The 56,083-nt window shown below is 69.8% G+C and carries 50 protein-coding genes, 1 pseudogene and 1 riboswitch (1 of these 52 cut by a window edge); of the genes and pseudogenes, 22 read left to right on the forward strand and 29 right to left on the reverse strand.

All coding sequences use genetic code 11. From position 1 onward, the window contains the following. The first annotated feature begins 225 nt into the window (after positions 1-225). Genes CEG14_RS00240 through CEG14_RS00280 form a run of 9 tightly spaced genes read left to right on the forward strand, consistent with a single transcriptional unit; the run spans position 226 to position 8,411 of the window. A complete protein-coding gene (locus CEG14_RS00240) occupies positions 226-1,257 on the forward strand; it encodes an ABC transporter substrate-binding protein (protein ID WP_094824351.1) in 1,032 nt (343 codons plus the stop codon). Positions 1,258-1,273: 16 nt separating this feature from the next. Continuing rightward, complete coding sequence (locus tag CEG14_RS00245; protein ID WP_094824352.1) at positions 1,274-2,326, forward strand: ABC transporter ATP-binding protein; 1,053 nt, start codon at positions 1,274-1,276, stop codon at positions 2,324-2,326. Next, positions 2,323-3,177 carry an ABC transporter permease gene (locus CEG14_RS00250; protein ID WP_094824353.1) on the forward strand — a complete coding sequence of 285 codons (855 nt, stop codon included), beginning with the start codon at positions 2,323-2,325 and terminating at the stop codon, positions 3,175-3,177. The genes CEG14_RS00245 and CEG14_RS00250 overlap by 4 nt, the downstream gene beginning before the upstream one ends. Before the next feature lie 11 nt (positions 3,178-3,188). Next, entirely contained in the window at positions 3,189-3,989 is an 801-nt protein-coding gene (locus CEG14_RS00255; protein WP_094824354.1) for an ABC transporter permease, read from the forward strand. Continuing rightward, positions 3,989-5,137: an NAD(P)/FAD-dependent oxidoreductase gene (locus CEG14_RS00260; RefSeq protein ID WP_094824355.1), complete on the forward strand. Its 1,149-nt coding sequence runs from the start codon at positions 3,989-3,991 to the stop codon at positions 5,135-5,137. Before CEG14_RS00255 ends, CEG14_RS00260 begins: the two co-directional genes overlap by 1 nt. Continuing rightward, positions 5,121-5,423 (forward strand): (2Fe-2S)-binding protein, encoded by a 303-nt coding sequence (locus CEG14_RS00265; protein ID WP_094824356.1) that lies wholly within the window; start codon positions 5,121-5,123, stop codon positions 5,421-5,423. The genes CEG14_RS00260 and CEG14_RS00265 overlap by 17 nt, the downstream gene beginning before the upstream one ends. After that, positions 5,420-6,865, forward strand: a complete 1,446-nt coding sequence (locus tag CEG14_RS00270) for an FAD/NAD(P)-dependent oxidoreductase (protein ID WP_094824357.1) — start codon at positions 5,420-5,422, stop codon at positions 6,863-6,865. Before CEG14_RS00265 ends, CEG14_RS00270 begins: the two co-directional genes overlap by 4 nt. After that, positions 6,862-8,013: an NAD(P)/FAD-dependent oxidoreductase gene (locus tag CEG14_RS00275; protein ID WP_094824358.1), complete on the forward strand. Its 1,152-nt coding sequence runs from the start codon at positions 6,862-6,864 to the stop codon at positions 8,011-8,013. The genes CEG14_RS00270 and CEG14_RS00275 overlap by 4 nt, the downstream gene beginning before the upstream one ends. A 41-nt stretch (positions 8,014-8,054) precedes the next feature. Then, positions 8,055-8,411, forward strand: coding sequence for a RidA family protein (locus tag CEG14_RS00280; protein ID WP_094824359.1), 357 nt, complete (start codon positions 8,055-8,057; stop codon positions 8,409-8,411). Between the two features lie 28 nt (positions 8,412-8,439). On the opposite strand, the gene CEG14_RS00285 is transcribed toward CEG14_RS00280, so the two are convergent. Genes CEG14_RS00285 through CEG14_RS00305 form a run of 5 tightly spaced genes read right to left on the reverse strand, consistent with a single transcriptional unit; the run spans position 8,440 to position 14,320 of the window. After that, on the reverse strand, positions 8,440-9,717 hold the full coding sequence (locus CEG14_RS00285; RefSeq protein ID WP_094824360.1) for an amidohydrolase family protein: 1,278 nt from the start codon (positions 9,715-9,717) through the stop codon (positions 8,440-8,442). Positions 9,718-9,734: 17 nt separating this feature from the next. Next, on the reverse strand, positions 9,735-10,685 hold the full coding sequence (locus CEG14_RS00290) for an ABC transporter permease (RefSeq protein ID WP_094824361.1): 951 nt from the start codon (positions 10,683-10,685) through the stop codon (positions 9,735-9,737). 10 nt (positions 10,686-10,695) lie between these two features. Continuing rightward, on the reverse strand, positions 10,696-11,769 hold the full coding sequence (locus CEG14_RS00295; RefSeq protein WP_094824362.1) for an ABC transporter permease: 1,074 nt from the start codon (positions 11,767-11,769) through the stop codon (positions 10,696-10,698). Beyond that, on the reverse strand, positions 11,766-13,295 hold the full coding sequence (locus CEG14_RS00300) for an ABC transporter ATP-binding protein (protein WP_094824363.1): 1,530 nt from the start codon (positions 13,293-13,295) through the stop codon (positions 11,766-11,768). Before CEG14_RS00300 ends, CEG14_RS00295 begins: the two co-directional genes overlap by 4 nt. Continuing rightward, positions 13,292-14,320 carry a BMP family protein gene (locus CEG14_RS00305; protein ID WP_094824364.1) on the reverse strand — a complete coding sequence of 343 codons (1,029 nt, stop codon included), beginning with the start codon at positions 14,318-14,320 and terminating at the stop codon, positions 13,292-13,294. The genes CEG14_RS00300 and CEG14_RS00305 overlap by 4 nt, the downstream gene beginning before the upstream one ends. Positions 14,321-14,608: 288 nt before the next feature. Between CEG14_RS00305 and CEG14_RS00310 the strand changes: the two genes are divergently transcribed. From CEG14_RS00310 to CEG14_RS00335, 6 genes are all read left to right on the forward strand, one after another. Next, entirely contained in the window at positions 14,609-15,595 is a 987-nt protein-coding gene (locus CEG14_RS00310; protein ID WP_094824365.1) for a DedA family protein/thiosulfate sulfurtransferase GlpE, read from the forward strand. A gap of 64 nt (positions 15,596-15,659) precedes the next feature. Then, positions 15,660-16,586: a 2-dehydropantoate 2-reductase gene (gene panE / locus CEG14_RS00315; protein ID WP_094824366.1), complete on the forward strand. Its 927-nt coding sequence runs from the start codon at positions 15,660-15,662 to the stop codon at positions 16,584-16,586. Between the two features lie 144 nt (positions 16,587-16,730). Then, on the forward strand, positions 16,731-17,342 hold the full coding sequence (locus CEG14_RS00320) for an NAD(P)-dependent oxidoreductase (RefSeq protein ID WP_094824367.1): 612 nt from the start codon (positions 16,731-16,733) through the stop codon (positions 17,340-17,342). Between the two features lie 96 nt (positions 17,343-17,438). Further along, positions 17,439-17,891: a nuclear transport factor 2 family protein gene (locus CEG14_RS00325; protein ID WP_094824368.1), complete on the forward strand. Its 453-nt coding sequence runs from the start codon at positions 17,439-17,441 to the stop codon at positions 17,889-17,891. 7 nt (positions 17,892-17,898) lie between these two features. Continuing rightward, the gene (locus CEG14_RS00330) at positions 17,899-18,495 is read left to right on the forward strand and encodes a flavin reductase family protein (protein WP_094824369.1); all 597 of its coding nucleotides are present in this window, start codon (positions 17,899-17,901) and stop codon (positions 18,493-18,495) included. Positions 18,496-18,497: 2 nt separating this feature from the next. Next, a complete protein-coding gene (locus CEG14_RS00335) occupies positions 18,498-18,989 on the forward strand; it encodes a nucleoside 2-deoxyribosyltransferase (protein WP_094824370.1) in 492 nt (163 codons plus the stop codon). Positions 18,990-19,041: 52 nt separating this feature from the next. On the opposite strand, the gene ribB is transcribed toward CEG14_RS00335, so the two are convergent. Beyond that, on the reverse strand, positions 19,042-19,725 hold the full coding sequence (gene ribB, locus CEG14_RS00340; protein WP_094824371.1) for a 3,4-dihydroxy-2-butanone-4-phosphate synthase: 684 nt from the start codon (positions 19,723-19,725) through the stop codon (positions 19,042-19,044). Between the two features lie 110 nt (positions 19,726-19,835). Further along, a riboswitch (FMN riboswitch) is annotated at positions 19,836-19,995 on the reverse strand. Between the two features lie 506 nt (positions 19,996-20,501). Next, positions 20,502-21,002 (reverse strand): annotated as a pseudogene (locus tag CEG14_RS00345) (SET domain-containing protein); the annotation flags it as partial. Positions 21,003-21,210: 208 nt separating this feature from the next. Here CEG14_RS00345 and CEG14_RS00350 point away from each other — a divergent pair. Continuing rightward, a complete protein-coding gene (locus tag CEG14_RS00350; protein WP_094824372.1) occupies positions 21,211-22,122 on the forward strand; it encodes a bestrophin family protein in 912 nt (303 codons plus the stop codon). A 9-nt stretch (positions 22,123-22,131) separates the two neighbouring features. Here CEG14_RS00350 and CEG14_RS00355 read toward each other — a convergent pair whose 3' ends face one another. The 3 genes from CEG14_RS00355 to CEG14_RS00365 form a co-directional block, all read right to left on the reverse strand. Next, entirely contained in the window at positions 22,132-23,484 is a 1,353-nt protein-coding gene (locus CEG14_RS00355) for a type II toxin-antitoxin system HipA family toxin (RefSeq protein WP_441299860.1), read from the reverse strand. A 3-nt stretch (positions 23,485-23,487) separates the two neighbouring features. After that, a complete protein-coding gene (locus CEG14_RS00360) occupies positions 23,488-23,745 on the reverse strand; it encodes a helix-turn-helix transcriptional regulator (RefSeq protein ID WP_094824374.1) in 258 nt (85 codons plus the stop codon). Between the two features lie 156 nt (positions 23,746-23,901). Beyond that, a complete protein-coding gene (locus CEG14_RS00365; RefSeq protein WP_094824375.1) occupies positions 23,902-24,381 on the reverse strand; it encodes an Lrp/AsnC family transcriptional regulator in 480 nt (159 codons plus the stop codon). A 94-nt stretch (positions 24,382-24,475) separates the two neighbouring features. Here CEG14_RS00365 and ilvB point away from each other — a divergent pair, with 94 nt between their 5' ends. After that, a complete protein-coding gene (ilvB, locus tag CEG14_RS00370) occupies positions 24,476-26,314 on the forward strand; it encodes a biosynthetic-type acetolactate synthase large subunit (RefSeq protein ID WP_094824376.1) in 1,839 nt (612 codons plus the stop codon). A gap of 24 nt (positions 26,315-26,338) precedes the next feature. On the opposite strand, the gene CEG14_RS00375 is transcribed toward ilvB, so the two are convergent. From CEG14_RS00375 to CEG14_RS00405, 7 genes are all read right to left on the reverse strand, one after another. Beyond that, complete coding sequence (locus CEG14_RS00375) at positions 26,339-28,864, reverse strand: ankyrin repeat domain-containing protein (protein ID WP_094824377.1); 2,526 nt, start codon at positions 28,862-28,864, stop codon at positions 26,339-26,341. 79 nt (positions 28,865-28,943) lie between these two features. Beyond that, positions 28,944-30,377 (reverse strand): aldehyde dehydrogenase family protein, encoded by a 1,434-nt coding sequence (locus CEG14_RS00380; RefSeq protein ID WP_094824378.1) that lies wholly within the window; start codon positions 30,375-30,377, stop codon positions 28,944-28,946. A gap of 127 nt (positions 30,378-30,504) precedes the next feature. Beyond that, positions 30,505-31,296: an SDR family oxidoreductase gene (locus CEG14_RS00385; protein WP_094824379.1), complete on the reverse strand. Its 792-nt coding sequence runs from the start codon at positions 31,294-31,296 to the stop codon at positions 30,505-30,507. 90 nt (positions 31,297-31,386) lie between these two features. Beyond that, positions 31,387-32,253 (reverse strand): ABC transporter permease, encoded by an 867-nt coding sequence (locus CEG14_RS00390; RefSeq protein WP_094824380.1) that lies wholly within the window; start codon positions 32,251-32,253, stop codon positions 31,387-31,389. Between the two features lies 1 nt (position 32,254). Beyond that, positions 32,255-33,025 (reverse strand): ABC transporter ATP-binding protein, encoded by a 771-nt coding sequence (locus CEG14_RS00395; protein WP_094824381.1) that lies wholly within the window; start codon positions 33,023-33,025, stop codon positions 32,255-32,257. 13 nt (positions 33,026-33,038) lie between these two features. Then, a complete protein-coding gene (locus tag CEG14_RS00400; RefSeq protein WP_094824382.1) occupies positions 33,039-34,097 on the reverse strand; it encodes an ABC transporter substrate-binding protein in 1,059 nt (352 codons plus the stop codon). Between the two features lie 133 nt (positions 34,098-34,230). Further along, complete coding sequence (locus tag CEG14_RS00405; protein ID WP_094824383.1) at positions 34,231-36,873, reverse strand: DNA topoisomerase III; 2,643 nt, start codon at positions 36,871-36,873, stop codon at positions 34,231-34,233. A gap of 63 nt (positions 36,874-36,936) precedes the next feature. On the opposite strand from CEG14_RS00405, the gene CEG14_RS00410 reads away from it, so the two are divergent. Further along, entirely contained in the window at positions 36,937-39,615 is a 2,679-nt protein-coding gene (locus CEG14_RS00410) for a GDYXXLXY domain-containing protein (RefSeq protein ID WP_094824384.1), read from the forward strand. A 12-nt stretch (positions 39,616-39,627) separates the two neighbouring features. Here the strand turns inward: CEG14_RS00410 and gluQRS are convergent, their stop codons facing one another. The 4 genes from gluQRS to CEG14_RS00430 all read right to left on the reverse strand — a co-directional run bounded on the left by gluQRS (position 39,628) and on the right by CEG14_RS00430 (position 44,571). Further along, complete coding sequence (gluQRS, locus tag CEG14_RS00415) at positions 39,628-40,521, reverse strand: tRNA glutamyl-Q(34) synthetase GluQRS (protein ID WP_094824385.1); 894 nt, start codon at positions 40,519-40,521, stop codon at positions 39,628-39,630. 233 nt (positions 40,522-40,754) lie between these two features. Then, the gene (locus CEG14_RS00420; protein ID WP_094824386.1) at positions 40,755-41,216 is read right to left on the reverse strand and encodes a DUF494 family protein; all 462 of its coding nucleotides are present in this window, start codon (positions 41,214-41,216) and stop codon (positions 40,755-40,757) included. A 233-nt stretch (positions 41,217-41,449) separates the two neighbouring features. Beyond that, positions 41,450-43,468, reverse strand: coding sequence for a TRAP transporter permease (locus tag CEG14_RS00425; protein ID WP_094824387.1), 2,019 nt, complete (start codon positions 43,466-43,468; stop codon positions 41,450-41,452). A gap of 140 nt (positions 43,469-43,608) precedes the next feature. Then, positions 43,609-44,571, reverse strand: coding sequence for a TAXI family TRAP transporter solute-binding subunit (locus CEG14_RS00430; protein WP_094824388.1), 963 nt, complete (start codon positions 44,569-44,571; stop codon positions 43,609-43,611). A 263-nt stretch (positions 44,572-44,834) separates the two neighbouring features. Between CEG14_RS00430 and CEG14_RS00435 the strand changes: the two genes are divergently transcribed. Then, positions 44,835-45,905, forward strand: coding sequence for a DSD1 family PLP-dependent enzyme (locus tag CEG14_RS00435; RefSeq protein ID WP_256985578.1), 1,071 nt, complete (start codon positions 44,835-44,837; stop codon positions 45,903-45,905). A gap of 95 nt (positions 45,906-46,000) precedes the next feature. On the opposite strand, the gene CEG14_RS00440 is transcribed toward CEG14_RS00435, so the two are convergent. From CEG14_RS00440 to CEG14_RS00460, 5 genes are all read right to left on the reverse strand, one after another. Further along, on the reverse strand, positions 46,001-46,732 hold the full coding sequence (locus tag CEG14_RS00440) for an amino acid ABC transporter ATP-binding protein (protein ID WP_094824389.1): 732 nt from the start codon (positions 46,730-46,732) through the stop codon (positions 46,001-46,003). Further along, on the reverse strand, positions 46,713-47,369 hold the full coding sequence (locus tag CEG14_RS00445) for an amino acid ABC transporter permease (RefSeq protein WP_094824390.1): 657 nt from the start codon (positions 47,367-47,369) through the stop codon (positions 46,713-46,715). The genes CEG14_RS00440 and CEG14_RS00445 overlap by 20 nt, the downstream gene beginning before the upstream one ends. Further along, entirely contained in the window at positions 47,366-48,034 is a 669-nt protein-coding gene (locus CEG14_RS00450; protein ID WP_094824391.1) for an amino acid ABC transporter permease, read from the reverse strand. Before CEG14_RS00450 ends, CEG14_RS00445 begins: the two co-directional genes overlap by 4 nt. A gap of 14 nt (positions 48,035-48,048) precedes the next feature. After that, entirely contained in the window at positions 48,049-48,831 is a 783-nt protein-coding gene (locus tag CEG14_RS00455; protein WP_094824392.1) for a transporter substrate-binding domain-containing protein, read from the reverse strand. A gap of 181 nt (positions 48,832-49,012) precedes the next feature. Further along, positions 49,013-49,975, reverse strand: a complete 963-nt coding sequence (locus CEG14_RS00460) for a Bug family tripartite tricarboxylate transporter substrate binding protein (RefSeq protein WP_094824393.1) — start codon at positions 49,973-49,975, stop codon at positions 49,013-49,015. A 191-nt stretch (positions 49,976-50,166) separates the two neighbouring features. Here CEG14_RS00460 and CEG14_RS00465 point away from each other — a divergent pair, with 191 nt between their 5' ends. Continuing rightward, a complete protein-coding gene (locus CEG14_RS00465) occupies positions 50,167-51,354 on the forward strand; it encodes an acetylornithine transaminase (RefSeq protein ID WP_094824394.1) in 1,188 nt (395 codons plus the stop codon). Between the two features lie 74 nt (positions 51,355-51,428). Beyond that, positions 51,429-51,668, forward strand: coding sequence for a DUF1653 domain-containing protein (locus CEG14_RS00470; protein WP_094824395.1), 240 nt, complete (start codon positions 51,429-51,431; stop codon positions 51,666-51,668). Between the two features lie 295 nt (positions 51,669-51,963). Here CEG14_RS00470 and CEG14_RS00475 read toward each other — a convergent pair whose 3' ends face one another. Together CEG14_RS00475 and CEG14_RS00480 are read right to left on the reverse strand one after the other, a co-directional pair. Then, on the reverse strand, positions 51,964-52,941 hold the full coding sequence (locus CEG14_RS00475) for a tripartite tricarboxylate transporter substrate binding protein (RefSeq protein ID WP_094824396.1): 978 nt from the start codon (positions 52,939-52,941) through the stop codon (positions 51,964-51,966). After that, complete coding sequence (locus CEG14_RS00480) at positions 52,938-53,783, reverse strand: amidohydrolase family protein (protein WP_094824397.1); 846 nt, start codon at positions 53,781-53,783, stop codon at positions 52,938-52,940. Before CEG14_RS00480 ends, CEG14_RS00475 begins: the two co-directional genes overlap by 4 nt. A gap of 138 nt (positions 53,784-53,921) precedes the next feature. Between CEG14_RS00480 and CEG14_RS00485 the strand changes: the two genes are divergently transcribed. Then, a complete protein-coding gene (locus CEG14_RS00485) occupies positions 53,922-54,812 on the forward strand; it encodes a LysR family transcriptional regulator (protein WP_094824398.1) in 891 nt (296 codons plus the stop codon). A gap of 31 nt (positions 54,813-54,843) precedes the next feature. Here CEG14_RS00485 and CEG14_RS00490 read toward each other — a convergent pair whose 3' ends face one another. Beyond that, on the reverse strand, positions 54,844-56,083 hold the 3' portion of the coding sequence (locus CEG14_RS00490; RefSeq protein ID WP_094824399.1) for an acetyl/propionyl/methylcrotonyl-CoA carboxylase subunit alpha. 797 nt of this gene lie beyond the right edge of the window; only the last 1,240 of its 2,037 coding nucleotides appear in the window; its start codon lies off the right edge, out of view; its stop codon occupies positions 54,844-54,846.

The raw sequence follows: 56,083 nt of genomic DNA on the forward strand, positions 1-56,083 counted from the left end.
CGGCGGCCGGTATTGGGGTCAACACTGAATTGACACCGGGGTGTACGGCGGCGATTATTTGTCCGGACATGAATGTCCGGACAAATTGTATGAGGATTGGCGGTCGGGCGCGAGCCCGCCAGGCCGGAATTTTGAGTCGGCCCGCCCTCCCCCGCAACCCGTCCGCAGCCTTGCCTCACGACGCCGTTGGTCGCTACCTGTGTATCCAGAACTAGGGGAAGTGTCATGAAGAAAGTCGTAGTTGCCCTTGCCGCCATCGCGGTGGGTGCGGGGGCCGCCAGCGCGGCCCAAGCGCAGCAGAAGCTGGTGGTCGCCGGATACGGCGGCTCGTTCGAGGACATCATGCGGCAGGACATCTTCCCGCCGTTCGCCAAGCAGCACGGCGTCGAGCTCGACTACGTGGCGGGCAACTCCACCAACACGGTGGCGCGCCTGCAGGCCCAGAAAAGCAATCAGCAGGTCGACGTGGCCATCATCGACGATGGCCCCATGTACCAGGCCATCGCGCTGGGCTTCTGCGCCCCGATCCAGGGCCTGCCCGCCGCCGACCTCTACGAGGCCGCGCGCTACAAGGACGACAAGGCCGTGGCCATCGGCATCGTGGCGACCGGCATCATGTACAACAAGAAGCTGTTCGACGAGCGCAAGTGGGCCGCGCCCACCTCGTGGGACGACCTCAAGGATCCGAAGTACAAGAAGCAGCTCGTGGTCCCGCCGCTCAACAACACCTACGGTCTGCACGCGGTGGTGCAGTACGCGCGCGCCAAGGGCGGCGGCGAGAAGAAGATCGACGCGGGCTTCGACACCTTCAAGAACGAGGTCGGGCCCAACGTGCTGGTCTATGAACCCTCGCCGGGCAAGATGACCGAGCTGTTCTCGAGCGGCCAGGCCTCGATCGCGGTGTGGGGCAGCGGCCGCGCCAAGGCGTTTGCCGACACCGGCTTCCCGGTGGGCTTCGTCTACCCGCGCGAGGGTGCGTATGCGCTGCTCTCGTCGGTGTGTCCGGTGGCCAAGGAAAAGCCGAATCCCGTTGCACAGGCCTTCGTGCAGTACCTGGTGACGCCCGAGGTGCAGGCCAAGCTCGCCACGAGCTATGGCTACGGCCCGGTCAACAAGAAGGCCGAGGTCAAGGACGATCCGCGCGTGCCGCTGCCGGTGGGCGAGCGTGCCGCCAAGCTGATCGTGATCGACTGGGACACGGTGAACCAGAACCGCGACGCCTGGAACAAGCGCTGGACGCGCGAGATCGAGCGCTGAGCGCAAGGGCAACACCATGACCTATCTCGTGCTCAAGGGCCTCACCAAGCGCTACGGCGAGGCAACCGCGGTGGACGATCTGAGCCTGTCGGTGGCCAAGGGCGAGTTCGTCTCGCTGCTGGGCCCCTCGGGCTGCGGCAAGACCACCACCCTGCAGATGATCGCGGGCTTCGTGCCGCCCACCGCGGGCAGCATCGAACTCGACGGCCGCGATCTGTCGCGCATGCCGGCCAACAAGCGCGGGTTGGGCATGGTGTTCCAGAACTACGCGTTGTTCCCGCACATGACGGCCGCGGAAAACGTGGCGTTCGGCCTGGAGATGCGCAACATCGCCAGGCGCGAGCGCACCGAGCGGGTCGGCCAGGCGCTCGAGCTGGTCGGCCTGTCGCACCTGGCCGACCGCCATCCCGCGCGCATGTCGGGCGGCCAGCAGCAACGCGTGGCGCTGGCGCGTGCGCTGGTGATCAAGCCCAGCCTGCTGCTGCTCGACGAGCCGCTGTCCAACCTCGATGCCAAGCTGCGCGAGGAAATGCAGCTGGAGCTGCGCTCGATCCAGCGCACGGTGGGCACCACCACCGTGCTGGTCACGCACGATCAATCCGAGGCCATGGCGCTGTCGGATCGCGTGGTGGTGATGAACCAGGGCCGCGTCGAGCAGGTGGCGGATCCGGTGGATGCCTACGAGGTGCCGGCCACGCGTTTCGTCGGCGGCTTCCTGGGCAAGGCGAACGTGTTCCACCCCGCCGCGAGCGCTGCGGCCGGCGGCGGCCGCGCGCAGGTGGGCGAGGCCCACATCACGCTCGACGGCGCGGCGCTGCCGCAGGGCGCGGTGATCGTGCGGCCCGAGAAGATCCATTTCGGCGAGGCGGCGCTCTGTGCCTTGCCCGGCCGCATCAAGACCCGCGTGTTCCAGGGCAATCACTGGCTCTGCCAGGTCGAGACCTCGGTGGGCGACGTGCTGGTGATGCGCCAGAACGACGGCACCGCGGTGCCGGCCGAGGGCGAGACGGTGCACCTGCACTGGCGCGCCGAAGACATGCGCGGCGTCGGCCGGGGCGAGGCCGCATGAGCGAACGCCACAACCCCTGGCTGCTGAGCACGCCGGCGCTGGCGGTGTATGCGACCTTCCTGATCGTGCCGCTCGCGCTGGTGTTCCTGATCAGCTTCTTCAACTTCGATTTCTACGGTGGCATCCAGGCCGCGCTCAACTGGGAAAACTACGCCGAGATCCTGGGCGACAGCTATTACTACGAGATCTACGCGCGCACCTTCGGCGTGGCCGCGCTGGTCACGCTGGCCTGCCTGGTGCTGGGCACGGCCGAGGCCTATGTGCTGTCGCGCATGGCCAATCCCTGGAAGGGCCTGTTCCTGATGGTGGTGCTGGGTCCGCTGCTGATCTCGGTGGTGGTGCGCACGCTCGGCTGGGCGCTGCTGTTCGGTTCCACCGGCCTCATCAACCGCGCCCTGATGGCGCTGGGCGTGCTGTCGCAGCCGATCGACCTGATGTACAGCAACCTGGGCGTGGGCATCGCGCTCACGCACGTGCTGGTGCCGTTCATGGTGATCTCGGTGTGGGCCTCGCTGCAGCGGATCAATCCGTCGACCGAGGCGGCCGCGCTGTCGCTGGGCGCGAGCCAGTTCACCGTGATCCGCCGCGTGATCGTGCCGCAGGTCATGCCGGGCATCCTGTCGGGCTCCATCATGGTGTTCGCGATGGCGGCGAGCGCGTTCGCCACGCCCGCCATCATCGGCGGACGCCGGCTCAAGACCGTGGCGACCGCCGCCTACGACGAGTTTCTGAACACGCTCAACTGGCCGCTCGGCGCGGCGCTGGCCATGCTGCTGCTGCTGGCCACCGTGATCGTGCTGCTGGCGGCCAACCGCATCATCGAACGGCGCTACGGCGCGGTGTTCAACTGAAGGAGGCCGGCATGACATTCCGCAACGGCCCGATCGGCCTCATCTTCCACACGCTGTTCATCGCCTTCATTCTTGCGCCCATCGTGATGGTGTGCGCGGTGGCGTTCACCAGCGAAGGTTTCATCTCGCTGCCGACCAACGGCCTGTCGCTGCGCTGGTTCCGCGCCATACTCGACAATCCGCGCTTCATGGAGGCGTTCTGGTTCAGCCTCGGCCTGGGCGCGCTGTCGGCCACGGTGGCGGTGGTGCTGGCGGTGCCGGGGGCGCTGGCCATCGCGCGCAACCGCTTCCGCGGCCGCGAGGCGCTGCTGGCCTTCTTCATGTCGCCGCTGATGATCCCGCACGTGGTGCTGGGCCTGGCCTTCCTGAAGTTCTTCACCTCGATCGGGCTGGTGGGCACCTACTTCGGCCTGGTGATGGCGCACATCATCATCATCATGCCGTATGCGCTGCGCCTGGTGCTGGCCAGCGCCACCGGCATCGACCCCTCGCTGGAGCGCGCCGCGCTGTCGCTGGGCGCCTCGTCGGCCACGGCGTTTCGCCGCGTGGTGCTGCCGCTGATCCTGCCGGGCGTGGTGAGCGGCTGGGTCATCGCGTTCATCACCAGCTTCGACGAGCTGACGATGTCGATTTTCATCGCCTCCCCCTCGACCACGACGCTGCCGGTGCGTATCTTCCTGCATATCGAAGACACCATCGATCCGCTCGTGACGGCGGTGTCCGCGGTGCTGATCTACGTGACGCTGATCGCGATCTTCGTGCTGGATCGCTGGATCGGACTGGAAAAACTGTTTGTGGGCAAAGGACGGTAATGCATAGCGAAGCGAATGCGGCGCACGCCGGCCAGGGCGTGTACGACGCGCTGGTGGTGGGCGGCGGCCTGGTGGGATCCGCGCTGGCCTGGGGCCTGGCGCGCGAGCTCGAACGCGTGGCGGTACTCGACGAGGGCGACGTGGCCTATCGCGCCTCGCGCGGCAACTTCGGCCTGGTGTGGGTGCAGAGCAAGGGCATGGGCATGCCGCGCTACGGCGTGTGGACCATGCGCTCGGCGGGCCTGTGGCCGCAGCTGGCGGCCACGCTGCTCGAGGAAACCGGCGTGGACGTGCGGCTCGAACAGAACGGCGGCCTGCACGTGCTGCTCAGCGACGAGGAGGTCGCGGCGCGCGCGAAGTTCATGGAGACCCTGCAGGCGCAGCCCGGCATGGCGCAGTACCCCTGGAAGCTGCTCGACCGGCACGAGCTGGCCGACATGCTGCCCGGCGTGGGGCCCGACGTGCGCGGCGCGACCTGGACGCCGGTCGATGGCATCGCCAATCCGCTCAAGCTGCTGCGTGCGCTGCACACGGCGTTTGCACGCGTGGGCGTGGATTATCTGCCGCGCCGGCCCGCGCAGCAGATCCGCCGCGCGGGCGAGCTCTACGAGGTCCAGACCCCCGAGGGCACGGTGCGCGCGCGCAAGATCGTGCTGGCCAGCGGCCTGTCCAACAAGGCGCTCGGCGAGCAGGTCGGCCTGGATGTGCCGGTGCGGCCGCAGCGCGGCCAGATCATCGTGATGGAGCGCACCCGCCGCGTCCTCGAGACGCCGCTGTCGACGCTGCGCCAGATGGACGAGGGCTCGTGGCTCATCGGCGACTCGCAGGAAGAGGCGGGCTACGCCGACCAGGACGTCGGCCTGCCGGTTCTCGGCACGCTGGCCGACCGGGCGGTGCGCACCCTGCCGGCGCTGCGCGACGTGCGGGTGGTGCGCAGCTGGGCGGCGCTGCGCGTAATGTCCAAGGATGGTTTTCCGATCTATCAGCAATCCGAATCCTGCCCCGGCGTATTCGTGGCCACCTGTCACAGCGGTGTGACGCTGGCGGCCGCCCACGCGCTGGCGCTGGCGCCCATGATCGTGGCCGGCAGGCTCGATGAAGACATGGCGCCGTTTTCCACCGGGAGATTTCATGTTCAAGAGGCTTGAGGCGGCGCAGCAGCCGGCACGAAGCGCGCCGGTCGAGATCCACGTCAACGGCCAGCCCGTGCAGGCGCGTGCGGGCGACAGCGTGGCCGCGGCGTTGTTCGCCGCCGGCATGGACGCCTGCCGCGACACCGCGGTCAACGAGGTGGCGCGCGGGCCCTTCTGCATGATGGGCGTGTGCTACGACTGCCTGGTCACGATCGACGGGCAACCCAACCGCCAGGGCTGCATGACGCCCGTGGCGCCTGGCATGAAGATCGAGCGCCAGCTGGGCGCGCGCAAGGTATGACGATGAAGCAGACGACGTGTGAATTGCTGGTGGTGGGCGCGGGTCCGGCCGGCCTCGCGGCCGCCACGGAGGCCGCGCGGGCCGGGGTCGACGTGATCCTGCTCGACGAGCAGCCGGCGCCGGGCGGCCAGATCTATCGCGCCATCACGACCACGCCGGTCACCGACCGCAAGGTGCTGGGCGAGGACTACTGGCACGGCAGCGAGCTGGTCGGCCCGTTCCAGGCCAGCGGCGCGCGCTACGAGCCGCGCGCCACCGTGTGGGCAGTGTCGCGCATGACCGCGCCGCAGCCCGACGAGGGTTTCGAGGTGGCGTACTCGGTGGATGGCGAGGCGCGGCTGCTGCATGCGCGCGAGATCCTGCTGGCCACCGGCGCGCAGGAGCGGCCCTTCCCGATTCCGGGCTGGACGCTGCCCGGCGTGATCACGGCCGGCGCGGCGCAGATCCTGCTCAAGTCGGCGGGCGTGGTGCCGGGCAGCCGCACCGTGCTGGCGGGCTGTGGCCCGCTGCTGTTCCTGGTGGCCTGGCAGTATCTCAATGCCGGCGTGAAGATCGACGCCATCCTCGAGACCACCCCGCCGGGCCGGCTGGGCAAGGCCCTGCCGCACGCCTTCGACTTCCTGCGTTCGCCCTATCTGGCCAAGGGCCTGAAGCTGATGCGCGCGGTCAAGCGCGAGATCCGCATCGTGCGCAACGTCTCGGCGCTGCGCGCGCTGGGCGACGGCCACGTGCAGCGCGTCGCCTACACGTCGGCCAGCGGCGCGGGCGAACTGCCCGTCGACCAGCTGCTGCTGCATCAGGGCGTGGTGCCCAACGTGAATCTGTCGCGCGCGCTCGGCCTCGAACACGACTGGAACGCGGCGCTCGATTGCTGGGAGCCGCGTCTCGATGCGTGGGGCGCGAGCAGCGTGCCCGGCATCGCCATCGCGGGCGACGGCGCCGGCATCGCGGGCGCGCTGGCGGCCGAAGAGCGCGGCCGCATCGCCGCGCTCGGCATCGCCGCGCGGCTGGGCCGCATCGACACGGCCCGGCGCGATGAGCGAGCCGCCGCGCCGCGCGCCGCGCTGGCGCGCGCCACGCGCGGCCGCGCCTTCTTCGACACGCTGTATCGCGCACCCGACGCGTTCCGCCGGCCCACCGGCGACACCATCGTGTGCCGCTGCGAGGAGGTCACCGCGCAGCAGGTGCGCGAGACGGTCAAGCTGGGCTGCAGCGGCCCCAACCAGATGAAGTCGTTCCTGCGTTGCGGCATGGGTCCGTGCCAGGGCCGCTATTGCGGGCTGACGGTGACCGAGCTCATCGCCGACGAGCGCGGCGTGCCCACGCAGGACGTCGGCTATTACCGCCTGCGCTTCCCGACCAAGCCGCTCACGCTCGGCGAGCTCGCCTCGCTGCCGCAGACCGACGCGTCGCGCCAGGCCGTCGTGCGGTTGAAGAAATGAGCGCACCCGGCGGTTCGCGTCATGCGCAGGTCATCGTCATCGGTGGCGGGCTGCATGGCAGCTCCGCCGCCTTGCACCTCGCGCGCGCGGGCGTGGCCGCGCTCGTGCTCGAGAAGAATTACGTGGGGCGTCATGCCTCGGGCGTGAATGCGGGCGGCGTGCGCACGCTCTCGCGCCACGTGGCCGAGATTCCGCTGGCGCTGGCCTCGCGCGAGCTCTGGTACCGCATCGGCGACCTGGTCGACGACGACTGCGGCTACGAGCAGCACGGCCAGGTGCGGGTCGCGGAGAACGAGGCCGACGTGGCCACGCTCACGCGCCGGCGCGCACAGCTGCGGGCGCTGGGTTACGAACACGAGGAGTGGATCGACGCCGGTGCGCTGCGCGCGCTGGTGCCGGCGCTCGCGCCCTCGGTGCTGGGCGGCCTGATCGTGCGCGGCGATGGCGCCGCCGATCCCTACCGCACCACGCTGGCGTTCCGACGCAAGGCAGCCTCGCTCGGCGCCCGCTTTGCCGAGGGCGTGCGGGTGCTGCAGACGCGCCGCGAGGCACGCCAGTGGATCGTCAGCACCGACGCGGGCGACTACACCTGCGAAACGCTGGTGAACTGTGCCGGCGCCTGGGCCGATCGCATCGCCGCGCAATGGGACGAGCCGGTGCCGCTTTTGCCCATCAGCCCGATGATGCTGGTGACGCTGCGCATGCCGCACTTTCTCGATCCCGTGGTGCTGGGCACCGGGCGGCCGCTGTCGTTCAAGCAGCGCAGCAACGGCACCGTGCTGATCGGCGGTGGCCGGCGCGCCTGGGTCGATCGCGACGCGGAGGCCACCGAGCTCGACTTCCGCTCGCTCGGCGAAGGTGCACGCACCGTGTGCGACCTGTTTCCGCACATGCGCGAGGCCGTCGTCAATCGCGGCTGGGCCGGCATCGAGGCGGCCATGCCCGACGAGATCCCGGTGATCGGCCCGAGCCTGCGGCGCGAACAGGCCTTCCACGCCTTCGGGTTCTCGGCCCATGGCTTCGAGCTCGGGCCCATCGTGGGCAGCATCCTGGCCGATCTCATCACGCGCGGCGAGGCGGCCCTGCCGATCGCGCCGTTTGCCGTGAATCGTTTCGAAGCGGGCGTGGCGCACGCCGCCCCGCACTGATTCATCCACGCCCTCACGGGCCCAAAGGAGCTAGGCGCAGCATGAGCAGCAACATCACCCGCATCGATTCGAACGAACGACTCTCGCGCATCGTGATCCACGGCGACACGGTGTACGTGGCCGGCGTCACCTCGCGCGCCGAAGGCGGCGTGGCCGCGCAGACGCGCGACGCGCTTGCGAAGATCGACGGCTACCTGGCGCAGGCCGGCACCGACAAGACCCGCCTGCTGTCGGTGCAGATCTGGCTCAAGGACATCGACCGTGATTTCGCCGCGATGAACGGCGTTTGGGGCGAGTGGGCGCCGCGCGAGGCCATGCCCACGCGCGCCACCTGCGAGGCCAAGCTGGCCGCGCCCGAACTGCTGGTGGAAATCATCGTGACGGCGGCGCGCGCGTAACGGCGCGCACCGCCCCTCGCCCGCGGCGTCAGCGCCGCAGGCGGAAGTCGACCGACGCGGGGCGGCCCGGCAGGGCCAGCTCCGCGCGCACCGGCGCCGTGCGCGCAATGATGCGGCCGCCGCGGATCACCGCGAGGCGCGCCGCGCGCAGGCGGATCGCCTCGACCGGATCGCCGGCCTGCAGCAGCACCAGGTCGGCGCGCTTGCCGACCGCCAGGCCGACGTCGTCCAGGCCGAGGATGGCGGCCGGCGTTTCGGTCACGGCCTTGAAACAGGCCAGCATCGCATCGCGGCCGGTCATCTGGGCCACGTGCAGGCCCATGTGCGCCACTTCCAGCATGTCGCCGCCGCCCAGGCTGTACCAGGGGTCCATCACGCAATCGTGGCCGAACGCCACCGGCACGCCGGCGGCCAGCAGCTCGGGCACGCGCGTCATGCCGCGGCGCTTCGGATAGGTGTCGTGGCGGCCCTGCAGTGTGATGTTGATCAGCGGATTGGCGATGGCGGCCACGCCGGCCTCGCGGATCAGCGGGATCAGCTTGGACACGTAGTAGTTGTCCATCGAATGCATCGAGGTCAGGTGCGAGCCCGTGACGCGGCCGTGCAGGCCGAGCCGCTGCGACTGGTACGCCAGCGATTCGATGTGGCGCGACAGCGGATCGTCGCTCTCGTCGCAATGCATGTCCACGCGCAGGCCGCGTTCGGCGGCCAGCTCGCACAGGATGCGCACCGATTCGGCGCCGTCCTGCATGGTGCGTTCGAAGTGCGGGATGCCGCCCACCACGTCCACGCCCATGTCGAGCGCACGCTTGAGGTTGTCGAGCGCGGCCGGCGCACGCAGCACGCCGTCCTGCGGGAAGGCCACCAGTTGCAGGTCGAGATAAGGTTTGACCTGCTCGCGCACGTGCAGCAGCGCTTCCACCGCCAGCAGGCGCGGGTCGCATACGTCGACGTGGCTGCGGATCGCCAGCAGGCCGCGGCCCACGGCCCAGTCGCAGTACGCCAGCGCGCGCTCGACCAGCGCCTCCTGCGTGAGCAGCGGCTTGAGCTCGCCCCACAGCGCGATGCCTTCGAGCAGCGTGCCCGATTCGTTCACGCGCGGCAGGCCATACGACAGCGTCGAGTCCATGTGGAAGTGCGCGTCGACGAAGGGCGTGGAGACCAGTTGCCCCTGCGCGTCCAGCACGTCGCCGGCTTCGGCAGCCAGTTGCGGCTCGATGGCGGCGATGCGGCCATCGCGCACGCCGATGTCGAGCGGGCCGCGGCCGTCGGGCAGCACGGCCTGCTTGATGATGAGATCGAACATGTGGGTACTCCGGTAGATCAGCGTTCGCCCTTGCGATAGGGCTTCATCAGCGCCTGCGGGTAGGCGGCGCGGCGCGCCACGACCACCAGGGCGAGGATGGAAAGAATGTAGGGCAGCATCAGGTAGACCTGATACGGCAGCTCGGGCAGGCCCGGCAGCGCGGCGCCCGCCTGTTGCAGGCGCAACTGGATGGCGTCGAAGAAGGCGAACACCAGCGCGCCCAGCAAGGCCTTGCCGGGCCGCCACGAGGCGAACACCACCAGCGCCACGCAGATCCAGCCCCGGCCGTTGACCATGTTGAAGAAGAAGGCGTTGAAGGCCGACAGCGTGAGGAAGCTGCCCGCGATGCCCATCAGCGCGGAGCCCGCCACGATGGCGCTCATGCGCAGCTTCGTCACCGACAGGCCCTGCCCTTCGGCCGCGGCGGGATTCTCGCCCACCATGCGCAGCGCCAGGCCGGCCGGCGTGCGGTTGAGCAGCCAGGCCACCAGCGGCACGGCGATCAGCGCCAGCAGTGTCATGGGCGTGAGCCCGGCCAGCACCGGCCCGAACAGCGGAATGCCGGCGAGCGCCTTCATCTCGGCGAAGGGCACGATGGTGGGCGGGGTGGTGACGCTCGGGAACGTCACGCGGTAGGCAAAGTAGCTCAGGCTGGTCGCCAGCATCGTGACGCCCAGGCCCGAGACGTGTTGCGACAGGCCCAGCGGCACCGTGAGCACCGCATGCAGCAGGCCGAACACCGCGCCGGCGAATGCCGCCGCGACCACGCCGAGCCAGAGCGGCGCGCCCAGGTAGACGGCGAGCCAGCCGCTGAAGGCGCCCGCCACCATGATGCCCTCGATGCCGAGGTTCAGCACGCCGGCACGCTCGCACATCAGCACGCCCAGCGTGCCGAGAATCAGCGGCGTCGCCAGGCGCAGCGCGGCGATCCAGAATGCCGCCGAGCCGAGTAGATCCATCCATTCCATGACTCGGTCCTCAAGCGGGGTTGCGGCGCACGCGATACTGCGCAAACAGCGTCGCCACCAACATGGACAAAAGCGAAGTCGCCACGATGACGTCGGCGATGTAGTTGGGCACGGCGATGGCGCGGCTCATGCTGTCGGCACCGACCAGCATGCCGGCCACGAACACGCTGGCCGCGATCACGCCCAGCGGATGCAGGCCGGCCAGCATCGCCACCACCACGCCGGTGTAGCCGTAGCCCGGCGACATATCCAGCGTCACGTAGCTGGTGCGGCCCGCCACCTCGATCGCGCCGGCCAGCCCGGCCAGCGCGCCCGACAGCATCGCGGTGCACAGCATCACGCGGCTCACCGGCAGGCCCAGGAAGCGCGCGGCGTGGGCGTTGCCGCCGACCGCGCGCATCTGGAAGCCAAATACGGTGTAGCGGTTCACCAGCCACAGCGCCACCGCCAGCCCGGCCGCCCACAGCAGGCCGGTGTGGGCGCGGGTGCGCTCGATCAGCTTGCCCAGTTCGAGGTCGGGGTTGAGCGCGACCGATTGCGGCCAGCCCATCGCCATGGGATCTTTCATCGGGCCGTCCAGCATCATCGACACGAACAGCAGCACGATGAAGTTGCCCAGCAGCGTGGTCACCACTTCGTCGACGCCCAGGCGCGACTTGAGAATGGCGGGGATCAGCAGCAGCACGGCACCGGCCAGCGCGGCCGCCAGCAGCATGCCGCCGAACAGCACCGGCACCGGCAGGTCCAGGCCCACGCCGCCATGCATGCCGCCCACGGCGACCGCGGCGAGCGCGCCCATGTAGAGCTGCCCTTCCGCGCCGATGTTGAAGAGCCGCGCGCGGAACGCGACCGCGCAGGCCAGGCCCGTGAGCATCAGCGGCGTGGCGCGCGTGAGCGTCTCGGACAGCGCGAAGCGCGAGCCGAAGGCGCCCTCGAACAGCAAGGCGTAGGTGCGGCCCACGGGCGCGCCGGCCCAGGCCACCAGCAGCGTGCAGATCAGCAGGGTGAAGGCGATCGCGGCCAGGGGCGCGACGGCCAGTGCGAAGCGGCTGGGTTCGGTCCGCCGCTCCAGTATCAAACTCATGATGAAGCTCCAGTCATGGCCAGCCCGACGGTGGCGGGTGTCCATTGATCCACCGGCTTGTCGGCCACCAGCTTGCCGGCGCACAGCACGGCGATGCGGTCGGCCAGCGCGAAGATCTCTTCGAGGTCTTCGGAGACCAGCAGGATGCCGGCGCCGCGCGCCCGCGCGGCCAGCAATTGCTCGCGCACGTAGGCGACCGCGCCGATGTCCAGGCCCCAGGTCGGCTGGTCGGCCACGATCAGGCGCGGTTCGCGCGTGAGGGCGCGGCCCAGGATCAGTTTCTGCATATTGCCGCCCGACAGGCTGCGGGTGCGCACCGACAGCGAGGCCGCGCGCACGTCGTAGCGGGTCGCGAGGTCGCGCGCATAGGCCTGCGCCTCGCGCGCGCGGATCACGCCGAAACGCGCGAAGCGCGGGTCGTCGAGGTCTTCGACGATGGCGTTTTCCCACAGCGGGCTGTCGCCGAGCACGCCTTCGTGATGGCGGTCTTCGGGAATGCGGCCGACGCCGGCGGCGGTCCAGCCCGCCGGGGTGGCGGGCGCGGCCGCGCTTTCCGGACCGAGCCGGATGGTGCCGTCGGCGGGATGGCGCAGGCCGGTGAGCACCGACACGAGCGCCTGCTGGCCGTTGCCGGCCACGCCCGCGATCGCGACGATCTCGTGTTCGTGCACGGTGAGGTCGAGCGCATCGAGCTGCGGCACGGCGGCGGCGTTGTCGCGCACCGTGACCTGCGACAGGCGCAACACCGGCGCCACCTGCTCGCGCGCGGGCACGGGCTGCGCATGCGGCATCACCACCTTGCGGCCCACCATCAGCTCGGCCAGTTCGGCCGCCGAGGTGGCGGCGGTGTCGCGCTCGGCCACGAGCTTGCCCTGGCGCAGCACGGCGACGCGTTGCGACACGGCCATCACTTCGTCGAGCTTGTGCGAGATGAAGATGACCGCCAGGCCGTCGGCGACGAAGCCGCGCAGCGTGGCGAACAGCGCCTGCGATTCCTGCGGCGTGAGCACGGCGGTGGGCTCATCGAGGATGAGCACGCGCGCGCCGCGATACAGCGCCTTGAGGATTTCGACGCGCTGCTTCTCGCCCACCGACAGCGTGCCCACGCGCGCGTCGGGATTGATGGCGAGGCCGAAGCGCTGGCCCAGCGCCACCAGCTTCTCGCGCGCGCGCTTGCGCGCGGAGGCGAACTTCCACAGCGATTCCGTGCCGACCATCACGTTGTCGAGCACGGTCATGTTGTCGGCCAGCGTGAAGTGCTGGTGCACCATGCCGATGCCGGCGGCCAGCGCCGCGTCGGGACGCCCCGGCGGCAGCGGCTGGCCGAAGACGTCGATGCGCCCGGCGTCGGCCACGTAGTGGCCGAACAGGATCGAGACCAGCGTGGACTTGCCCGCGCCGTTCTCGCCGAGCAACGCGAGCACCTCGCCCGCGCGCAGCGAGAGCGAGATGTCGTCGTTGGCCGTGAGGCTGCCGAAGCGCTTGGTCACCCCCGTGAGGCGGAGGGCGAGAGCGGCGTCATTCATTTGGCGGTCGACTTGGGTTCGCTGTCGACGACCTTGACGGTGAAGCTGCCGTCGAGGATGGCCTTCTGTTTGGCTTCGACCTTGGCCATCAGGTCGGCGGGCACCTTGCCGGCGAACGTGCCGAGCGGCGCGAGCTCCGAGCCCTTGAACTTCATCATCGAGTACTGGCCGTAGTCTTCGGCCTTGAAGTCGCCGGCCTTGACCTTGGCGAGGGCCTGCTCGATGGTGGGCTCCATGTTCCACAGCGCCGAGGCCACGACGGTCTCAGGGTACTGGGCCTGGGTGTTGACCACGTTGCCGATGGCGAGCTTGCCGCGCTCCTTGGCCGCATCCGACACGCCGAAACGCTCGGCGTAGAGCACGTCCGCGCCCTTGTCGATCATGGCGAAGGCGGCTTCCTTGGCCTTCGGGGGATCGAACCACGAGCCGATGAAGGTCACGGTGAAGGTGACGTTCGGGTTGGTTTCCTTGGCGCCTTCCATGAAGGCCTGCATCAGGCGGTTCACTTCGGGAATCGGGTAGCCGCCGATCAGGCCGATCTTGCCCGACTTGCTCATGCCGCCGGCGATCATGCCGCTCAGATAGGCCGGCTCCTGGATGTAGTTGTCGAACACCGAGAAGTTGGGCTGGGCCGGCTTGCCCGAGGAACCCATCAGGAAGGCGGTCTTGGGGTAGTCCTTCGCGACCTTGCGGGCGGCCGCCTCGACCGCGAACGCTTCACCGACGATCAGGTTGTTGCCCTGCTCGGCGTACTGGCGCAGCACGCGCTCGTAGTCGGCGTTGGTGACGTTTTCCGAGAACACGTATTCGATCTCGCCCTTCTCCTTGGCGGCCGACAGCGCCTTGTGGATGCGCGACACCCACTGCTGTTCCACCGGCACCGTGTAGATGGCGGCGACCTTGGTCTTGGCCGGCGCCTGCGCGTGGGCGGTGGCGCCCAGCAGCACCAGGCTGACGGCCATGCCCAGCTTGAGCAGGCCGCGGCGCGCCATGCCCGGCGCGCGGGAGAGAGACGAGAGAGTCATCGAAGATTCCTAATGGGAGAAAGAGAGAGATGCAGAACGGGCCGGTACGGCCGGGCGGAGGCCGGCGGCAGCCTGCATTCTTAAAAGCAATATGTATGCCATTGCCACGACGGGCGGCGGGCGGCGAAGGCCGCGCCCGATATCGGGGCATGACGCACCAGGATGGGAATTGTACGCACCGACGCGGTGCCTTGCCCACTGACGCCGCCCGACACGCCATCAGGGCTGTTGCGCCGCCGGCACGCGGGCGGGCCTAGAATGGCGAAGCGCTCAATTCCGGTTCCTCCCATGCAAGACATCCTGACCCTGCTGCAGCAATACGGCGGCTGGCTCGTATTTTTCAACGTGCTGGTCGAACAGGCCGGCCTGCCCGTGCCGGCCTATCCGATGCTGATCGCCGCAGGCGCCGTCGCGGGCGGCGCGGGCGGCTGGATCGCCGCCTGGCTGGCGGCCGCGCTGGCCTGTCTGCTGGCCGATTCGGCCTGGTACCTGGCCGGGCGCCGTTACGGCGCGCGCCTGCTGGGCCTGGTGTGCAAGGTGTCGCTGTCGCAGGATTCCTGCATCCGCCAGACCCAGGGCCTCTATCTGCGCGTCGGTCCGCGCATCCTGCTGATCTCCAAATTCCTGCCCGGCGCCGGCGCGCTCGGCACCGTCATGGCCGGCCTCACGGGCACGCCCTACCGCCGTTTCGTGCTCTACGACCTGGCCGGCGCGCTGATCTGGTCGGGCTCGGCACTGCTCGTCGGTGCACTGTTTTCGAGCATCGTCAGCGACATCCTCGACGGCCTCGACCGCTATGGCGCGCTCGGCCTGGGCGTGATCGCCGCCGCCCTGGCGCTGTATCTCGGCTGGAAGGCGCTGCGGCGCTGGGTGCTGCTGCGCACGCTGCGCGTGATTCCGCGCCTGTCGGTCGAAGACCTGCTGCAGTGGCGCGCCGACGGCCGCACCCCGGTCATCATCGACGTGCGCCCGGAGGCGGCCGGCGATTCCATCGCGCGGATCCCGGGGGCGATCGCGTTCGACGTGCGGGCGCCGCTCAAGGGCCTGGCCTTCCCCGAGGGCGCCGACCCGGGCGACACCCCCATCGTGGTCTATTGCGCCTGCCCCAACGAGATTTCGGCGGCGCGGCTGGCCACGCGCCTGCGCGCGGCCGGCTACACCCGCATCTGGGCGCTGCGCGGCGGCTACGACGCCTGGGCCAGCCTGGCCGCCCAGGCCAGCGCCGACGCCATGGTTCAAGCGCCGGACGAAGACGCCACCGCCCGGGCGCATTGAGCGGTCGCGGCGCATAATGCCGCTGCAATCGCGGCACGGGCCGCGCAACGACAAGGGTGGAGATATGCGGATTCTGGTTCTGGGCGCCGGCGGTACCGGCGGTTACTTCGGCGGCCGTGCCGCGCAGGCGGGCGCCGACGTCACGTTTCTGGTGCGGCCCGCGCGCGCCGAGCGGCTGCGGGCCGAGGGCCTGCGCATCCAGAGCCCGCGCGGCGACGCGGTGGTGCCGGTGCAGATCGTCACGGCCGACGCGCTCGAGCCCGGCTACGACGTCATCATCCTGAGCTGCAAGGCCTACGACCTGGACAGCGCCATCCAGGCGATCCGCCCGGCCGTGGGCGAGCACACCGCCGTGCTGCCCATCATGAACGGCGTGCTGCAGTACGACCTGCTCGACCGCGCGTTCGGCGCGCAGCGCGTCTACGGCGGCCTGTGCCAGATCAACGCCACGCTCGGCAAGGACGGCGAGGTGATCCACATGGGCCAGCACGCCAATTTCGTGTTCGGCGAGCGCGCCGGCGAGGCGCGCAGCGCGCGCGCGGTCGCGCTCGACGCGGTGCTGTCCAAGGCCGATTTCAGCTGCCGCCTGAGCGACGAGATCTACCAGGACATCTGGGAAAAATACATGTTCCTGACCACGCTGGCCGCCGCCACCTGCCTGATGCGCGGCAGCGTGGGCCAGATCTGCTCGCAGCCCGACGGCGCGGTCTTCCTGCGCGAGCTGCTGCGCGAATCGCAGCAGGTCGCGGCCGCCTCCGGCTTCCCGGCGCGGCCCGCGGCCGAGGAGCACGCGCTCAAGGTGTTCACCGATCCCGCCCAGCCCATGACCGCATCGATGTTCCGCGACCTGCGCCAGGGCCTGCGCGTGGAGGCCGACCACATCGTCGGCGACATGATCGCGCGCGGCGCGCAGCAGGGCGTCGCCACGCCGCTGCTGCGCCTGGCCTACACCCATCTGCAGGTGTATCAGGCCCAGCGCGCCGCGGCCTGAGCCGGGCTCGTGCGCCGTTGATTCGCATCATTTCGCGCAACAGTATGTCTGCTGCCCGGGGCTAGGCCAGCCCCGGCGGCGGGCATAGCATGGAACTTCCCGGCGCCCTCTTCCCTGCGGCGCCCAGCAGACGGAGTTCCTTCCATGAAAGTCGCAGTCATCGGTATCAGCGGGCGCGTGGGCGCGCGCGTGGCGGACGAATTGTTGCGCCGTAATCATCAAGTCGTGGGCATTGCCCGCAAGCCCGCCGACGTGGCGGCCCGTCCCGGCCTCGAGATGAAGGCGGGCGACGCCAACGATCCGGCCGCGCTGGCCGCGCTGATCCGGGGCGCCGACGCCGTCATCAGCGCAGGCCGCTTCCTGTCGCTGGGCGCCGAGCCCGTGCTGGCCGCCGTGCGCCAGGCCGGCGTGCCGCGCCTGTTGGTGGTCGGCGGCGCGGGCAGCCTCGAGATCGCGCCGGGCAAGCGCCTGATCGACCTCCCCGAGTTCCCCGCCGAGTACAAGGCCGAGGCCAGCGCCGGCGCCGATTTCCTGCAGGCGCTGCGCGCCGAGTCGCAGATCGACTGGACCTTCCTCTCGCCCGCCGCGCTGTTCGAGCCGGGCGAGCGCACCGGCACGTTCCGCGTGGGCGGCGACCAGCTGCTGGCCGATGCGCAGGGCAACAGCCACATCTCGATGGAGGACTACGCCATCGCGCTGGTCGACGAGCTCGAAGCGCCCAAGCATTCGCGGCGTCGCTTCAGCGTTGCGTACTGACCGCAGCGCGCGCGCAAGCTGTCGGGCCGGCGCCTTGCGCCGGCCTTTTCTTTGTAAACTGGGCTGCCACTCTCCCATCGATGGCATCGGATCCGCATGAAGTTCAAGACGCTGATTTTGGCCGCCGCCGCGGCGCTCTGCCTGGCGGGCGCCGCGCCGGTTTTTGCGCAGAACGCGCAACAGAACAAGGAAACCGTGCTCGCCTTCTTCCGCCTGATGTTCCAGGAACACAAGGTCGAGGAGGCGGTGACGCGCTATGTGGACAGCCGCTACGTGCAGCACAACCCCTATCTCGATGACGGCGTGGGGCCGCTGACCGAATTCTTCATTCCCTATTTCGAACAGCACCCGCAGGCCAGCGCCGAGATCAAGCGCGTGATCGCCGAGGGCGACCTGGTGGTGATCCACAACCACTGGAAGGAAACGCCGGATGATCGCGGCCAGGCCGTGATCGACATCTTCCGCGTGGCCAATGGCAAGATCGTCGAGCACTGGGACGTGAGCCAGGAGATTCCCGAGAATCCCGCCAACCGCAACGGCATGTTCTGAGGCGCCCATGACCGCCCCGTTCCCGACCTTCATGCAGCCGGTCGCGCTGCCGCGCAGCTACCTGCTGCTCAACCATGGCCCCACCGTGCTGGTGAGCGCCGCCCACGGCGGCGAGCAGAATGTGATGGCCGCGGCCTGGGCCATGCCGCTGGACTTCGACCCGCCCAAGATGCTGGTGGTGGTCGACAAGGGCACGCACACCCGCCACCTGATCGAGGCGTCGGGCGAGTTCGCGCTGTGCGTGCCGGCGCGCGAGCAGGCGCAGGCCACGCTCACCGCGGGCACGCTGTCCGGCCGCGACGGCGACAAGTTCGCGCGCAGCGGCCTGGCGCCGGTGCCGGCCTCGATCATCGGCGCGCCGCTGGTGGAAAACTGCCTGGCCTGGCTCGAGTGCAAGGTGATTCCCGAGCCGCACAACGAGCAGCGCTACGACCTCTTCATCGGCGAAGTGGTGGCGGCCTGGGCGGATGTGCGCGCGTTCTCCGGCAATCGCTGGCATTTCCCCGCGCCCGAGCGGCGCAGCATCCACTACGTCGCGGGCGGCACCTTCTTCGCGACCGGCGACGCGTTCTCGCTCGCAGACCCCGCCGCCCCTCAGGAGTAAGCATGCGCCGCATCTATCTGGCGGGATTCGATGTGTTTCGCGCCGATGCGGTGGCGCACGGCGAGCGGCTCAAGGCGCTGTGCCGCGAGCACGGCTTCGAGGGGCTCTACCCGCTCGACAACGCGCTGCCCGCCGAGCTGTCGGGCGATGCCGCCGCGGGCTGGATCTATCGCCAGAACGTGACGCTGATCCGCCGCGCCGACCTGGTGATGGCCAATCTCAACCCGTTTCGCGGCCACGAGCCCGACTCCGGCACTGCCTTCGAGGTCGGTTATGCGGTGGCGCTGGGCAAGCCCGTGTGGGCCTATACCGGCCAGGACCGGCCGCTGATCGAGCAGGTGCCCGGCACCGTGCGCGACGGCCTGCACGTCGATGCCGACGGCTACACGGTGGAAGATTTCGGCCGGCCGCTGAACCTCATGCTGGCGCAGAGCGCGCGCGTGGTCACGGGCGATGCGCGGGCCTGCCTGCGCAGCATGGCCGCCGCGGCCTGAGCCGCGACGGGAGGCCGCTGGCGCGCGCTTGCGCGCACCGGCGGACCGGCCCTCAGGCGACCAGTTCGGCGTCCGCGGTCTGCGCCTGCGCGGCCAGGTGCTCGGCCAGCTCGGCGATGGTGAGCGCCACCAGGCCCTGGGCCGCGGCATAGCGCTCGAGCGCGGCGCCGCGCATCATGGTGCCATCGGGATTCATCAGTTCGCACAGCACGCCTGCCGGGCGCTGGCCCGCCAGCACGGCCAGGTCGACCGAGCCTTCGGTGTGGCCGCGGCGCGTGAGCACGCCACCCGGTTGCGCGCGCAACGGAAACACGTGGCCGGGGCTGACGATGTCGGCCGGATCGGCATCGGCGGCGATGGCGGCGCGGATCGTGGTGACGCGATCGACGGCCGAAACGCCGGTGCTCACGCCTTCGCGCGCCTCGATCGACACGGTGAACGCGGTGCTGAAGCGGCTCTGGTTGCGCGTGACCATGGCCGGCAGGTCGAGCCGGTCGAGCACGTCGCCGGGCAGGCACAGGCAGACGATGCCGCTGCCGTCGCGGATCAGCTGGGCCATCACGGGCACGGTGAGTTTGTCGGCGGCGACGATCAGGTCGGCTTCGTTCTCGCGATCGAAGTCGTCCATCAGGATCACGGGGCGGCCGATGCGCAGGTGCTGCAACGCGCGTTCGAGGCGAACGGCGAAGGGCTGGGCGTATAGCGGGGAAACGGAGTTGCTTTGAAGCTGGGACATTGAAACGCTCTCGCTGGTAGGTAAGGGGCGAAAAACGTTTCAGGGCTACATGACAGCCGGACGCAATGCACGACGAGCGGCCATACGCCGCCCGCGAGGGGATCGTGCCGGCACATCTTCTCTCATCCGGACTGTGACCGTCGGCTCTGGCATCGCACCAGATCTGCTGACCCTGGCGCGCATCCACGGATGCATGCCAGGCGCTCGCGGGCTCGTCGCATTGCGCGACATACCGCCGGTGGGGAGTTTCGCCCCGCCCTGAAGACGTACTGCATGGCCGTATCTCGGATACGGCTCAGACCATTGTACGCCTGCCGGGCGGCGTGGCCGGAATACCCGCGTCGGCGCGAGGGGCGCCGACGCCGGGATCAGGCTTGCGCGTCGCCGTCGGCGGCCTTCTTGGCCGCGCCTTTGCGCGGCGCGGCTTTCTTGGCTGCCGCCTTCTTCGCGGCGGCCTTCCTGGCCGGCGCGGCGGCGTCGGGCTGCGCGACGGCTTTCTTCGCGGCCTTCTTCGGCGCGGCCTTCTTTGCCGCTTTTTTCGGCGCGGCCTGCTGCGGCGCCGTCTCGGTCACCGCGTCCGCGACCGCGTCGGCGACCGCGTCTGCCGTGGCCTGCTTCGGGGCCGCCTTCTTCGGGGCCGCCTTTTTCGGTGCGGCCTTCTTCGGCGCGGGCTTTTCCGCCGGTTGCGCATCGACGCCGCCGGACGCCTCCCGCGCGGGCTCCACCTGCTTGCCGGTGCGGCGCTTGGCCGGCTTCTCGGCCAGCTTGCCGATCTGCTCGGCGTGGCGTTCCTGGGCCTTCTTCACGAGCTTCTTCGACAGCGCCAGCATGGTGTGGCGGCACGACGGCGTGCCGCACAGGCAGCGGTAGCCTTCCTGCAGCGACTTGGTGATCTTGCCGTCGAGCACGAGGCCGTAGTCATAGAACAGCTCTTCGCCCGCGGCGATCTCGCGCAGCGCCACGATGTAGACGCGCTTGCCGTGGCGGCCTTCCTGCGCTTCGCAGTTGGGCTCGCAGCAGTGGTTGATCCAGCGCGCGTCGTTGCCCTCGTCGCCGCCGTCGATCACCTTGCCCGAGCTGAGCGCGAAGAAGAAGGTGTGGAACGGATCGTCCGGATTGGTGGGGTGGCGACGGTCGGCCTCCGCCGCGCTGATGCGCGTGCCGCCGTACTCGATGATGCGGGTGCCGGCGGGAATCGTGCGCGCGGCGAACACGCCGTTGCCGTGCAGCTTGGAGCGGCGCACGACGTGCCAGGGGTTGATGCGATCGGTGGTCATGGGCGATGGGATTTTTGTGGCGTCGCGCACTGGCGATGGAGGGAAGCGGCGCGCACTGGCGACCGGTCAAGCGCGCATTATATCGACGCGAATGCGACGCGGACTGTCACAATCGGTGTGCCGTGGCGCGGGGGCGGACAGCGGCGTATAGTTGCGCCGCACTGGCGCGGCGCACGGCCCGCGGCCACTTCATCTTTACCTGCACGCCATGATCATTCGTCCGCGTCACACCGCTTTCGGGCTGTTCTTCATCCTGCGCGGTTCCATCATCCCCAACATCCTGTCGCGGCTGATCTTCATCGTGCTGTGGAGCTGCCTGGTGGCCTGGCTGTACCAGGCCGGGCACTTCGTGCCGGGGCACCTGAGCTCGATGCCGTTCTTCTCGCTGTTCGGCCTCGCGCTGTCGGTGTTCATGGGCTTTCGCAACAACGTCTGCTACGACCGCTGGTGGGAGGCGCGCAAGCAGTGGGGCAACCTGATCGTGCAGGCCCGCACCCTCACGCGCGAAACGGTGGCGCTCGCCGATCCCGAGCTGGCGCGGCGCCAGGGGCTGCGCATCGTGGCGATGGCCCACGCGCTGGTGGCGCGGCTGCGCGACCAGGACGCGCTCGATGCGGCGCGGCCGTGGCTGCCGGCCCAGGCCCAGGCCAGCCTCGCGTCCTGTCGCAACGTGCCGCAGGCGCTGCTGGCCGAGCTCACCCGCGACTACATCGCGGCGCAGCGCGCCGGCCACTACGGCGAGATCACCTGCCAGGGCCTGCTGCGCAGCGTGCGCGAATGCGGCGCCATCCACGCGGCCTGCGAACGCATCAAGAACACGCCCACGCCCTTCGCCTATACGCTGCTCCTGCACCGCACGGCGTGGCTGTTCTGTCTGTTGCTGCCGCTCGGCCTGGTCGGCGCGCTCGGCGCCCTCACGCCCCTGGCGATCGCCATCGTGGCCTACACCTTCTTCGGCCTCGACGCGCTCGGCGACCAGCTCGAAGAGCCCTTCGGCCTGGACACCAACGACCTGCCCCTGTCGGCCCTGGCGCGCCAGATCGAGATCGACGTGCGCGAAACGCTGGGCGACACCGACCTGCCCGAGCCGCTGCTGCCGCAGGGTTATCTGCTGCAGTAACGCCCGGCCTCAGCCGGCGAGCACATCGGCGGCCGCCAGCATGCCGCCGAACACGCATTCGGCCAGCCGCCCGGGAAAGCCTGCGGGCAGGCGGTCCCGCACCGAACGGATGACCTCCGGGGTGCGCGCGACGAGCGCGTCGATCACGGCCTCGACGCCGCTGCCATCGGGACTGACGACGCCATGTGCGGCACCGGTCTCGAGCCAGTGCCGGCGCCGGATGTCCCGCATCACCCAGTGCGGGTTTTTCGCGCGCACGGCCATCGCCATTCGAGCCTTGAACGGCGACAGCATGTTGGGTCCGGAGCCGATGATCGGGTAAGCCGAGATCACGTCGTAGAGCGGCGTGAGCGCGTAGGCGCCGCCCTCGCGCAGGAAGAGGCTGAAGTTCTTCGCGTGGCCATCCGTGGCGCGCAGCATCCAGAACAACACCTGGGCCTGAAAGAAGAGGTGGCGATCGCGCTCGGGCGCGACCGAGGTCGCCAGGACCTTCATGATCTCCCGCACGCCGGGGCCGCCGTCCGCCTCGTAGCGCAGATGGGGCGGCGTTGCCGTGGCCTGGCACATGTCCTCTTGCGGCAGACGCAGCAGCCGGCGTCGACCCTGCGCGTCGGTCCACCAGGCGCGGTCGAAGCGCTCGACCGCCAGCACTTTCATGTCTTCGAATTGCAAGGGTTGCGCATGCGCCACCGGCAGTCCGTAAGCGCGCAGGATCTCCGAGCAGAGCCATTCGTTCTCGACGGATTCGCTCAAGTCGAACTTCAGGTTGCCGACCAGGCCGAGGGGCAGCTTGAAAATGTGGCTGGTGGGCGTTGTGCCCCGCGTCCGGCACCATCGGCCGTCCCACCAGAGCAAGGCGGCTTTTTCCTGGGCGCCGGCGATGGAAATGCGGAAGTCGTCGTTCACCGCCGGATCGCTGCCCGGCGGCGCGGGCGCCACGGTGTAGCGCAGTATCTGTGCAACCTCGGCCTCGCTCAGGGGCGTGGCTTCGATCTGGCCGGCCGGCGCAGGCGGCTGGCCGTCAGGCAGCACGCGCAGCGCACCCACGCAATCCCGGCCGGTTTCGCTCAACAGCGCGAAGGCATCGGTCGAGCGCGTGTGGAAGCGCCGCGCGACGCGCTCGCGGATGTCCTTGCTGTCGGGCAACAGGTTTTCGAAATAGGCGCGCACCGCGGGGCCGCGGTGGGGCCGATTGCCCGGCGTGAACGGCAGCGACAACGACAGCGGCCGGCCCTGTGCCGACGCTGCCCATGCGGCGTCGTACTGCAGCTCGTCGCCCGTGCGGGGCTGCTGGCGCCAGGTGCCGACGAACGCATCATTCATCCAGAGCTGTAGCGTCTGCGAATGCGGCCGGCGTCCCACGTTTCACCACCGCGGGCCGGTTGACGGGGCCGGCGGCGTATCGCCTTCCTGGCGCAGCACCATCTGCACGCCGAGCAGGCTCAGCAGTTCCAGCAGGCGTCCGGCGCTGACCTTCTCGGCGTTGCGCTCGAGCGCCGACAGGGTCTGCTGCGTGACGCCCAGGCGCAGCGCCGCGTCGGCCTGGGTCAGCCCGGCCTGCTTGCGAAAGCTCTGCAGCAAGGTCGGCAGTTGTTGGGCGGTGCGGACGGTGAAATCGGGCATGGCGGAGCGGGAGGGAAACCGGGGGGGCGTACAAATCCTAGTTTGTAAACGCGGTTTACGCAATATGGTTTGTATTTTGCAGATACAGCCCTTGGTTTGTATTCTGCTTTTACAGCGCACAGACTGTATCCGGCGCGTCGAAGCGCGCCGGCCGTCTCACACCGGCGCGGTCGGCGGCTCGAGCAGCGGCAGGCGGGTTTCCTTCAGGCTGCGCAGCACGAAGCAGGACTTGCTGTGGCGGATGCCGGGAATGCGGTAGAGGCGCTGGCGCAGCAGGCGCTCGTAGTCGCGCGTGTCGCGCACGGCGATGCGGATGTAGTAGTCGTAGTCGCCCGACACCAGGAACGCCTCGAGCACCTCCGGAATCTCGGCCAGGGCGCGGCCGAACTCGTACAGCGTTTCCTCGCTGTGGCTCTCCAGGGTCACGTGCACGATCACGGTGTCGGTGTAGCCGAGCTTGGCCGGGTCGAGGTCCACCGTATAGCCCCGGATCACGCCCGCCGTTTCCATGCGCTTGATGCGGTTCCAGCAGGGCGTGGACGACAGGCCCACGGCCGCGCCGATCTCGTTGAGGCTGGCCCGCGCGTTGTCCTGCAGGGCGCGCAAAATCGCGAGGTCGAACTTGTCGAGGTGCATTTTTCTTTGGTTCGGCGTTTTAAAAGGTCAATTTACTGTGCCGACCGGGATTTTGGGGAAAAGAAGATAAAAATTCTTCCCGATCCCCCCTAAGATGTTCACCATGAATGATCGTCTGCACAGCCAAGCCATCGCCGCCCTCGTCCCCGCCGAGGCCCCCGCCGCCACGCATCCGCTCAACGGCGCCCGCATCCTGCTCGACACGCTGATCGAGCTCGGCGTGGACACCGTGTTCGGCTATCCGGGCGGCGCGGTGCTGCCGCTCTACGACGCGCTCTACGCCGAGCCGCGGCTGCGGCACGTGCTGGTGCGCCACGAGCAGGCCGCCGTGCACGCCGCCGAAGGCTATGCGCGCACCACGGGCCGTCCGGGTGTCGTGTTCGTTACCTCGGGCCCCGGCATGGCCAATACCACCTCGGGCCTGCTCGACGCGATGTGCGATTCGATCCCGGTGCTGTGCGTGAGCGGCCAGGTCGCCACCACCGCCATCGGCACCGACGCGTTCCAGGAGTGCGACGCGATCGGCATCTCGCGCTCGGTCACCAAGTGGAATACGCAGATCCGCGGCGTCGACGACGTGGCCACCGTGGTGGGCCGCGCCTTCGCCCTCACCCGCCAGGGCCGGCCCGGTCCGGTGCTGGTCGATTTCCCCAAGGATGTGCAGCTCGCCGTGCCGGCCGATGCCGCGCAGGACGAGGCCGGCGCGCTGGCGCGCGGGCAGATCGCGGCCCTGCGCGCGCGCCGCCAGAGCGGCAAGAGTGCGGCACGCGTGCCCGCCGGCGCGGTGCGCCGCGCGGCCGCGATGATCGCCGAGGCGCGCCGTCCGGTGTTCTACGGCGGCGGCGGCCTGATCAATTCCGGCCCGGCGGCCTGCGCCGCCTTCACCGAGCTGGTGCGCGCCACCGGCGCGCCCTGCACGCTCACCCTGATGGGCCTGGGCGCGTTCCCCGCCTCCGATCCGCAGTTCGTCGGCATGCTGGGCATGCACGGCACGCTCGAGGCCAACATGGCCATGCACAACGCCGACCTGGTGGTCTGCATCGGCGCGCGCTTCGACGACCGCATCACGGGCAAGCTTTCCGAGTTCTGCCCCCACGCGCGCAAGATCCATCTCGACATCGATCCCGCCTCGATCAACAAGGTGGTGCGCGTGGACGCCGCGCTGGTGGGCGACTGCCTGCAGCTGGTGCAGGCGCTGCAGGGCGAGCTGCGCGACGTGCCGATGCCGGCCGCGCGCCTGGCCGACTGGTGGCGCCGCATCGACACCTGGCGCGCGCAGGATTGCCTGGGCTACGCGCCGGCCGCCGACGCGATCCTGCCGCAGCACCTGATGGCCCGCCTGAATGCGGCGCTGGCCGACCGCGACGCGGTCGTGTCCACCGACGTGGGCCAGCACCAGATGTGGGCCGCGCAATACCTGCGCTTCGACCAGCCGGGCCGCTGGCTCACCTCCGGCGGCGCCGGCACCATGGGCTACGGCGTGCCGGCCGCGATCGGCGCGCAGGTGGCGCATCCCGACCGCACCGTGGTGTGCGTGAGCGGCGACGCCTCGGTGCTGATGAACATCCAGGAGCTGTCCACCGCCATGCAGCACGAGGCGCCGGTCAAGGTCGTGTTGTGCAACAACGGCTACATGGGCATGGTGCGGCAGTGGCAGGAGCTGATCCACGGCGGGCGCTACAGCCACAGCTACAACGCCTCCCTGCCCGACTTCGTCGCGCTGGCGCGCGCGTTCGGCTGGGGCGCGGCGCGGGTCGAGCATCCCGACCAGCTCGACGCGGCGCTGGCCGAGTGCCTGGCGCACGACGACCCCTACTTCCTCGACGTCACGGTCACCGCACAGGAAAACTGCTTCCCGATGATGCCGGCCGGCGTCGGCCATCACCGCATGATGCTGTCGGCCGACAACTGGTACGAAGACGACACGGCCTGAGGCCGCACCGCCCGCCCGCGCGCCTCAGGGCCAGGGCGTGCCGTTCCGGGCCAGCAGGTCGCGCGCGCGGCTGTTGGCGTAACCCGCCACCCCGGCCGTCTGGTCCAGGTCGCACTCCGGCACGGCGCGCGCGGCGTCCAGCACCTGCCGTTGCACCTGCGCCTGGGGCGGGCTGAGCGGCCCGTCCAGCGCCACCTGCCACGCCGCCACGTCGGCCACCGCCTTGCCGCACAGCGCCGGCGTGCGCACCATCTGCGCCACTTCCGGAAGCAGCAATGCCACCTTGCCCTGTTCGCCCGCCACCACCATGTTGACGAGCGGCAGCGCGGCCGGCCATTGCATGCCGTGGTTCTCGCGTATCTCGTAGCCGGCGCGTTCGGCAGGATCGGCGCCGGCGGCGAGCCAGGCCGCGTACAGTTCATCGGGCAGCCAGGGCAGGGCCAGCGGCGGCAGGTTGCCGCGCGCCGAGGCGTCGGTGCTGCGCGGGTCGCGCAGCGCCACGCCGGCCGTCACCATGGCCTCGGCGGTGGCGCGCCACTGCGCCAGCACCGGCTGCCACGCGGCCGGATCGCTGGCCGCGCGGCCCCGGGCCGTGTTCCAGTTGGCGAGCACCCGCTGCAGCGGCCGCGCCGTGAGCGGGGCATGCGGGGCCTTCGCGTGCGCACGCAGCGTGGAAATCAGGTCGGGCGAGGCGTACATCGCGGCGGACTCGAGCGCGGCCTCCAGGCCGTTGCGCGGAACCTGCTTGTCCGGCGCGCCGAGGCCGCCCACCGACACATCGGCGCCGTGCTGCAACAGGAAGTCCAGATTGGCCGGCGGCCGCGGCGTCTTGCCGGGCGCCAGTTCGCCGGGATGGCTGCGCAGCGTCTCGAGCAGCGGCGTGATCCAGACGGGGCGGTCGCCGTAGTAGGCGGAGATGTAGGCGCTGTCCACGTTCGCGCCGCGCGCCACCAGCGCCTCGGCCAGCCAGCGCGTGTCGGCTGAGGTCAGCGCCGCCTGCAGCACGCTCTCGCCGCGCTTGTTGCGCGCGTTCGCGTCGGCGCCCTGCTCCAGCAGGAATTCGAGCGTGGCGCGGTTCTTGTTGTTGTAGCGCGCGCGTTGCATCAGCAGCGTGTTCTGGTCGCTGTCGCGCGCCTCGACGTCGGCGCCCGCGCCGATCAGCAGACGCGCGACCGCGTAGTGCTCCGGCGTCAGCGCAGGCGCGTTGCTCGGCGGCAGCGCGCGCGCGAGCAAGGGGCTGCCGCGCACCGCGTCGAGCCTGGCGCCGGCGCGCAGCAGCGCCTCCACGGTGGCCGGCCGCGCGCGCATCACCGCGTGGGCGAGCGGCGTCAGGCCCTTCGCGTCGAGGTCGTCGGGCGCGATGCCTTGCGCGATGGCGCGGCCGAGCGCCGAGGCATCGCCGGAGGCGGCCGCGTCGTGAAGGGTCCGGTGCGGCACGCAGCTCGCCGCATCCAGGCTGGCCACGCCGAGCGTGGCGACGAGGCGCTGCGCGATGTTCGACGGAATCGTCTCGCCCTGCGCGAGCATGCGGCCGCAGTAGCTGCGATAGTCTTCCTGGGCCATCACCAGGTTGTAGTGGCGCGCCTCGGGCGTGGTGGCGGCCTGCTGCAGCTGGACGTAGGCGTCGCCGCGGTTGAGCAGCGCGGGGCGGCGCTCCGGCGCGCGCCACAGGACCTCGTCGAGCACCGCCACGGCCGAAGCCGGTCGGCGCGCCTCGGCCAGCCAGAAGCCGTAGTCGTTCAGGCGCGTGAGGGTGGCCGGATCGGCGAGCCCGGGATCGATGGCGCGGATGTCGACCTGCGCGAGCAGCCGCGTCATGGCGTCCAGGCCGGCGATGAAGCGTGCCCGGTCCTTGCGGTCGGTTTGCGCCACCGCGGCATGCAGGCGTGCCAGCTCGGCCGGCGCGTCGATGGCCGGCTCGGGCACGAAGCGGATCTTGTGCGGATCGCGCGTGACGGGTTCGAGCCGCGGCGGCAGGCGCGGCCGGCTGGCCGCGAGCGCCTGCGCACGGGCCTCGTCGTTCCATTGCACGGGCACATACAGGGTGAGCCCCGCCACGTCGGCCTGCACGCGCATCACGCTGCCGTCGGCGCGCACCAGGAAGGCCTGCACCGTGTCCGAACCGGCGCCGCGCGGGCGGTATTCCACCCAGTAGCTCTGGTCGGCGGGGAACGGGCCGAGCAGGCCGATCTCCTGCGCGGTGTCGGGCTGGCCGCCGAGTTGCTCCAGCGGCATGACCAATGGTTGCGAGCGCAACACTTGCCTGGCCTGCCCGGCCGCGCCCTCGAAGCGATAGACGTAGAGCAGATTGGCGTAGCGCCCCACCACGGTCGCGCCGTCCCGGCCCGGCGTGCCGCCGACGCGGGCCTCGCGCGGGTCGATCGGGTAGCCGCTGAGCCGCGCCGCCGTGATCGCCTCGCCGATGTCGAAGGCGTGCGCGAGGGAGGGCACGGCTGCCGGCGCGGCCAGCAGCGCGGCGCACAACAGGCGCGGCAACAGGCCACGGCGCGGGCTGCGGGGGCGTGCGGAGAAGGCGGCGGGGTTCGTCATGGGGCGCATTATGTACCGGCCCGCACGAAAAAAGGCGGCGCCCGTTGCGGGGCGCCGCCTGCACGTGTGACGGGAGAGTTCAGTCGTGCTTGATCGCGATGGTCTTGAGCACGGTGAAGCCGTACAGCGCCTCGAAGCCCTTCTCGCGGCCGTGGCCGCTGGCCTTCACGCCGCCGAAGGGCAGCTCGACGCCGCCGCCCGCGCCATAGTTGTTGATGAACACCTGGCCGCTGCGCACCTTGCGCGCCACGCGCAACTGGCGTGCGCCGTCGCGCGTCCAGACGCTGGCGGCGAGGCCGTACTCGGTGGCGTTGGCGATGCGGATCGCGTCGGCCTCGTCATCGAACGGAATCGCGACCAGCACCGGGCCGAAGATTTCTTCCTGCGCCAGGCGGTGCTCGACGGGCACGTTGCCCAACAGCGTGGGCGCCTGGAAGAAGCCGCCCTTGGGGGCGTCGGCCACGACCTGGCCCTGGGCGACCTTCTGGATGCCCTCGGCCTCGGCGTCGCGCAGGAAGCGCTGCACGCGCTCGAGCTGGGTCTGGCGGATCAACGGACCGCAATCGAGGTCGGCCGACCCCGCGCCGGTGCGCAGCGCCGAGAAGGCCTGCGCGAGACGATCCATCAGCTTGTCGTAGATGCTGCGTTCGATCACCAGGCGGCTGCCGGCCGAGCAGGTCTGACCGGCGTTCTGCACGATGGCGTTGACCGCCACCGGCACCAGCGCGTCGAGGTCGGCGTCGGCGAAGATGATCTGCGGCGACTTGCCGCCCAGCTCGAGCGTGACGGGCACGTGGCGCTCGGCCGCGGTCTGGGTGACCAGCACGCCCACGCGCGGCGAGCCGGTGAACGAGATGTGGTCGACGCCGGGATGGCGCGTGAGCGCGTCGCCGGCCTCGTGGCCGTAGCCGGTGACGATGTTGAGCGCGCCGGCCGGGAAGCCGACCTCGGCGGCCAGCTCGGCCACGCGCAGGATCGACAGGCAGGCGTCTTCGGCGGGCTTGACCACGCAGGCGTTGCCGGCGGCAAGCGCGCCGCCGATGCTGCGGCCGAAGATCTGCAGGGGATAGTTCCACGGCACGATGTGGCCGGTGACGCCATGCGGCTCGCGCACGGTGAGCACGGTGTAGCCGGCCTGGTAGGGGATGGTCTCGCCCATCAGCTTGTCGGCGGCGCCGCCGTAGAACTCGAAGTAGCGCGCCACGGCGGTGACGTCGGCGCGGGCCTGCTTGATCGGCTTGCCGCAGTCGCGCGACTCGATCTGCGTGAGCTCGTCGTGATGGTCGAGGATCTTGACCGCCAGCTTGAGCATCAGCCGGCCGCGCTCGGCGGCGGACAGCTTGCCCCAGGCGCCCTCGTAGGCGCGGCGGGCGGCCTGCACGGCCAGGTCGATGTCGGCCGCGTTGCCGCGGGCGAGCTGATCGAAGGTCTCGCCGGTGGACGGATCGATGACGTCGATGGATTCACCGGAGGAACCGGCCACCGGCCGGTTGTCGATAAAGTGCTGCTTCATGCTGGACCACCTCTGTGAGAATAATTGGTTAAAGCGACAGCGATACGAAAGCAAGGCCCGGCGGCGGGGAGATCATCTGGCGGATCCCTTGTCTCCTTCCCGCATCCAGGCCGCGACACGGCACGGCTCACATCTGGATCGACAGACCTCCGTCGACCGTGAGCACGTGGCCGTTGACATACGAGGCCGCCGGCGAGGCCAGGAACACGGCGGCGCCGGCGATCTCTTCGGGCTGGCCCCAGCGGCCCGTGGGATTGCGCGCCGCCACGCGCGGGCCGACCTCGGGATCGGCCACCATGGCGGCATTGGTTTCGGTGGCGAAGGTGCCGGGCGCGATGGCGTTGCTGGTGATGCCGTGCGCGCCATGCTCCATCGCGAGGGCGCGCATGATGCCGGTCAGGCCCTGCTTGGCCGCCGGATACACGGCGTCGCCGTGACGCGCCAGCGCGCCCACCACCGAGGTGATGGCGATCAGGCGGCCGTAGCCGTGGACACGCATGCGGGTGGCGGCCTGGCGCGCCAGCAGGATGCCGGCCACCAGGTCGGTCTCGATCAGCGCGCGCACTTCGGCGGGCGAGATCTGGGCCAGTGTCTTGCGATTGCGCGCGCCCACGTTGTTGACCAGGATGTCGAGCCGGCCGTGGGTGCGGTCGAGCGTGGCGAAGGCCTGCTCCACCGCGGCATCGTCGGCCACGTCGAACGCCAGCGCGCTGGCGGCCAGGCCGCGCGCCCGCAGTTCGGTGGCGGCGGCTTCCGCGGCGTCGGCATTGCGGCCATTGATCAGCACGTGCGCGCCGCAGCCGGCCATCGCGCTGGCGATGGACCAACCCAGGCCGCGCGCCGAGCCGGTGACCAGGGCGACGCGCCCTGCCAGCGAAAACTGTTGCAGGTAGGGGACGGCGGCGGTGTCGAGGGCCATGGCGGTCAGGGGTTCGAGGCGCCGCGCATCCGGGGCGGGGATCGTTGCGCGCGCAGGTGTTGGGCGGGATCGGGGCGGCCGCGGCTCGCGTTACTGGCGGAACTCCGGCGCCCAGTGCAACAGTCTACGCTCTAACCAGGTCACGAGGTACACCAGCACGATGCCCACGATCGACAGCAGGGTGACGGCGGCGAACATGTCGGTGGCGTTGAGCGTGGCGAGCGCCGTGATCATCAGGTAGCCCATGCCCGTGGTCGAGCCCACGAACTCGGCCAGCACCACGCCGATCAGCGCGAAGCTGATGGCGTTGGGCAGCGCGGCGAAGGTCCATGCGGCCGCGGTGGGGATGCGCACGCGCCACAGGATCTGGCGCGGCGAGCCGCCCAGCGTGCGGCAGAAGTCGACCAGCTCGCGCTCCACGCTGCGCCCGCCCTTGTAGGTGTTGAAGAACACCAGGAAGAACACCACGAACCACGAGGTGACCACCTTGGAGGCCAGGCCCAGGCCGAAGAACATCGTGATCAGCGGCACGAACGCGATGCGCGGCATCGAGTTGAAGGCCACGATGAACGGGTTGAAGACGTCGGCCAGGAACTGGCTGCGCGAGAGCGCCAGGCCCACCGCGAAGCCGCTGCCCACCCCCACCACCAGGCCGATCAGCGTGGCCTGCAGCGTGAGCCACAGGTGCGGCCAGACCGAGCGCGGGCCCGGCTGCAGCCATTCCCACAGCCGCACCGCCACGCGCGAGGGCTGGCTGATGAAGAAGGGATCGAACAGCGTGTTCTGCACGAACCACGGGATGCGCGTCAGGCCTTCCCAGGCGCCCAGCAGGCATCCCAGGATCAGCAGCTGCCACAGCGTGATGCGCAGCCGCCGGCGCGTGGCCTGCTGGCGGTCGGCATGCAGTTGCGCCTGCAACTGATCGGAGACGGTATCGGAAAGTCGGGCGTCGGACATGTCAGGCGGCGGCGCGGAATTGCTGGCCCAGCACGGCCCAGAGGCTTTGCACGTGGGCGGTGAATTGCGGCGTCTCGCGCAGCGTGAAGACGTCGCGCGGATGCGGGATGGCGATGCGTTCGTCGAGCAGCACCCGGCTCGGGGTGCCCGACAGCACGACCACGCGGTCCGACAGCGTAATGGCCTCGTCGAGATCGTGCGTCACCATCACCACGGTCTGGCCCAGCTTGCGCCAGATGTCGGAGAGCTCGCGGTGCAGGTGGGTCTTGGTGTGGGTGTCGAGCGCGCCGAAGGGCTCGTCGAGCAGCAGGATGCGCGGCTCCACGGCCAGGCTCATCAGCAGCGCCACGCGGCGCCGCATGCCGCCCGAGAGCTGGTGCGGATAGGCGTCGGCGAAGCCCGACAGATGGCCGAGCTCGAGCAGCGCGCGCACGCGTTCGGCGATGCGCCCGGCGGCCACGCCCTGGAAGCGCAGGCCCAGCGCGACGTTCTTGGACACCGTGTACCAGGGCAGCAGCGTGTCTTTCTGGAAGATGTAGCCGAGCGCGGGCGGCACCTTGCCGGCCACCGGCCGGCCATCGACCTCGATGCGGCCGGAGCTGGCCGGCAGGAAGCCCGCGATCATGTTGAGCAGCGTGCTCTTGCCGCAGCCCGAGGGCCCCACGATGGACACGAACTCGCCCTGCCCGATGCGCAGGCTGACGTCGCCCACGGCATGCGTGACGCCCTGCCGGCTGTGATAGACCTTGCCGACGTGTTCCAGCGTGATCATGGCGCGCTCCGCTTCAGCCGCCGCGCGCGCGGCGCACGAAACGCATGTCGACGCAGGTGTCGTAGGGCGCCTTCTTCAGCTCCTCGTTCGAGAACTGGCGGTCGTCGCCCATGATGGCGGTCATGCGGCCGTAGGCTTCGGGCGTGATGATGTTGTCTTTGAGGAAGACGCTCTGCTGGTAGGTGCCGATGGTCTTCTGCACCGCTTCGCGCGCGAAGGCCGAGAGGTAGTCGTCGTAGATCAGGTCGGTGACGGCGGCGGCGCTGTTGGCGTTGATCCAGTCCTGCGCCTTGACCAGGCCGGACACGAACGCCTGCACCACCTCGGGCCGCTTCTCGATGGTGTCGCGCAGCGCCAGCGCGGCGATGCCCGGCACGTCGCCGCCCATGAAGCTCTGCCAGGTGGCATCGGCGGTGGCGTCGAAGATCGGCACGCCCCAGCCCTCGGCCTGGGCCTGCTCCATCATCGACATGGTGGCCATGCTGGCCGACACCGAGCCCGTCTTGAGCGCGCCCAGCATGGTGGCCAGGTCGCCCAGCGGCCGGATGTCCACGCGATCGGCCACGCCGGCCTTTTCGGTGAGGTACTTGGCCATCAGCCAGGTGCTGGACTGCGGCTGGGTCGCGCCCATGCGCTTGCCCGCCAGGTCCTTGATCTCGCGCACCTTGCCGCTCTCGAAATCCTCGCGCCGCACGATCACGTTGGCGTAGGTGAGCTTGCGGTCGAAGCCGAACACCAGCGCGGCGGGCTTGCCCGCCAGCGTGAGCGCGGGCGCGGCGGTGGCCGCGGTGGCGCCGAACACGATCTGGCCGGCGGCCAGCAGCTGGTTGGTGCGCGGCCCGCTCTGCGAGTTCAGGTATTCGACGTCGAGGCCGCCGGCGCTGAAATAGCCCTGCTTGAGCGCGACGTAGCCGGCGGCAAAGAACGGGTCGATGCTGCCCTGGCCGTAGGCCACGCGGCCCAGCCGGGGCTGCGCACGCAGCGCGGGAGCCAGCATCAGGCCGGCGGCGCCGGCGCCGAAGGCCAGCAGGCGGCGGCGCTGGGCGCCTTGCGGGGGCAAGCGATGGGTCATGTCGTCCTCGAGCGAATCTCGTTGTGCATAAGCTGTTTGACGGCAACGATACCGCAGTTGCGGCGTCGGCCAAAAGCAATCGGCGCGCCGGACCCCGACGGGATCCGGCGCGCCGATCAGGCGAGCGTGGCGCTCAGCCGGCCTTCTTGGCCGCCGCTTTCTTGGCGGCGGTCTTGGTGGCCGTCTTGGCCGCGGTCTTCTTCACCGCGGTTTTCTTGGCGGCCGTCTTGGTCGCCGTTTTCGTCGCCGTCTTGGTGGCCGTCTTCGCGGCCGTCTTGCCCGCTGCCTTCTTCGCCGCCGTCTTGCCCGCGCGCGCCGGCTTGTCGCCGCGCGGCTCGAACTCGAAGCCGATCTTGCCGTCGGGCTGGCGCACCAGGAAGGCCTTGAACTTGCGATTGGTGCGGCTGGACACGAAGCCGTCGAGCAGGTCGGTGCGGCCGTCGTTGAGCAGCTTGCCCATCTGTTCGCGCGAGATCTCCTGCTGCAGGATCACCTTGCCCGACCGGAAGTCGCACGACTTTTCAGGGCCGACCGACTTCTCGCAGACGTAGCTCATGCCATGCTCGAACACGCGCGACTGGCACTTGGGGCAGCTGCCCACCGGCGTGTGGCCGCTGAAGTCGACGGGCTCGTTGTCTTCGTCGTCGTTCTGGCCGAAGTCGAACTCGAGCTTGTCTTCGGCGCTGATGCGCAGGATGGCGGCAAACGGCCGGCCCATCTTGCTGATGAAGCCCTGCAGCGGACCGATCTCGCGCTTGGCCAGCAGCTCCTCGACCTCGGGCAGCTCGAAGGTGCGGCCGCCCGGGTGCTTGCCGATCGAGAAGTCGCACTGGGTGCAGGCGAAGCGGCGGTAGTTTTCCTTCACCACGCCGCCGCACTTCGGGCACGGCGTCTTGAGCGTGGCGTAGTCGCCCGGCACCGTGTCGCGCTCGTATTCCTTGGCGCGCTTGACGATCACCTGGGTCATCTGCGCGATCTCGCGCATGAAGGCCTCGCGGTCGAGCGCGCCCTGCTCGATCTGCTTGAGCTTGTGCTCCCACTCGCCGGTGAGTTCGGGCGAGGTCAGTTCGGTCACGTCCAGGCCGGACAGCAGCGTCATGAGCTGGCGCGCCTTGGCCGTGGGGACCAGGTCGCGGCCTTCGCGGCGCAGGTAGCTTTCGTTGAGCAGGCCTTCGATGATGGCCGCGCGCGTGGCCGGCGTGCCCAGGCCGCGCTCGGACATGGCTTCGCGCAGCTCTTCGTCGTCGACCAGCTTGCCGGCGCCTTCCATGGCCGACAGCAGCGTGCCTTCGTTGTAGCGCGCCGGCGGCTTGGTGGACAGGCCGACGGCTTCGACGTCTTCGGTGCGCACGCGCTCGTTGTCGGCCACCGGCACCAGGTTGGCGTCCTCGCCCTGGGCTTCCTTGCCGTAGATCGCGAGCCAGCCCGGCGAGACCAGCACCTTGCCGTCGGTCTTGAAGCGGTGGCCCTGGACCTCGGTGATGCGGGTGGTGACGCGGAACTCGGCCGGCGGGAAGAACACGGCCAGGAAGCGCTTGAGCACCAGGTCGTAGAGCTTGCCTTCGGCTTCGCTCAGGTCGTGCGGCACCTGCAGCGTGGGGATGATGGCAAAGTGATCCGACACCTTCTTGTTGTCGAAGATGCGGCGGTTGGGCTTGACCCACTGCTGCTGGACCACGGTGTCGGCATGGCGCGCCAGCGCGCCGACGGCATTGGAGCCGCCCTTGGCCAGCACCTGCATCGTTTCGCGCACCTGGTTGACGTAGTCTTCGGGCAGGTAGCGCGAGTCGGTACGCGGATAGGTGAGCGCCTTGTGGCGTTCGTACAGCGTCTGGGCCAGCGCCAGCGTGGTCTTGGCCGAGAAGCCGAAGCGGCCGTTGGCCTCACGCTGCAGCGAGGTCAGGTCGAACAGCGCCGGCGACATCTGGGTCGAGGGCTTGGATTCTTCGGTGACGGTGCCTTGCTGGCCGCGGCAGGCGGCCACCACGCTCTGGGCGGCGGCTTGCGACCACAGGCGCGAGTCGCGCTTTTCCGGGTCGCGTTCGTCTTTCTTGAACTCGGGGTCGATCCAGCGGCCCTGGTAGAGGCCGGCGGCCGCCACGAAGGTGCCGTGCACTTCCCAGTAATCGCGCGGCACGAAGGCGCGGATGCGCGCCTCGCGCTCGGCCACGATCGCCAGCGTCGGGGTCTGAACCCGGCCGACCGGCGTCTTGAAGAAGCCGCCGTCCTTGCTGTTGAAGGCGGTCATGGCACGGGTGCCGTTGATGCCCACCAGCCAGTCGGCTTCGGCACGCGAGCGTGCGGCGGCCTCCAGCGGCTTGAGCTGGACGTCGTCGCGCAGGTTGTCGAAGGCCTCGCGGATCGCGGCCTGGGTCATGGACTGCAGCCAGAGACGCTGGATCGGCTTGTTCACGCCGGCGTACTGGATGATGTAGCGGAAGATCAGCTCACCCTCTCGGCCCGCGTCACAGGCGTTGATGATGGCGTCGACGTCCTTGCGCTTGGCCAGCCTGACGAGCAGCTTGAGCCGCTCAGCCGATTTCTTGTCGGTCGGGCCCAGTTCGAAAGCAGGCGGGATCACGGGCAGGTGGGCGAAGCTCCACTTGCCCTTGACCGGGTCGTTCGGCGCCACCAGGCCGAGCAGATGCCCGACGCTGGAGGAGAGAACGTAACGTTCGCTTTCAAAATAGTCCCCCTCGCGCGCGAAGCCTCCCAAGGCGCGTGATATATCGAGGGCTACCGAGGGCTTCTCGGCAATAATCAGCGTTTTAGTCATGTGTATCCAGTGGCGGCAGTCCCGCCTCAATTAGCGCGGATGATAAGAGGGGAGAAACGGCAGATGCAAGTCGGCACCAATCGTCAAGCGGGTTCGGAACTGCATGCCTGGCGCGGATTTCTTGCGCGAACCACCCTCTGGCTGGGGGTTTTGCTGCTCGGCAGCGCCGTGGTTTGCGGGGTTGCGGCCAATTGGGAGGCCCTCTCCATCACGACCCGTTTCGTGCTGGTCCAGGGGCTTCTGACCGTTTCGGTACTGGCCGCGCTGTGGGCGCGCTTCCGCCTTCGAACTGTCCCCGATAACCGCCGGCGGGTTGCCGGCGCGATCCTTTCCCTCGCCGGGCTGTTTCTCGGCGCGCTGCTCGCGCTGATCGGTCAAACGTACCAGACCGGCGCCGATACCTGGGAACTGTTCGCCCTGTGGGCGGCCCTGCTGCTGCCCTGGGCGCTGGCGGCCGCCAGCCAGGTGCTGTGGCTGTTGTGGGTGCTGGTGCTCAACCTGGCGGTCGCGCTGTGGCTGGGCGAGCAGGTGTTCAGCTGGTGGAGCACCTATGGCGGCGCCGTCTTCCCGAGCCTGGTGATGGCGGCGCTCAACCTGGTGCTGCTGGCGGCCTGGGAGCTGGCGGCGCGCAGCAACCGCATCAGCACCAAGGTCGGCCCGCGCGTGCTGGTGGTGCTGGTGGTGGTGCCGCTGGTGCTCACGCTGTTTTTCGGCGATCTGTATTTCGGCCGCGGCGACGACAGCCATGCCATGCGCATGGTGGGCATGGCGTGGCTGGCCGTGACGCTGGGCCTGGGTTTCTATTACCAACGCGCCCGTCTCGACCTGGTGGTGCTCGCGCTGCTCGCCGCGGGCGTGATCGCGGTGTCGCTGCGCTGGGTCGGCGAGTGGCTCATCGAGCTCGATCCCGGCGTCTGGACCGCCCTGCCGCTGGCCGGCCTGCTGATGGCCGAGGCCGTCCTGGCGGCGCGCTGGCTGCGCACGCTGGCGCAACGCGCCCAGGGCTCGGTGCGGGGCGGCGTGGCCGCGCCGGTCGCCGTCGATGCGCCCACGGTGGCGGCCGATGCCGAGCCGGCCAGCGCGTCGGCGGGCGTGTCGGTCGAGCCGGCCGAGGCGGCGGCCCCGGTCATCGCCCTGGCCGACACCCCCGACGACACCCATGCCGGTTCGCCCTGGTACATCCAGGTGCTGCTCGGCCTGTCGGCCTGGCTCGCCACCCTGCTGTTGCTGGTCTTCCTGGGCTTCTCCGGCATCGTCCAGACACCCGGCAGCGCGCTGGTGTTCGGGCTGGTGCTGTGCGCCGCCGGGGTGGCGGTGCTGCGCACCGATGCGGGCGCGTTCTGGCGCCAGTGCGCCGTCGCGGCCGCCTTCGCCGGCCAGTTGCTGATCATTTTCGGCCTCACCGAAAGCAGCTCGTTCACCAACGCCTGCCTGATGCTGCTGGTGCTGGGCGCGGTGATCTATGCCGCCGCGCCCGACCATCTGCTGCGCTTCCTGAGCAGCCTCACCATGACGCTGGCCGGCACCGGCCTGCTGTGGGTCGGCCTGGCGCCGTCCGAACGCAGCGGCGACATGCTCGACCTGATGTTCGCCTTCGCCATGATGCGCGACACCTTCCTCTGGCTGCCGGTGTCGGTGGTCGGCGCCTGGTGGGCCGCGGCGGCGTTCTGCGCCGACGGCCACATCAAGCGCCGCGCGCACCTGTTCGACCCGATGGGCTGGGCGGTCGCGATCTCGGTGCAGGCGGTGGTGTGGCAGGCGGGCGGCATCGCGTTGCGCCAGCTGCCGGTGCTGTTCCAGGTGCATCCCAAGACGGCGGTGCTCAGCGTGCTGGGCGTGTTGCTGCCGGTGGCGGCCGCGCTGTGGGTGCTGTGGCCGCGCCGCCGGGTGCTGACGCCGGCGCTGGTGGCGGGCGTGCCGCTCGGCCTGCTGGTGCTGTCGCTGTTCTGGATGCCCAGCCCGGGCATTGCGTTCGCGCTCACGTGGCTGTTGCTGGGCTTCGGTCTGCACAAGCCGCGGCTGCTGGTGTTCGGCGTGCTGAGCATGCTGAGCTACCTGATGTTCTATTACTACAACCTCGAGATCGCGCTGCTCGACAAGGCCTTCTGGCTGGCCGGCGCGGCGGCCCTGCTGTTCGTGCTGCGGCTGCTGGTGTGGCTGGTGCCGCGCTGGATGAAGACGGTGCCGGTGGCGCCGTTCGACGCGGGGCCCGTGCCGGCCAGCCTGCGCTGGCGCAGCGCGCTGGTCGTGTTCGGCCTGCTGCTGGTGCTGGGCGTGAGCAACTTCGGCATCTGGCAGCGCGAGCGTCTGCTGGCCGACGGCCAGGTCGCCATCCTGCCGCTGGCGCCGGTCGACCCGCGTTCGCTGATGCAGGGCGACTACATGGCGCTGCGTTTCGCGGCGGGCGACGAGGTGCGGCGCCTGCGCGGCGACGAGCTGCTGGCCGAGCCCGCGCGCGGCGAGGGCCTGCAGCGCACCGATGGCTACGTGGTGCTCAAGGCCGACGAGCGCGGCGTGGCGCAGGTGCTGCGGGTGCAGGACGGCAACGACCATGCCCAGGACGAGATCGTGCTGCGCTACCGTGTGCGTCCGTCCGGCGTGCGCATCATCACCAATGCCTATTTCTTTCCCGAAGGCCAGGCGCAGCGCTACGAGCAGGCGCGCTTCGGCGAGGTGCGCTACGACGGCAAGGGCACCGCGCTGCTGGTGCGCATGCTGGGCGAAGACCTGAAGCCGCTCTGACGCGGCCCGGGCTCACGCAAACCGGGCGCGCCAGCGCGTGCGCGCCTGGTCCAGGAAGTCCGCCACGCTGGCGGCGGGCAGCGCCTCGAAGCCCAGGCGTTGCCAGGCGCGGCCCAGCGTGGCGAGCGGATCGGCGAGGTCCAGCGCCGCCGCGTTGTTCTGCTTCGACAGCTTGAGGCCGGAGGCCGGGTCGGTCACCAGCGGCACGTGCATCATGCGCGGTGCGGGCACCTCGAGCAGCCGGCACAGCACCCGCTGGCGCGCGGTGGACGACAGCAGGTCGGCGCCGCGCACCACGTCGGTCACGCCCTGGGCCGCGTCGTCCACCACCACGGCGAGCTGGTAGGCCCACAGGCCATCGGCGCGGCGCAGCACGAAATCGCCCACTGCGTGCGCCACGTCCTGCGATTGCGGGCCGAGCCAGCGGTCGTCGAACCGCTCCACCCCCTCGGGCACCCGCAGCCGCCACGCGCGGGCCTCGCGGCCGGGCGCCAGGCCGTGGCGGCAGGTGCCGGCATATGGGCGCTCGCCCTCGGCCACGTCGGGGCCGCGCAGGGCCGAATCGGCGATCTCGCGGCGGGTGCAGCCGCAGCCGTAGACCAGGCCGCGTGCGCGCAGGCCGTCGAAGGCGGTCTGATAGGCGTCGAAGCGCTGCGACTGCCACCAGACCTCGCCGTCCCAGTGCAGGCCCAGCGCGTGCAGCTGATCCATGATGATCCGGTCCGCGCCCGCCACGGTGCGCGGCGTGTCCACGTCTTCGATGCGCAGCAGCCAGCGGCCGCCGCGGGCGCGTGCGTCGAGCCAGCTGGCCAGCGCGGCCACCAGCGAGCCCTCGTGCAGCGGCCCGCTCGGGCTGGGCGCGAAGCGGCCGACATAGGTGGCGGAACGGTCAGGAGCAGCGGACACGGCAGGCGGCGGGGGCGAACAAAAGAGGCAGTATAGGCAGCGGCGCGGGCGGCCCGCACGAAGCCGGCGCCGCGCATGCGGTGTTCAGTGGGATCCGAAGGGCGTGGCGCTCACGAGGCGCGATCCTTGCCGGACCGCGCGCGCAGAGGGCCGGCGCTGGGAGAAACGCGCCCGAAGCCCAGCGCCGCGGCGCGCGCCGCGGTCGGCAGGGGCGACACGACGTGTCGCGGCCCTCAGTGCAGCAGGCGACCGCCGCCTTCGTCTTCGAGCAGTTCTTCGAGCACCAGGTTATCGATCTCGGCTTCCTGGCTCCACAAGACCATCAACGCGGTGATCTTGATCTTGGACAGGGAGACCGGGGCGTCCGGCGCGGCGAGCGCACGGTCGATCACGATCTCGCGCAGCGGTGCGGGCAGCACCCCGGCGGTTTCGAGGAAAGTGATGAAGCCGATCGATTCGGAACCGAGCTGCTGGTATTCGGCATCGGTGTAGATGCGGGTACCAGAGACGGGAGCCTGGGCAAGTTCGACGCAACGCTCGGTCGTTTCGGCCAGCCCGTAGAGCCAGCCCAGCGCGTCGTCGATGTCTTCGTGCTCGAAGCCGGCCGCGGCGAGACGCTTTGCCAGCACATCGGCCGCAGGACAGGCTTGCGGCGTGTAGTAATTCTCGAACAGATAAACCAGGATATCGAACATATGGCGCTTTTTGAGCCCGTTTGCACAGTCGGCCCGCAAATCGGCAGACCAGCAAACGTGATTTTACTGTACGCCGAAACCGGACCTCAGGCAACCGCGCCGCCCGGAGGGAAATCACCCGGTTGTTGCGTGCGCGGCACGGTGGCGCCGACCTTCAGATGGGGGCGTGCGGGCGATAAAAAAGGGCCACGGCCTCACGGCCATGGCCCCCTTTTCGCAGCGCGCCGCGCGGCTCAGGCCGGCGCCGCGCTCAGCCGCAGCTGGCGATACTGATTGATGAAGACCGGGATGCAGAGCGCCAGCCCGATCAGGCCGCTGGTCAGGCCCGGCAGGATGGTGAGCAGCGCGCCCGCCGTGAACACCCAGCGCTCCCACGACTTCATCAACACCAGGAAGTAGCGCGAGAAGGCGGCCGACAGCAGCACCAGGCCCACGATGCAGCCGAACAGCGTGACGAAGAAGTCGTAGAGCGTGAAGCCCTGCACCGAGATCAGTAGCGAGGGCGAGAACACGAACACGAACGGCACGATCAGCTTGGTGATGCCCAGCCGGAACGCGGTGTTGCCCGTCTTGAACGGATCGCTGCCCGCCATGCCCGCCGCCGCATAGGCGGCCAGCGCCACCGGCGGCGTGATGTCGGCCAGGATGCCGAAATAGAACACGAAGAAGTGCGCCGCGATCGGCTGCACGCCGAGCTGCACCAGGATCGGTGCGGCGACCGTCACCATGATCAGGTAGTTGGCGGTGGTGGGCACGCCGCAGCCCATCAGCACGCACACGATGCCGGTCATGACCAGCGCCGCGATCAGCGTGAGCGACTGGGCATTGGCCACCGTCTCGGGGATGATCGTGCCCAGGCCGGCCGAGATGGCCTGCGCGGCGCTGATCACAATGAACGAGATCTTGAAGCCCACGCCCGTGAGCGTGACCACGCCGATCACCAGCCCCACCGTGCCCGCCGCGGCGCCCACCGCCAGCGCGTACTTCGCGCCGGTCTCGAACGACTCGTACAGGTCGCGCCAGCGCAGGCGCTGGAACGGGTTGAGCAGGCCGACCAGGATGCACCCGGTGATGCCGGCAAACGCGGCCAGGTACGGCGTGCGGCCGCTGGCCAGCACGCCGATCAGCAGCACCAGCGGGATCAGCGTGGGCCAGCGCTTCTTGAACGACTCCTTCAGCCTGGGCATCTCGGCCTCGGTGAGGCCGCGCAGGCCCTCGCGCTTGGCCTCGAAGTGCACCTGCACGAACATGCCGAAGAAATACAGGAAGGCCGGGAAGATGCCGGCGATCGCGATCTGCTGGTACGGGATGCCGAGGAACTCGATCATCAGGAAAGCGGCCGCGCCCATGATGGGGGGCGTGATCTGCCCGCCCGTGCTCGAGGCGGCCTCGACGCCGGCGGCGAAGTGGCGCGGGTAGCCGATGCGGATCATGGCCGGGATCGTGAGCGAGCCCACCGTCACGGCGTTGGCCACCGACGAGCCCGACAGCATGCCGAACATGGCCGAGCCGAACACCGAGACCTTGGCCGGGCCGCCGGCGTAGCGGCCGGCGATCGTGGAGGCCACGTCGAGGAACAGCTGGCCCAGGCCGATGCGGGTGGCCAGCACGCCGAACAGCACGAAGTGGAACACGTAGGTCGCCACCACGCCCACCGCCACGCCATAGACGCCCTGGCTGGTGAGGTACATGTGGTTGACGATCTGGGACCAGCTGTTGCCGGCGTGCTTGAGCAGGCCCGGGAACCACGGCCCGAAGGCCGCATAGGCCACGAACACCAGCGCGATGATGGGCAGCGGCCAGCCCATGGCGCGGCGGGTGGCTTCGAGCAGGCCCACGATCAGGATCGTGCCCATGGCCACGTCGATCGGCATCGGGTTGCCGACGCGGAAGGCCAGGTCATCGAAGATGTAGGGGATGTACAGCACGCTGAGCGCCAGCGCGATGGCGATCACCCAGTCGTAGAGCGGCACGCCGCCCGGCGCATACCAGGTCGAGCGCGGCTCGCGCTCGTAGTGCGCCTTCGAGAAGCCGAACACCAGGAAGATGAGCGACAGCACGAACGCCAGGTGCACGCCGCGGTGGGTGGACTCGCGCAGCAGGCCGAAGCCGGCGGTGTAGTAGTGAAAGATGGACAGGGTCACCAGCAGGCCCGAGACGAGCCAGGTGGCCGACTGGTGCAAGGGGCGAAAGCGGATCTCGGCATCGTATTTCTCGGCGAGCCGCTGGGTTTTGTCGTGATCGATTTCCATGACGCGAATCTTCGGAGTTGGGCGGCAGGGCCGCCAGCGCTGCGCGCCGCGAGACCCGCCGGCAGCGGGCGGGTGCGAAGGCGCGGCATGCCGCGCGCAGCAAAGGCCTGGCGGGCCCGCGTGGGCGGGCCCTGCCCGGCTTACTTCAGCAGGCCGGCTTCCTTGTAGAACTTCTCGGCGCCCGGGTGGAACGGGATGCCGGCGCCCTTGACCGCGTTGTCCTTGGTGATGAGCTTGCCCTTGGCATGACCGTTGTCCAGCGTCTTGCGCGTGGCGTCGCTGTAGAGCGCCTTGGTGATGTCGTAGATCGTCTGTTCGGACTGCTTGGCCGAGGTCACCATCTGCGCGTTGACCGAGATGGTCTTGATCTCGCCCACGCCGTGGTAGGTGTTGGCCGGGATCACGTCGGGCGTGAAGAATTCCTGCTTGCCGCGCAGCGCGTCGATCTCGGCGCCGACCAGCGGCACCAGTTCGATGCCGGCGCCGCCCGAGGCGAGCTCGGCGATCGCGCCGGCGGGAGCGCCGCCCACGAAGAAGAAGGCGTCGAGGCCGCCGTCCTTGAGCTTGTCGCCGGCCTGGTTGGGCTTGAGGTATTCGGCCTTCACGTCCTTGTCGGTCATGCCGTAGGCGCCCAGGATCAGGCGCACGTCGACCAGCGTGCCGGAGCCCGGCTCATCCATCGAGACGCGCTTGCCCTTCAGGTCGGCCACCGACTTGATGCCGGCGCCCTTGCGCGTGACCAGGTGGATGCTCTCGGGGTAGAGGGTGGCGATCAGGCGCAGGTCCTGGGCCTTGGGCTTGCCGTCGAAGGTGCCGGTGCCGGTGTAGGCCCAGAACGCCACGTCGGATTGCGTGAAGCCGGCTTCGAGCGAGCCGCCCACGATGCCGTTGATGTTGGCCACCGAGCCGTTGGAGGCGACCGCCGTGGCGATCAGCTTGCCGGGTTGCGAGATCGCGTTGGCGATCATGCCGCCCACCGGGTAGTAGGTGCCGGCGGTGCCGCCGGTGCCGATACGGAAGAATTGCTGCGCATGGGCCGTGGTCGCGGTGCCCGCGATGGCAACGGCGAGGGTGAGGCTTTTGATCCAGGTCTTGACGTTCATCAGGCTTCTCCAGGGGAAAAAGGCTCTCCCGGTAGGAGGCCTTTCAGTGCGCAAAATTTTGTCACGATGGCCGCTCGTGCGAAGCTATGGTTTACGCGAGGGCCAACACCCCGCAAAGTTATGACTGCCCCTGCGCTGGTTATGGCGCAGGGCTTCCTTTTTCCTCTCCAGGAGTTGCCGTGCCCGCCCTGCCCGCGTCCGCCTCATCGCATCCCGACCTGACGTTGCCGCCGCCCGCCCGGCCGGGCGAGGTCTGGCAGACCATCGACACGCCCGCGCTGATGCTCGACCTGGAGGCGTTCGAACGCAACCTGTCGGCGATGCAGCGCTGGGCCGACGCGCACGGCGTGGCCCTGCGCCCGCACGCCAAGGCGCACAAGTGCCCCGAGGTGGCGCTGCGCCAGATCGCGCTGGGCGCGCGCGGCATCTGCTGCCAGAAGGTGAGCGAGGCCCTGCCCTTCGTGCAGGCCGGCATCCGCGACATCCACATCAGCAACGAAGTCGTGGGCCCGGCCAAGCTGGCGTTGCTGGGCCGGCTGGCGCGCGAGGCCGAGATCAGCGTCTGCGTCGACCATCCCGACAACCTCGCGGCGCTCGGCGCGGCGATGGATGCGGCGGGGGCCGAGCTCACGGTGCTGATCGAGGTCGACGTGGGCCAGGGCCGCTGCGGCGCCTCGGATCCGGACACGGTGCTGGCGCTGGCGCGCGCGATCGAGGCCCATCCGCGCCTGCGCTTCGGCGGGCTGCAGGCCTATCACGGCTCGGTGCAGCACGAGCGCACGCCCGCGGGCCGGGCGCGCATCTGCGCCTCGGCCGCCGCCACCGCGGCGGGCTACGCCGAGCTGCTGCGCGGCCATGGCATCGCCTGCGACCGCATCACGGGCGCCGGCACCGGCAGCGCCGAGTTCGATGCCGCCAGCGGCGTCTACACCGAGCTGCAGGCGGGTTCGTATGCCTTCATGGACGGCGACTACGGCGCCAACGAGTGGTCGGATGCGCTGCGCTTCGAGCACAGCCTGTTCCTGCTCGCCACGGTGATGAGCACGCCCGCCCCGGGCCGGGTGGTGCTCGACGCCGGCCTCAAATCCACCACCATCGAGTGCGGCCCGCCGAAAGTGTGGCAGCGCGCCGGCCTCACCTACATCGCCACCAACGACGAGCACGGCGTGGTGCGGGTCGAGCCCGACGCCGCGCCGCCCGCGCTGGGCGAGGTGGTGAAGCTGGTGGCCTCGCACGTGGACCCGACCTTCAATCTGCACGACGCGCTGGTGGCGGTGCGGGGCGGCCTGGTCGAAGCGGTCTGGCCCGTGGCCGCGCGTGGCCTGAGCCGCTGAAATGCGGCGCACGGCGCGGCGCCGCCGGCCGTGCGTCATTGGCCGCGCGCCACTAGGCGTGCGCCGCCAGGCGTTCCCCCACTAGCCGTGCGCCACTAGCCGTGCGCCACGCCCAGGAACTGTTGCAGTTCGGGCGTGGCGGGGGCGCCGAACACCCGTTCCGGCGGTCCTTGCTCGTGGATGCGGCCTTCGTGCATGAACACGACCCGGTCGCACACCTCGCGCGCGAAGCGCATTTCGTGCGTCACCATCAGCAGCGTCATGCCGTCGGCGGCGAGCTGGCGCACCACGCCCAGCACCTCGTTGACCAGCTCCGGATCGAGCGCCGAGGTGATCTCGTCGCACAGCAGCGCCAGCGGCTGCATCGCGAGCGCGCGGGCGATCGCGACCCGCTGCTGCTGGCCGCCCGACAGCTCGCTGGGCCAGGCGTCGAACTTGTGGCCCAGGCCGACGCGTTCGAGCATGGCGCGCGCCAGCGTCGCGGCGTCGGCTTCGCTGGTCTTGCGCGCCACGATGGGCGCCAGCATCACGTTGCGGCCCGCGCTCAGGTGCGGGAACAGATTGAACTGCTGGAACACCATGCCCACCTTGAGCCGCAGCGCGCGCAGGTGCAGGTCGTCGGGCACCAGCTTGGCCTCGGCCACCATGACGGCGCCGCTGTCGATGTCTTCCAGACCGTTGATACAGCGCAGCAGCGTGCTCTTGCCCGAGCCGCTCTTGCCGATGATGGCGATCACCTCGCCGGGCTCGACGCGCAGGGTCACGCCCTTGAGCACGGTGTTGGCGCCGTAGCTTTTGCGGACGTCTTCAAGAGCGATGAGAGGCATGCAACTTCCTTTCCAGCCGCAGGCTGAGACGTGACAGGGGCCAGCACAGCGCGAAGTAGATCAGCGCCGTGCAGGCATAGACGGTGAACGGACTGAAGGTGGCGTTGGTGATGATGGTGCTGGCCTTGGACAGCTCGGTGAAGCCGATGATGGAGGTGAGCGCCGTGCTCTTGACGATCTGCACCGCGAAGCCGACGGTGGGCGCCACCGCGATGCGGGCGGCCTGCGGCAGGATCACGTAGCGCATCTGTTGCAGCCGGCTCAGCGCCAGGCTGGCCGAGGCCTCCCACTGGCCGCGCGCGATGGACTCGACGCAGCCGCGCCAGATCTCCGCGAGATAGGCCGCCGACCACAGCACCAGCGCGGCGCCGGCCGCCACCCAGGCCGGCACCTCGATGCCCACGAGCGACAGGCCGAAGAACGCCAGGAACAGTTGCATCAGCAACGGTGTGCCCTGGAACAGCTCGATGTAGGCCCAGCTGGCGCGGCGCAGGGCGGGGGCGCGCGCGGTGCGGGCGTACAGCAGCGCGAGGCCCAGCAGTGCGCCGCCGGCGAAGGCCACCAGCGACATCACGACCGTCCAGCGCGCCGCGAGCAACAGGTTGCGCACGATGTCCCACAGGCTGAACTCGATCATGATCCCGGGCTCCGGAACAGGCGCGCGCCGATCAGCCGCAGCAGCTGGCGCAGCACGATGGCCAGCCCGAGGTAGATCGCGGTGGTCACGAAATACACCTCGAAGGCGCGGAAGTTGCGCGACTGGATGAAGTTGGCGGCGAAGCTGAGATCCTGCGCGGCGATCTGCGACACCACCGCCGAGCCCAGCATCACCACCACGATCTGCGAAGACAGCGCCGGCCAGACGCGCTTGAGCGCAGGCGCCAGCACGATGTGCCGGAACACCTGCGTGCGCGTGAGCGCAAGACTGGCGCCGGCCTCGAACTGGCCGCGCGGCGTGGCCGCCACGCCGGCGCGCACGATCTCGGCGCTGTAGGCGCCGAGGTTGAGCGTCATGGCGAGGCAGGCCGCGCTCATCTCGCCCATCTGCACGCCCACCGCCGGCAGGCCGAAGAAGATGAAGAACAGCTGGATCAGGAACGGCGTGTTGCGCATCAGCTCGATGTAGGCCACCACCGGCCCGCGCAGCCAGGCGGGTCCTTGCGTGCGCAACCAGGCGCATCCGACGCCCAGCGCCACGCCCGCCACGCCGCCCACGAGGATCAGCGTGCAGGTCACGCCCACCCCCTTGAGCAGCACGGGGGTGTAGCCGGCGATGGCGGTGAAGTCGAATTCGTAGGCCATGACGCCGGCCGGTATCAGAGCGCGGCCGGCAGCGGCGCGCCGAGCCAACGCTGCGAGATCGCGCCGAGCGAACCGTCCTGCTTGGCCTGGGTGACGATCTCGTTCACGCGCGCCAGCAAGGCCGGCTCATTCTTGGACAGGCCGATGTAGCAGGGCGAGTCCTTGATGAGGAACTTGGTCTCGGGCTTCTTCGGCGGGTTCTTCGCCAGGATGGCCGCGGCCACGACGTTGCCGGTCGCCACCAGCTGCACCTGGCCCGACAGGAAGGCGGTGATGGTGCCGTTGTTGTCTTCGTAGCGCTTGATGGTGGCGTCGGCCGGGGCGATCTTGGAGAGTTCGATGTCTTCGACGGCGCCGCGCGTCACGCCGACGGTCTTGCCGGCCAGGTCCGCGGCCGCCTTCACCTTCTGGTCGGCCGGGCCGAACACGCCATTGAAGAACGGCGCATAGGCCACGGTGAAGTCGATCGCCTTCTCGCGCTCGGGATTCTTGCCGAGGCTGGAGATCACCAGGTCCACCTTGCCGGTCTGGAGATAGGGCACGCGGTTGGCGCTGGTGACCGGCACCAGCTCGAGCTTCACGCCCAGCTTGCTGGCGATCAGGGCGGCGGTGTCGATGTCGTAGCCCAGCGGCTTCATGTCGGCGCCGACCGAGCCGAACGGCGGAAAGTCCTGCGGCACGGCCACTTTGAGCACGCCGCGCTTCTGGATATCGGCCAGCGCGTCGGCGTGGCTGGCGGCGGTCGGCAGCGCGAGCGCGCCGGCCAGGAGGGTCAACAACACATGTCTGCGGTTCATGGAGGTCTCCGGCGCCCTGGGCGCAATGTTGCACACCATATCGGTATACAAAACGGATCGAAGCAACATCCATGCCATCCCGGCCTCCCCCGGCAAGCGCCGCGGCGGGAGGCCGGTTCATGCGTTGTGGCGGTGCGGCGCGCCCCGTGCGGGGGCATGCCGCACCGTCATGGGGCGAGGATCAGTTGACCTCGGCGCCCGAACGTTTCACGGCGTCACCCCACTTGGTGACCTCGCTGGCCACGAACGCCGCGGTCTGGGCGGGCGTGGTGGGCATCGGCTCGGCGCCGCGGTCGCGCAGGAAGCGCGCCATGTCGGGATTGCGCAGCACGCGGTTGATGTGCTCGCTCCAGTAGCTGACGCGGTCGGCCGGCGTGTCGCGCGGCGCCATCACCGCCGCCCAGCCGATCGCCTCGAAACCGGGGTAGCCGGATTCGGCCACGGTGGGCACCTTGGGCAGCTGTTGCAGGCGCTGCGCGGTGGTGACCGCCAGCGGCACGGCCTTGCCGGTCTGGATGTGCGGCAGCGCGGCAGTGACCGAGTCCACCATCAGCGGCACCTGGTGGCCGAGGAAATCGGCCTGGGCCGGGCCGCTGCCCTTGTAGGGGATGTGGCGGATGTCGATGTTGGCGGCCGCGCGGAACATCTCGGCCGACAGGTGCTGCGTGCCGCCGATGCCGGCGCTGGCGTAGGCCAGGTCGCCCGGATGGGCGCGCGCCTGGGTCACCAGCTTGCCCAGGCTGTCGATGCCCGAGGCCGGCGTGGCCAGGAAGATCAGCGGCACGGAGAACACGCCCGAGACCGGCGCGAAGTCCTGGGTCAGGCTGTAGTTGATGTTCTTGTAGAGCGTCTGGTTGACGGCGGCGGCGCTGCCGGCGATCACCAGCGTGTAGCCGTCGGGCGTGGCGCGCGCGGCCTGTTCCATGCCGATATTGCTACCGGCGCCGGCGCGGTTTTCCACCACCACCGGCTGGCCCGTGTCGGCGCCCAGCTTCTCGGCCAGGGCGCGGGCGAAGATGTCGGTGGCCTGCCCCGGCGGGAACGGCACGATCAGGCGCAGCGGGCGCTCGGGGAAGTCGGCGTGCGCCGCGAAGGCGGCGGTGAGGGCGAGGCCGGCAAACAGGCCTGGAAGAAGACGTTTCATGATGCTTTCGAGGAAATTGGCAGGAAAAGGCGCGGCCTTGTGGGGGTGGAGGCCGCCTTCGCTGTCGGTTGCACGCCTTTTGAGCCGCTCGCCGGAACACGCTTGAGGGATACCGTCACGATAGCATTGCCCCAGGGGTGCTAAATTTCAGGTTTTCGCCCCTCCCGTTTTTTCCTTCCGCAGGAACCGCCATGGAATTCAGCCAGTTCAACGTCAACACGCTTATGGATATCACCTCCCGCCCGGACCTCGTGTTCGTGCGAGGTGAGGGTTCGTGGCTGGAGGACCAATCTGGCAAGCGATACCTGGACTTCGTGCAGGGCTGGGCCGTGAACGCGCTGGGCCACAGCGCGCCCGAGATGCAGCGCGCCATCATCGACCAGGCCGGCAAGCTGATGAACCCGTCGCCGGCGTTCTACAACGTGCCCTCGCTGGAGCTGGCCCAGCGCCTGACCGGCGCGTCGGTGTTCGACCGCGTGTTCTTCGCCAACAGCGGCGCCGAGGCTAACGAAGGCGCGATCAAGCTGGCGCGCAAGTGGGGCCGCGTGCATCGCAACGGCGCCTACAAGATCATCACGATGAACCACGGCTTCCACGGCCGCACGCTGGCCACGATGTCGGCCTCGGGCAAGCCGGGCTGGGACACGATGTTCGCGCCGCAGGTCGAGGGCTTCCCGAAGGCCGAGATCAATGACCTGGATTCGGTGCGCGCGCTGATCGACGCGCAGACCGTGGCCATCATGCTCGAGCCCGTGCAGGGCGAGGCCGGCGTGATCCCCGCCACGCGCGAATTCATGCAGGGCCTGCGCAAGCTGGCCGACGAGCACGGCATCCTGTTCATCGTCGACGAAGTGCAGACCGGCATGGGCCGCACCGGCACCATGTTCGCCTATCAGCAATCCGACGTCGTGCCCGACATCATGACGCTGGGTAAGGGCATCGGCGGCGGCGTGCCGCTGGCCGCGCTGCTGGCGCGCGAATCGGTGAGCGTGTTCTCGCATGGCGAACAGGGCGGCACCTACAACGGCAACCCGCTGTGCACCGCCGTCGGCGTCGCCGTGTTCGACGCGCTGGCCGCGCCGGGCTTCCTGGAGGGCGTGCAGGCGCGCGGCCGCCAGCTGTCGGAAGGCCTGCTGGCCCTGTCGGCCAAGTACGGCATGGGCGGCGAACGCGGCCTGGGCCTGCTGCGCGCGCTGGTGCTGGACCGCGACGACGGCCCCGCCATCGTCGAGGCGGCCCGCAAGCAGCCGCAAGGCCTGCTGCTGAACGCGCCGCGCGGCAACCTGCTGCGCTTCATGCCCGCGCTCAACGTGACCGAAGCCGAGATCAACACGATGCTCGAGCAGCTCGACGGCCTGATCGCCGCCGTGCGCAAGTAATTCCGCAATTGCGACACGCAACGGCCGCGCGAGCGGCCGTTGTCTTTTGTGCCCCCTCATCTTCAGGAGTTGCCATGAGCGACATCGCAGCCTTTCGCCCCGGCGTGTACCAGCACTACAAGGGCCAGCAATACCTCGCCCTGGGCCTCGCGCGCGCCGACGAGACCGACGAGACCGTGGTGGTCTACGTGCGCCTGTATGCGCGCGACGGCTTCCCCATGAACACGCGCCTGCTGCGCATCTGGAACGAAACCGTGCAGACCGAGAAGGGCGAGGTCCCGCGCTTCGCGTACGTCGGCCCCGAAAGCCAATAAGCGCATCCCGCCCTCGAGCCGCACCCCTCGCCCACACCGGCCCGCCACCTGAAAACAAAGGTGTCAGACTACATTTTTCGACCAGGCCGCCTGCGGGACACGCCGTCCAAACAAAGGTGTCAGACTACATTTTTGACATTCGCGCGCTGCGGAAAATGTAGTCTGACACCTTTGTTTTAATTGCAGTCTGACACCTTTTTGGGGTGGGGCGCGCCGCGTTTTGAGAGGGGGCGGACGAGGCAAAAAAAACGCCCCGGCGTACCGGGGCGTGAACTTGCAGGTGAGGCGGCAGAAATCAGTCGAGCTTGAGGTTGGCTTCCTTCACCACCTTCTGCCACTTCGCGATCTCGGCGCGGCGGAAGGTGTCGAGGTCGGCCGGGGTGGAGCCGATGGTCTCGGCGCCGATGCCGGCCAGGCTGGCGGCGATGGCCGGGTCCTTAAGCACTTCGGCAAGCGCCTTGGAGACCTGGTCGAGGATCTCCGGCGGCGTGCCGGCCGGCGCGAACACGGCGTTCCATTCATACGACTCGTAGCCGGGCACGCCCGACTCGGCCAGCGTGGGCAGGTCGGGGGCGGCGGGCGAGCGTTGACCGCCGCCCACGGCCACGGCGCGCAGCTTGCCGTTCTTCACGTGCTGCCAGGCCGAGCCCATGCTGGCGAACATCACCGGCACCTGGCCCGCCATCACGTCCACCATGGCCGGGCCGCCGCCCTTGTAGGCCACGTGTTCGAGATGGGTGTGGGCCAGCAGGTTGAACAGTTCGCCCGCCAGGTGCTGGGCCGAGCCCGGGCCCGCCGAGGCGAAGTACACCGGCTTGGACTTGTCCTGGCCGGCCTTGATCAGCTCGGCCACGCTGTTGATCGGCGCGCTCGGCGTGACGACCAGCACGTTGGGCACGCGCAGCAGCAGCGACACCGGCGCGAAATCGGCCAGCGTGTCGAACTGCATCTTGCTGTGCAGCGCCGGGTTCTGGGCGTGGTTGGAGGCGTCCAGCATCAGGGTGTAGCCATCCGGCTTGGCGCGCGCCACCGCCGCGCCGCCGATCATGCCGCCGGCGCCGCCGCGGTTCTCGATCACCACCGACTGGCCCAGCTTCTCCGCCAGCTTGGGGCCGATCAGGCGCGCCACCACGTCGACGGTGCCGCCGGGCGGGTAGGTGACGACCAGCGTCACCGGGCGTTCGGGATAGGCGGCCATCGCGCTGGCCGAGGCGATCAGCGTGGCGCCGGCGGCAAGCACGGCGCGGCGCGCGAGCGCGTTCAGAATGGTCATGGGTGGTCTCCTGTGATGCCAAAAAGTGCCGCCGGCGTGGCGGCCAATAGCGTATGGCGCATGGTGTCGTCGTCGACCCAGGCGCGCAGCCAATCGCACGCCAGACGGTAGTCGGCGCGGTCTCGGTTCTCGGTATGCGGCCAATCGCTGCCCCACATCAGCCGGTCGGCGGGGAAAGCGGTCAGCAGTTTATGCGTAGCCTGTCGGCCCAGCGCGGCGCAATCGGCGGGACGCCAGTTGCGGTAGGCGGCGGCCAGCTTGACCCAGACACGCCCGCTGGCGCCCTGGTCGAGCAGATATCCGAAGCCCGGGTCGGCGATCCCCAGGGCCGGGTCCGGCCGGCCGAAATGATCCACCACCACGCGGCAGCCCATGGCCAGCAGCGGCGTCACGGCCTCGTGCAGGCGCGCGGCCTCCATGTGCACCTCCACGTGCCAGTCCAGCGCCGTGATGGCGGCCAGCAGCGTCTGCCACGGCGCCGAAGTGAGCGCGGGCGTGGGCTTGGCCATCAGGTTGAGCCGGATGCCGCGCACGCCCGCCAGGTTCATGTCGGCCAGCTCGGCCGGCGTGACGGCGGCGTCAATCACGGCCACGCCGCGCAGCCGGCCGCGCGCCTGTGCCAGCGCGGCGAGCATGAAGCTGTTGTCGGTGCCCAGGAAGCTCGGCTGCACCAGCACGCCGTGGCTCATGCCGTGCGCGTCGAGCAGGCCCAGGTAGTCGGCCAGCGTGGCGTCGTAGTCCGGCGTGTAGCGGCGCGCGCCGACGAGCGGCAGGCCGCGCACGAACACATGCGCGTGCGTGTCGATGCTGAGCGGGCGGGGCTGGGCGGGCGTGAGAGCCAAACCGGTGTCTCCTGGGGCGTCGGGTGCGTGCTGCGGCTGGGGCCGAGCGCACTCGTGATTCTTGTGATGGCCGGATTCTAGGCAGACCCAGGTATATTGATCTATCCAGATAAAACGCTTTATTCATATCGATTCAATATGGAAACCCGGCACCTGCGACATTTCCTGGCCGTCGTCGACCACGGCAGCGTGAGCGCCGCCGCCAACTGGCTGGGCATCGCGCAGCCCGCGCTGTCGCAATCGATCGCGCGCATGGAAAAGGAGCTGGGCGTGACGCTGTTCGAACGCAGCCGCCGCGGCGCCCGGCCCACGCCGGCGGCGCTGTCGATCCTGGAGGATGTGCGGGTGAGCGTGACCCGCATCGATGCGGCCGCGCAGCGCGCGCAGGACATCGCGCGCGGCAGCGCCGGCCAGCTCACGGTGGGGCTGGTCTCATCGGCATTGTTCGACACGCTGCCGCGGGCCCTGCGCGCGCTGCGGCGCGCGGCGCCCGGCGTGCGGGTGGTGCTGCGCGAGTTGAGCAACGCCGAGCTGGCCGAGGCGCTCGCGCGCGGCGAGATCGACCTGGCCCTGATGCACACGCCCGTGGCCATCGCCGGCCGCATGCGCGAGCGGCTGCTGCTGCGCGATCACCTGGTGGCGGCGGTGCCCGACGAGTTCGAAGTGGAGGCGGACGGCAGCGTGTCGCTGGCGCAGATCGCGCGCGCCGGCCTGGTGCTGTTTCCGCAGGCCCAGCTGCCGGTGCTCAATGCGGGGATACTCGACGCCATGCGCAAGGCCGGCCTGGAGCCCTTCGTGGCGCAGGAGGCCAACCGCACGCTCACCGTGCTGTCGTGCGTGGCGGGCGGATGCGGCGTGGCGTTGTTGCCGAGCTGGATCCGCGCGCTCGATTTTCGCGGGGTGCGCTTCTGCGAGGTGCGCGACGGCGCCGCCCTGCCCTCGTTCGACCTGAGTGCGATCTGGCCGGCGCGTTCGGTGCCCACGCTGGCCGACCTGTTCGGCAACCTGGAGCTCGATCCGGCGCCCTGATGCCGCAGCCTTGCGGGCGCCGGTCGGGCTGTCAGCCTTCGGCCGGCGCCAGCGCGATCAGCGCCACGCCCTCGGCCACCTGGTCGCCGACCGCGTAGTTCACGCTTTCGACGCGGCCCGCGGTTGGCGCGGCGATGGTGTGCTCCATCTTCATGGCCTCCATCACCAGCAGCGCCTGCCCCTTTTCCACCGTGTCGCCGGCCTTCACCGACACCGCGATGATCTTGCCCGGCATGGGCGCGGTGAGGCCACCCGCGTGGCCCTCGGCCGCGTCGTCGGCGTGGGCCAGCGCGTCGTAGCGTTCGAGCACGAAGGTGGCGCCGTCGCGGAACACATGGGCGCGGCCCGCGTGCAGCACCACCGTGCCGGTGATCTCGCGATCGTCGAGCGACACGCGCAGGCCGTAGCTGAGTTCGGGATTGGCGCTGCGATGCGACTGCCAGCGCAGCGCGTGGCTGCGTCCGCCTTCGGAGAGCGTCCAGTCTGCGCCCTGGCGCACGAGCGTGATGTCGCGCGCCTCGCCCTGGTCGATCCAGCGCAGCGTCTGGGTGTAGCGGCCGCCCAGGCGCCAGCCGTCGCGCGCGTTCCAGGGGTCTTTGTCGTGGGCGCGCGGGCCCTGCGATCCGGGCGCGGCGAGGCCCTGCTGCACCAGCGCGGCCGCGCTGGCGAGCGCGATCACGCCCGCGTCGGCGGGCTGCGCGTCGGGCAGCAGGCTGGCGCGGCGGCGTTCGATCAGGCCGGTGTCGAGATCGGCCGCGGCGAACGCCTCGTCGCGCATCAGGCGCGTGAGGAAGGCCACGTTGGTCTGCACGCCCACGGCCTGCGTCTGGGCCAGCGCCTGGATCATGCGGGCGCGGGCCTGGTCGCGGTCGGCGCCGTGCACGATGAGCTTGGCGATCATCGGGTCGTAGAACGGCGTGATGGTGTCGCCCATGCGCACGCCGCCGTCGACGCGCACCGGCGCGTTCACGAAGGCCGCATGCGGCGGCAGGCCCAGATAGGTCAGGGTGCCGATCGACGGCAGGAAGCCGCGCTCGGGATTCTCGGCGTAGATGCGCGCCTCGATCGAATGCCCCTGGATGCGCAGGTCTTCCTGGCGCGCCGGCAGCGGCTCGCCCGCCGCCACGCGCAACTGCCATTCGACCAGATCATGGCCGGTGATCATCTCGGTCACCGGATGCTCGACCTGCAGGCGCGTGTTCATTTCCATGAAGTAGAAGCGGCCGTCGGGCTCGGCGATGAACTCGACCGTGCCCGCGCCCACGTAGCCC

The organism is Bordetella genomosp. 1, assembly GCF_002261335.1.
GTDB lineage: Bacteria > Pseudomonadota > Gammaproteobacteria > Burkholderiales > Burkholderiaceae_B > Bordetella.

Excerpts from the sequence above, each read along its gene's own strand:
- CEG14_RS00240 (WP_094824351.1), top strand. The coding sequence starts at position 226 with ATGAAGAAAGTCGTAGTTGCCCTTGCCGCCATCGCGGTGGGTGCGGGG.
- CEG14_RS00245 (WP_094824352.1), top strand. The coding sequence starts at position 1,274 with ATGACCTATCTCGTGCTCAAGGGCCTCACCAAGCGCTACGGCGAGGCA.
- CEG14_RS00250 (WP_094824353.1), top strand. The coding sequence starts at position 2,323 with ATGAGCGAACGCCACAACCCCTGGCTGCTGAGCACGCCGGCGCTGGCG.
- CEG14_RS00255 (WP_094824354.1), top strand. The coding sequence starts at position 3,189 with ATGACATTCCGCAACGGCCCGATCGGCCTCATCTTCCACACGCTGTTC.
- CEG14_RS00260 (WP_094824355.1), top strand. The coding sequence starts at position 3,989 with ATGCATAGCGAAGCGAATGCGGCGCACGCCGGCCAGGGCGTGTACGAC.
- CEG14_RS00265 (WP_094824356.1), top strand. The coding sequence starts at position 5,121 with ATGTTCAAGAGGCTTGAGGCGGCGCAGCAGCCGGCACGAAGCGCGCCG.
- CEG14_RS00270 (WP_094824357.1), top strand. The coding sequence starts at position 5,420 with ATGACGATGAAGCAGACGACGTGTGAATTGCTGGTGGTGGGCGCGGGT.
- CEG14_RS00275 (WP_094824358.1), top strand. The coding sequence starts at position 6,862 with ATGAGCGCACCCGGCGGTTCGCGTCATGCGCAGGTCATCGTCATCGGT.
- CEG14_RS00280 (WP_094824359.1), top strand. The coding sequence starts at position 8,055 with ATGAGCAGCAACATCACCCGCATCGATTCGAACGAACGACTCTCGCGC.
- CEG14_RS00285 (WP_094824360.1), bottom strand. The coding sequence starts at position 9,717 with ATGTTCGATCTCATCATCAAGCAGGCCGTGCTGCCCGACGGCCGCGGC.
- CEG14_RS00290 (WP_094824361.1), bottom strand. The coding sequence starts at position 10,685 with ATGGAATGGATGGATCTACTCGGCTCGGCGGCATTCTGGATCGCCGCG.
- CEG14_RS00295 (WP_094824362.1), bottom strand. The coding sequence starts at position 11,769 with ATGAGTTTGATACTGGAGCGGCGGACCGAACCCAGCCGCTTCGCACTG.
- CEG14_RS00300 (WP_094824363.1), bottom strand. The coding sequence starts at position 13,295 with ATGAATGACGCCGCTCTCGCCCTCCGCCTCACGGGGGTGACCAAGCGC.
- CEG14_RS00305 (WP_094824364.1), bottom strand. The coding sequence starts at position 14,320 with ATGACTCTCTCGTCTCTCTCCCGCGCGCCGGGCATGGCGCGCCGCGGC.
- CEG14_RS00310 (WP_094824365.1), top strand. The coding sequence starts at position 14,609 with ATGCAAGACATCCTGACCCTGCTGCAGCAATACGGCGGCTGGCTCGTA.
- panE (WP_094824366.1), top strand. The coding sequence starts at position 15,660 with ATGCGGATTCTGGTTCTGGGCGCCGGCGGTACCGGCGGTTACTTCGGC.
- CEG14_RS00320 (WP_094824367.1), top strand. The coding sequence starts at position 16,731 with ATGAAAGTCGCAGTCATCGGTATCAGCGGGCGCGTGGGCGCGCGCGTG.
- CEG14_RS00325 (WP_094824368.1), top strand. The coding sequence starts at position 17,439 with ATGAAGTTCAAGACGCTGATTTTGGCCGCCGCCGCGGCGCTCTGCCTG.
- CEG14_RS00330 (WP_094824369.1), top strand. The coding sequence starts at position 17,899 with ATGACCGCCCCGTTCCCGACCTTCATGCAGCCGGTCGCGCTGCCGCGC.
- CEG14_RS00335 (WP_094824370.1), top strand. The coding sequence starts at position 18,498 with ATGCGCCGCATCTATCTGGCGGGATTCGATGTGTTTCGCGCCGATGCG.
- ribB (WP_094824371.1), bottom strand. The coding sequence starts at position 19,725 with ATGTCCCAGCTTCAAAGCAACTCCGTTTCCCCGCTATACGCCCAGCCC.
- CEG14_RS00350 (WP_094824372.1), top strand. The coding sequence starts at position 21,211 with ATGATCATTCGTCCGCGTCACACCGCTTTCGGGCTGTTCTTCATCCTG.
- CEG14_RS00360 (WP_094824374.1), bottom strand. The coding sequence starts at position 23,745 with ATGCCCGATTTCACCGTCCGCACCGCCCAACAACTGCCGACCTTGCTG.
- CEG14_RS00365 (WP_094824375.1), bottom strand. The coding sequence starts at position 24,381 with ATGCACCTCGACAAGTTCGACCTCGCGATTTTGCGCGCCCTGCAGGAC.
- ilvB (WP_094824376.1), top strand. The coding sequence starts at position 24,476 with ATGTTCACCATGAATGATCGTCTGCACAGCCAAGCCATCGCCGCCCTC.
- CEG14_RS00375 (WP_094824377.1), bottom strand. The coding sequence starts at position 28,864 with ATGACGAACCCCGCCGCCTTCTCCGCACGCCCCCGCAGCCCGCGCCGT.
- CEG14_RS00380 (WP_094824378.1), bottom strand. The coding sequence starts at position 30,377 with ATGAAGCAGCACTTTATCGACAACCGGCCGGTGGCCGGTTCCTCCGGT.
- CEG14_RS00385 (WP_094824379.1), bottom strand. The coding sequence starts at position 31,296 with ATGGCCCTCGACACCGCCGCCGTCCCCTACCTGCAACAGTTTTCGCTG.
- CEG14_RS00390 (WP_094824380.1), bottom strand. The coding sequence starts at position 32,253 with ATGTCCGACGCCCGACTTTCCGATACCGTCTCCGATCAGTTGCAGGCG.
- CEG14_RS00395 (WP_094824381.1), bottom strand. The coding sequence starts at position 33,025 with ATGATCACGCTGGAACACGTCGGCAAGGTCTATCACAGCCGGCAGGGC.
- CEG14_RS00400 (WP_094824382.1), bottom strand. The coding sequence starts at position 34,097 with ATGACCCATCGCTTGCCCCCGCAAGGCGCCCAGCGCCGCCGCCTGCTG.
- CEG14_RS00405 (WP_094824383.1), bottom strand. The coding sequence starts at position 36,873 with ATGACTAAAACGCTGATTATTGCCGAGAAGCCCTCGGTAGCCCTCGAT.
- CEG14_RS00410 (WP_094824384.1), top strand. The coding sequence starts at position 36,937 with ATGCAAGTCGGCACCAATCGTCAAGCGGGTTCGGAACTGCATGCCTGG.
- CEG14_RS00420 (WP_094824386.1), bottom strand. The coding sequence starts at position 41,216 with ATGTTCGATATCCTGGTTTATCTGTTCGAGAATTACTACACGCCGCAA.
- CEG14_RS00425 (WP_094824387.1), bottom strand. The coding sequence starts at position 43,468 with ATGGAAATCGATCACGACAAAACCCAGCGGCTCGCCGAGAAATACGAT.
- CEG14_RS00430 (WP_094824388.1), bottom strand. The coding sequence starts at position 44,571 with ATGAACGTCAAGACCTGGATCAAAAGCCTCACCCTCGCCGTTGCCATC.
- CEG14_RS00440 (WP_094824389.1), bottom strand. The coding sequence starts at position 46,732 with ATGCCTCTCATCGCTCTTGAAGACGTCCGCAAAAGCTACGGCGCCAAC.
- CEG14_RS00445 (WP_094824390.1), bottom strand. The coding sequence starts at position 47,369 with ATGATCGAGTTCAGCCTGTGGGACATCGTGCGCAACCTGTTGCTCGCG.
- CEG14_RS00450 (WP_094824391.1), bottom strand. The coding sequence starts at position 48,034 with ATGGCCTACGAATTCGACTTCACCGCCATCGCCGGCTACACCCCCGTG.
- CEG14_RS00455 (WP_094824392.1), bottom strand. The coding sequence starts at position 48,831 with ATGAACCGCAGACATGTGTTGTTGACCCTCCTGGCCGGCGCGCTCGCG.
- CEG14_RS00460 (WP_094824393.1), bottom strand. The coding sequence starts at position 49,975 with ATGAAACGTCTTCTTCCAGGCCTGTTTGCCGGCCTCGCCCTCACCGCC.
- CEG14_RS00465 (WP_094824394.1), top strand. The coding sequence starts at position 50,167 with ATGGAATTCAGCCAGTTCAACGTCAACACGCTTATGGATATCACCTCC.
- CEG14_RS00470 (WP_094824395.1), top strand. The coding sequence starts at position 51,429 with ATGAGCGACATCGCAGCCTTTCGCCCCGGCGTGTACCAGCACTACAAG.
- CEG14_RS00475 (WP_094824396.1), bottom strand. The coding sequence starts at position 52,941 with ATGACCATTCTGAACGCGCTCGCGCGCCGCGCCGTGCTTGCCGCCGGC.
- CEG14_RS00485 (WP_094824398.1), top strand. The coding sequence starts at position 53,922 with ATGGAAACCCGGCACCTGCGACATTTCCTGGCCGTCGTCGACCACGGC.